This is a genomic window from Streptomyces sp. NPDC006207, from assembly GCF_040613835.1.
In the GTDB taxonomy this organism is placed as follows: Bacteria; Actinomycetota; Actinomycetes; order Streptomycetales; family Streptomycetaceae; genus Actinacidiphila.
The window spans coordinates 1-54,959 of the sequence record NZ_JBEXSX010000066.1 but is presented as its reverse complement, the minus strand read 5'-3'; the positions used below and the strand labels follow the sequence as shown (position 1 = coordinate 54,959).

Annotated in this window: 48 protein-coding genes and 4 pseudogenes; 30 read left to right on the top strand and 22 right to left on the bottom strand. The window is 70.3% G+C overall.

What is annotated here, in order from left to right; translation table 11 throughout:
- Nucleotides 1-118: 118 nt before the first annotated feature.
- Both rph and ABZ312_RS36655 read right to left on the bottom strand, forming a co-directional pair.
- Nucleotides 119-2,710 carry a rifamycin-inactivating phosphotransferase gene (gene rph / locus ABZ312_RS36660; RefSeq protein ID WP_500439588.1) on the bottom strand — a complete coding sequence of 864 codons (2,592 nt, stop codon included), beginning with the start codon at nucleotides 2,708-2,710 and terminating at the stop codon, nucleotides 119-121.
- Nucleotides 2,711-2,958: 248 nt separating this feature from the next.
- Entirely contained in the window at nucleotides 2,959-5,322 is a 2,364-nt protein-coding gene (locus ABZ312_RS36655) for a glycosyl hydrolase family 95 catalytic domain-containing protein (protein ID WP_500439587.1), read from the bottom strand.
- Nucleotides 5,323-5,673: 351 nt separating this feature from the next.
- Between ABZ312_RS36655 and ABZ312_RS36650 the strand changes: the two genes are divergently transcribed.
- Nucleotides 5,674-6,828 carry a bifunctional class I SAM-dependent methyltransferase/NUDIX hydrolase gene (locus ABZ312_RS36650; RefSeq protein ID WP_500439586.1) on the top strand — a complete coding sequence of 385 codons (1,155 nt, stop codon included), beginning with the start codon at nucleotides 5,674-5,676 and terminating at the stop codon, nucleotides 6,826-6,828.
- 256 nt (nucleotides 6,829-7,084) lie between these two features.
- Here ABZ312_RS36650 and ABZ312_RS36645 read toward each other — a convergent pair whose 3' ends face one another.
- Complete coding sequence (locus tag ABZ312_RS36645; RefSeq protein WP_500439585.1) at nucleotides 7,085-7,771, bottom strand: alpha/beta fold hydrolase; 687 nt, start codon at nucleotides 7,769-7,771, stop codon at nucleotides 7,085-7,087.
- Nucleotides 7,772-7,861: 90 nt separating this feature from the next.
- On the opposite strand from ABZ312_RS36645, the gene ABZ312_RS36640 reads away from it, so the two are divergent.
- Both ABZ312_RS36640 and ABZ312_RS36635 read left to right on the top strand, forming a co-directional pair.
- Nucleotides 7,862-8,824 carry a helix-turn-helix transcriptional regulator gene (locus ABZ312_RS36640; protein WP_500328326.1) on the top strand — a complete coding sequence of 321 codons (963 nt, stop codon included), beginning with the start codon at nucleotides 7,862-7,864 and terminating at the stop codon, nucleotides 8,822-8,824.
- A 136-nt stretch (nucleotides 8,825-8,960) separates the two neighbouring features.
- Complete coding sequence (locus ABZ312_RS36635) at nucleotides 8,961-10,418, top strand: glycoside hydrolase family 47 protein (protein WP_500328325.1); 1,458 nt, start codon at nucleotides 8,961-8,963, stop codon at nucleotides 10,416-10,418.
- A 27-nt stretch (nucleotides 10,419-10,445) separates the two neighbouring features.
- Here ABZ312_RS36635 and ABZ312_RS36630 read toward each other — a convergent pair whose 3' ends face one another.
- Complete coding sequence (locus ABZ312_RS36630; protein ID WP_500328323.1) at nucleotides 10,446-11,051, bottom strand: PadR family transcriptional regulator; 606 nt, start codon at nucleotides 11,049-11,051, stop codon at nucleotides 10,446-10,448.
- A gap of 64 nt (nucleotides 11,052-11,115) precedes the next feature.
- Here ABZ312_RS36630 and ABZ312_RS36625 point away from each other — a divergent pair, with 64 nt between their 5' ends.
- The 6 genes and pseudogenes from ABZ312_RS36625 to ABZ312_RS36600 all read left to right on the top strand — a co-directional run bounded on the left by ABZ312_RS36625 (nucleotide 11,116) and on the right by ABZ312_RS36600 (nucleotide 16,081).
- A complete protein-coding gene (locus ABZ312_RS36625; RefSeq protein ID WP_500439584.1) occupies nucleotides 11,116-12,330 on the top strand; it encodes an FAD-dependent oxidoreductase in 1,215 nt (404 codons plus the stop codon).
- A 683-nt stretch (nucleotides 12,331-13,013) separates the two neighbouring features.
- On the top strand, nucleotides 13,014-13,580 hold the full coding sequence (locus ABZ312_RS36620; protein WP_500328320.1) for a glycine-rich domain-containing protein: 567 nt from the start codon (nucleotides 13,014-13,016) through the stop codon (nucleotides 13,578-13,580).
- 142 nt (nucleotides 13,581-13,722) lie between these two features.
- Nucleotides 13,723-13,953: a hypothetical protein gene (locus tag ABZ312_RS36615; RefSeq protein WP_500328319.1), complete on the top strand. Its 231-nt coding sequence runs from the start codon at nucleotides 13,723-13,725 to the stop codon at nucleotides 13,951-13,953.
- Nucleotides 13,953-14,317: pseudogene (locus ABZ312_RS36610) on the top strand (toxin Doc). Before ABZ312_RS36615 ends, ABZ312_RS36610 begins: the two are co-directional and overlap by 1 nt.
- A 150-nt stretch (nucleotides 14,318-14,467) precedes the next feature.
- Nucleotides 14,468-15,706, top strand: a complete 1,239-nt coding sequence (locus ABZ312_RS36605) for a SpoIIE family protein phosphatase (RefSeq protein WP_500439583.1) — start codon at nucleotides 14,468-14,470, stop codon at nucleotides 15,704-15,706.
- Between the two features lie 126 nt (nucleotides 15,707-15,832).
- Nucleotides 15,833-16,081 carry a hypothetical protein gene (locus ABZ312_RS36600; RefSeq protein WP_500439582.1) on the top strand — a complete coding sequence of 83 codons (249 nt, stop codon included), beginning with the start codon at nucleotides 15,833-15,835 and terminating at the stop codon, nucleotides 16,079-16,081.
- Between the two features lie 52 nt (nucleotides 16,082-16,133).
- Here the strand turns inward: ABZ312_RS36600 and ABZ312_RS36595 are convergent, their stop codons facing one another.
- The gene (locus tag ABZ312_RS36595) at nucleotides 16,134-17,003 is read right to left on the bottom strand and encodes an LLM class F420-dependent oxidoreductase (protein ID WP_500439581.1); all 870 of its coding nucleotides are present in this window, start codon (nucleotides 17,001-17,003) and stop codon (nucleotides 16,134-16,136) included.
- A gap of 677 nt (nucleotides 17,004-17,680) precedes the next feature.
- On the opposite strand from ABZ312_RS36595, the gene ABZ312_RS36590 reads away from it, so the two are divergent.
- From ABZ312_RS36590 to ABZ312_RS36580, 3 genes are read left to right on the top strand one after another with little or no spacing between them, the layout of a single operon-like run.
- Nucleotides 17,681-19,120: a family 2B encapsulin nanocompartment shell protein gene (locus ABZ312_RS36590; protein ID WP_500328311.1), complete on the top strand. Its 1,440-nt coding sequence runs from the start codon at nucleotides 17,681-17,683 to the stop codon at nucleotides 19,118-19,120.
- Nucleotides 19,121-19,136: 16 nt separating this feature from the next.
- The gene (locus tag ABZ312_RS36585; RefSeq protein ID WP_499508902.1) at nucleotides 19,137-20,186 is read left to right on the top strand and encodes a family 2 encapsulin nanocompartment cargo protein terpene cyclase; all 1,050 of its coding nucleotides are present in this window, start codon (nucleotides 19,137-19,139) and stop codon (nucleotides 20,184-20,186) included.
- A 52-nt stretch (nucleotides 20,187-20,238) separates the two neighbouring features.
- Nucleotides 20,239-21,117 (top strand): geranyl diphosphate 2-C-methyltransferase, encoded by an 879-nt coding sequence (locus tag ABZ312_RS36580; RefSeq protein WP_500328310.1) that lies wholly within the window; start codon nucleotides 20,239-20,241, stop codon nucleotides 21,115-21,117.
- Nucleotides 21,118-21,238: 121 nt separating this feature from the next.
- On the opposite strand, the gene ABZ312_RS36575 is transcribed toward ABZ312_RS36580, so the two are convergent.
- The gene (locus ABZ312_RS36575) at nucleotides 21,239-22,552 is read right to left on the bottom strand and encodes an MFS transporter (protein WP_500439580.1); all 1,314 of its coding nucleotides are present in this window, start codon (nucleotides 22,550-22,552) and stop codon (nucleotides 21,239-21,241) included.
- Nucleotides 22,549-23,157 carry an ArsR/SmtB family transcription factor gene (locus tag ABZ312_RS36570; RefSeq protein ID WP_500328307.1) on the bottom strand — a complete coding sequence of 203 codons (609 nt, stop codon included), beginning with the start codon at nucleotides 23,155-23,157 and terminating at the stop codon, nucleotides 22,549-22,551. Before ABZ312_RS36570 ends, ABZ312_RS36575 begins: the two co-directional genes overlap by 4 nt.
- A gap of 198 nt (nucleotides 23,158-23,355) precedes the next feature.
- Here ABZ312_RS36570 and ABZ312_RS36565 point away from each other — a divergent pair, with 198 nt between their 5' ends.
- Complete coding sequence (locus ABZ312_RS36565) at nucleotides 23,356-24,021, top strand: maleylpyruvate isomerase family mycothiol-dependent enzyme (RefSeq protein ID WP_500328305.1); 666 nt, start codon at nucleotides 23,356-23,358, stop codon at nucleotides 24,019-24,021.
- Nucleotides 24,022-24,201: 180 nt separating this feature from the next.
- Here the strand turns inward: ABZ312_RS36565 and ABZ312_RS36560 are convergent, their stop codons facing one another.
- The 3 genes from ABZ312_RS36560 to ABZ312_RS36550 all read right to left on the bottom strand — a co-directional run bounded on the left by ABZ312_RS36560 (nucleotide 24,202) and on the right by ABZ312_RS36550 (nucleotide 27,905).
- Nucleotides 24,202-25,641 (bottom strand): dihydrolipoyl dehydrogenase family protein, encoded by a 1,440-nt coding sequence (locus tag ABZ312_RS36560; RefSeq protein ID WP_500439579.1) that lies wholly within the window; start codon nucleotides 25,639-25,641, stop codon nucleotides 24,202-24,204.
- Between the two features lie 238 nt (nucleotides 25,642-25,879).
- The gene (locus ABZ312_RS36555) at nucleotides 25,880-26,353 is read right to left on the bottom strand and encodes a VOC family protein (protein ID WP_500359690.1); all 474 of its coding nucleotides are present in this window, start codon (nucleotides 26,351-26,353) and stop codon (nucleotides 25,880-25,882) included.
- Nucleotides 26,354-26,894: 541 nt separating this feature from the next.
- Entirely contained in the window at nucleotides 26,895-27,905 is a 1,011-nt protein-coding gene (locus ABZ312_RS36550; RefSeq protein ID WP_500328369.1) for an NADP-dependent oxidoreductase, read from the bottom strand.
- 111 nt (nucleotides 27,906-28,016) lie between these two features.
- On the opposite strand from ABZ312_RS36550, the gene ABZ312_RS36545 reads away from it, so the two are divergent.
- Nucleotides 28,017-28,598, top strand: a complete 582-nt coding sequence (locus ABZ312_RS36545; RefSeq protein WP_500439578.1) for a TetR/AcrR family transcriptional regulator — start codon at nucleotides 28,017-28,019, stop codon at nucleotides 28,596-28,598.
- A gap of 111 nt (nucleotides 28,599-28,709) precedes the next feature.
- Here the strand turns inward: ABZ312_RS36545 and ABZ312_RS36540 are convergent, their stop codons facing one another.
- Both ABZ312_RS36540 and ABZ312_RS36535 read right to left on the bottom strand, forming a co-directional pair.
- On the bottom strand, nucleotides 28,710-29,450 hold the full coding sequence (locus ABZ312_RS36540) for a class I SAM-dependent methyltransferase (protein ID WP_500328300.1): 741 nt from the start codon (nucleotides 29,448-29,450) through the stop codon (nucleotides 28,710-28,712).
- A 176-nt stretch (nucleotides 29,451-29,626) separates the two neighbouring features.
- The gene (locus ABZ312_RS36535; protein WP_500439577.1) at nucleotides 29,627-31,096 is read right to left on the bottom strand and encodes a DEAD/DEAH box helicase; all 1,470 of its coding nucleotides are present in this window, start codon (nucleotides 31,094-31,096) and stop codon (nucleotides 29,627-29,629) included.
- 584 nt (nucleotides 31,097-31,680) lie between these two features.
- Between ABZ312_RS36535 and ABZ312_RS36530 the strand changes: the two genes are divergently transcribed.
- Entirely contained in the window at nucleotides 31,681-32,712 is a 1,032-nt protein-coding gene (locus tag ABZ312_RS36530; RefSeq protein WP_500328297.1) for a serine protein kinase RIO, read from the top strand.
- 209 nt (nucleotides 32,713-32,921) lie between these two features.
- Entirely contained in the window at nucleotides 32,922-33,398 is a 477-nt protein-coding gene (locus ABZ312_RS36525; RefSeq protein WP_500328295.1) for a hypothetical protein, read from the top strand.
- 109 nt (nucleotides 33,399-33,507) lie between these two features.
- Here ABZ312_RS36525 and ABZ312_RS36520 read toward each other — a convergent pair whose 3' ends face one another.
- Nucleotides 33,508-34,257, bottom strand: a complete 750-nt coding sequence (locus ABZ312_RS36520; RefSeq protein WP_500439576.1) for a polysaccharide lyase family 7 protein — start codon at nucleotides 34,255-34,257, stop codon at nucleotides 33,508-33,510.
- 177 nt (nucleotides 34,258-34,434) lie between these two features.
- On the opposite strand from ABZ312_RS36520, the pseudogene ABZ312_RS36515 reads away from it, so the two are divergent.
- A pseudogene (locus ABZ312_RS36515) lies at nucleotides 34,435-34,633 on the top strand (alpha/beta hydrolase); the annotation flags it as partial.
- A gap of 98 nt (nucleotides 34,634-34,731) precedes the next feature.
- Here ABZ312_RS36515 and ABZ312_RS36510 read toward each other — a convergent pair.
- Entirely contained in the window at nucleotides 34,732-35,265 is a 534-nt protein-coding gene (locus ABZ312_RS36510; RefSeq protein WP_500328293.1) for a GNAT family N-acetyltransferase, read from the bottom strand.
- Nucleotides 35,266-35,571: 306 nt separating this feature from the next.
- On the opposite strand from ABZ312_RS36510, the gene ABZ312_RS36505 reads away from it, so the two are divergent.
- From ABZ312_RS36505 to ABZ312_RS36490, 4 genes are all read left to right on the top strand, one after another.
- Nucleotides 35,572-35,883 carry a hypothetical protein gene (locus ABZ312_RS36505; RefSeq protein WP_500439575.1) on the top strand — a complete coding sequence of 104 codons (312 nt, stop codon included), beginning with the start codon at nucleotides 35,572-35,574 and terminating at the stop codon, nucleotides 35,881-35,883.
- Nucleotides 35,880-36,272 carry a type II toxin-antitoxin system death-on-curing family toxin gene (locus tag ABZ312_RS36500; protein WP_500328290.1) on the top strand — a complete coding sequence of 131 codons (393 nt, stop codon included), beginning with the start codon at nucleotides 35,880-35,882 and terminating at the stop codon, nucleotides 36,270-36,272. The genes ABZ312_RS36505 and ABZ312_RS36500 overlap by 4 nt, the downstream gene beginning before the upstream one ends.
- A 494-nt stretch (nucleotides 36,273-36,766) precedes the next feature.
- Complete coding sequence (locus ABZ312_RS36495; RefSeq protein ID WP_500328288.1) at nucleotides 36,767-37,480, top strand: deoxynucleoside kinase; 714 nt, start codon at nucleotides 36,767-36,769, stop codon at nucleotides 37,478-37,480.
- 567 nt (nucleotides 37,481-38,047) lie between these two features.
- Nucleotides 38,048-38,467 carry a CoA-binding protein gene (locus tag ABZ312_RS36490; RefSeq protein ID WP_500328287.1) on the top strand — a complete coding sequence of 140 codons (420 nt, stop codon included), beginning with the start codon at nucleotides 38,048-38,050 and terminating at the stop codon, nucleotides 38,465-38,467.
- A gap of 111 nt (nucleotides 38,468-38,578) precedes the next feature.
- Here ABZ312_RS36490 and ABZ312_RS36485 read toward each other — a convergent pair whose 3' ends face one another.
- Both ABZ312_RS36485 and ABZ312_RS36480 read right to left on the bottom strand, forming a co-directional pair.
- The gene (locus tag ABZ312_RS36485; protein ID WP_500439574.1) at nucleotides 38,579-39,223 is read right to left on the bottom strand and encodes a hypothetical protein; all 645 of its coding nucleotides are present in this window, start codon (nucleotides 39,221-39,223) and stop codon (nucleotides 38,579-38,581) included.
- A 114-nt stretch (nucleotides 39,224-39,337) separates the two neighbouring features.
- A complete protein-coding gene (locus ABZ312_RS36480) occupies nucleotides 39,338-39,643 on the bottom strand; it encodes a hypothetical protein (protein ID WP_500328284.1) in 306 nt (101 codons plus the stop codon).
- A gap of 367 nt (nucleotides 39,644-40,010) precedes the next feature.
- Between ABZ312_RS36480 and ABZ312_RS36475 the strand changes: the two genes are divergently transcribed.
- Entirely contained in the window at nucleotides 40,011-40,304 is a 294-nt protein-coding gene (locus tag ABZ312_RS36475) for a hypothetical protein (protein WP_500439573.1), read from the top strand.
- Between the two features lie 996 nt (nucleotides 40,305-41,300).
- Here ABZ312_RS36475 and ABZ312_RS36470 read toward each other — a convergent pair.
- Both ABZ312_RS36470 and ABZ312_RS36465 read right to left on the bottom strand, forming a co-directional pair.
- Nucleotides 41,301-41,528, bottom strand: a pseudogene (locus ABZ312_RS36470) (helix-turn-helix domain-containing protein); the annotation flags it as partial.
- A gap of 6 nt (nucleotides 41,529-41,534) precedes the next feature.
- Nucleotides 41,535-41,894: a DUF6223 family protein gene (locus ABZ312_RS36465; protein WP_500328281.1), complete on the bottom strand. Its 360-nt coding sequence runs from the start codon at nucleotides 41,892-41,894 to the stop codon at nucleotides 41,535-41,537.
- Nucleotides 41,895-42,121: 227 nt separating this feature from the next.
- Between ABZ312_RS36465 and ABZ312_RS36460 the strand changes: the two genes are divergently transcribed.
- Together ABZ312_RS36460 and ABZ312_RS36455 are read left to right on the top strand one after the other, a co-directional pair.
- A complete protein-coding gene (locus tag ABZ312_RS36460) occupies nucleotides 42,122-43,249 on the top strand; it encodes a sensor histidine kinase (RefSeq protein WP_500358482.1) in 1,128 nt (375 codons plus the stop codon).
- Nucleotides 43,246-43,908, top strand: coding sequence for a response regulator (locus ABZ312_RS36455; RefSeq protein WP_500358481.1), 663 nt, complete (start codon nucleotides 43,246-43,248; stop codon nucleotides 43,906-43,908). Before ABZ312_RS36460 ends, ABZ312_RS36455 begins: the two co-directional genes overlap by 4 nt.
- A gap of 58 nt (nucleotides 43,909-43,966) precedes the next feature.
- On the opposite strand, the gene ABZ312_RS36450 is transcribed toward ABZ312_RS36455, so the two are convergent.
- Nucleotides 43,967-46,312 carry a bifunctional polysaccharide deacetylase/glycosyltransferase family 2 protein gene (locus ABZ312_RS36450; RefSeq protein WP_500439572.1) on the bottom strand — a complete coding sequence of 782 codons (2,346 nt, stop codon included), beginning with the start codon at nucleotides 46,310-46,312 and terminating at the stop codon, nucleotides 43,967-43,969.
- An 887-nt stretch (nucleotides 46,313-47,199) separates the two neighbouring features.
- Here ABZ312_RS36450 and ABZ312_RS36445 point away from each other — a divergent pair.
- The 3 genes and pseudogenes from ABZ312_RS36445 to ABZ312_RS36435 form a co-directional block, all read left to right on the top strand.
- Nucleotides 47,200-47,646, top strand: coding sequence for a hypothetical protein (locus ABZ312_RS36445; RefSeq protein ID WP_500328274.1), 447 nt, complete (start codon nucleotides 47,200-47,202; stop codon nucleotides 47,644-47,646).
- Between the two features lie 217 nt (nucleotides 47,647-47,863).
- Entirely contained in the window at nucleotides 47,864-48,190 is a 327-nt protein-coding gene (locus ABZ312_RS36440) for a hypothetical protein (protein WP_500439571.1), read from the top strand.
- Between the two features lie 679 nt (nucleotides 48,191-48,869).
- Nucleotides 48,870-49,052, top strand: a pseudogene (locus tag ABZ312_RS36435) (DNA helicase); the annotation flags it as partial.
- Nucleotides 49,053-49,291: 239 nt separating this feature from the next.
- Here ABZ312_RS36435 and ABZ312_RS36430 read toward each other — a convergent pair.
- Together ABZ312_RS36430 and ABZ312_RS36425 are read right to left on the bottom strand one after the other, a co-directional pair.
- A complete protein-coding gene (locus tag ABZ312_RS36430) occupies nucleotides 49,292-49,786 on the bottom strand; it encodes an allene oxide cyclase barrel-like domain-containing protein (protein WP_500328272.1) in 495 nt (164 codons plus the stop codon).
- Between the two features lie 251 nt (nucleotides 49,787-50,037).
- Nucleotides 50,038-50,373: a hypothetical protein gene (locus ABZ312_RS36425; RefSeq protein ID WP_500439570.1), complete on the bottom strand. Its 336-nt coding sequence runs from the start codon at nucleotides 50,371-50,373 to the stop codon at nucleotides 50,038-50,040.
- A gap of 49 nt (nucleotides 50,374-50,422) precedes the next feature.
- Here ABZ312_RS36425 and ABZ312_RS36420 point away from each other — a divergent pair, with 49 nt between their 5' ends.
- Nucleotides 50,423-51,073 (top strand): GlxA family transcriptional regulator, encoded by a 651-nt coding sequence (locus ABZ312_RS36420; RefSeq protein WP_500439569.1) that lies wholly within the window; start codon nucleotides 50,423-50,425, stop codon nucleotides 51,071-51,073.
- Between the two features lie 156 nt (nucleotides 51,074-51,229).
- Here the strand turns inward: ABZ312_RS36420 and ABZ312_RS36415 are convergent, their stop codons facing one another.
- Complete coding sequence (locus tag ABZ312_RS36415) at nucleotides 51,230-51,838, bottom strand: TetR/AcrR family transcriptional regulator (RefSeq protein ID WP_500328269.1); 609 nt, start codon at nucleotides 51,836-51,838, stop codon at nucleotides 51,230-51,232.
- Between the two features lie 104 nt (nucleotides 51,839-51,942).
- Here ABZ312_RS36415 and ABZ312_RS36410 point away from each other — a divergent pair, with 104 nt between their 5' ends.
- Both ABZ312_RS36410 and ABZ312_RS36405 read left to right on the top strand, forming a co-directional pair.
- Nucleotides 51,943-53,337 (top strand): MFS transporter, encoded by a 1,395-nt coding sequence (locus ABZ312_RS36410; protein WP_500439568.1) that lies wholly within the window; start codon nucleotides 51,943-51,945, stop codon nucleotides 53,335-53,337.
- A gap of 40 nt (nucleotides 53,338-53,377) precedes the next feature.
- Entirely contained in the window at nucleotides 53,378-53,830 is a 453-nt protein-coding gene (locus ABZ312_RS36405) for a GNAT family N-acetyltransferase (RefSeq protein ID WP_500439567.1), read from the top strand.
- Nucleotides 53,831-54,959: the final 1,129 nt, after the last annotated feature.

Below are 54,959 nucleotides of genomic sequence, written 5' to 3'. Positions count from 1 at the left end.
GAGCTCCCCGGCCCGCAGGGCGTAGAGCCCGGCGGACATGTTCCGCTCGCGCAGGAAGCCGAGGTACGCGCCCTCGTTGGCGGCCCGCTCGGCCTGATCCCGGCGCACCCCCTCTCCGTCACGGCAGGATCTCGACGTACCCGTCGGTTCCGTGCACGCGGATCCGCTGCCCGTCCCGGATCAGCCGGGTGGCCTGCTCCACGCCCACGACGGCCGGCAAGCCGTACTCCCGGGCGATCACCGCCCCGTGGGTCATCAGACCGCCCACCTCCGTCACCAGGCCTGCGATGCCGACGAACAACGGCGACCAGCTGGGGTCGGTGAAGGTCGTGACCAGGATGTCGCCCGCCTCGAGTTCGGCCTCCGCGATGTCGAGGATGACGCGGGCCCTCCCCTCGATGGTCCCGGCGGAGACCGGTACGCCGACCAGGGCGCCCGGCGGCACGTCGTCGCGCCGGTACGCCCCGGTGAGGGCCTCGCCGTCCGACGTGAGGACCCGGGGCGGTGTGAGCGCGTGGTACGACCGGAACGCGTCCTTGCGCTGCCGGATGAGCCGGGCGTCCACCTGGTGCGAGCGCACGACGTCGTGGAGTTCCTGGAAGGTGAGGAAGAAGACGTCCTCCTTCTCGGGAAGCACCTCGGCCTGCACGAGGCGTTCGGCCTCCTCCAGCAGGGCCCGCTTGTAGACGAAGTAGCGGCTGACGATGCCGTACTTCGGGTACTCCCGGTACCCGATGAAGGTCCGGACCCGATCGATCATCCGCTTGGTCTCGTCGGCCTTCCGGTCCCCGTCCGGCAGGGCCCGCAGGCGCGACAGCACGTCCCGTTCCTTCTCCTGCGCCTTCTTCCGGCCTTCCTCGAAGCGCCGCTGGGCGGCGCCAGGCTCGAAGTTCCTGACGTTGTCGAGGATCACGGGCACGAGCGTGGTGGGGCGCTCGCGCCAACGCGGCCTCGTGATGTCGATCTCGGCGACGCAGCGCATGCCGTACCGGTCGAGGTAGCCCTCGATGGCGTCGCGTGCCTCGGTGCCCCCGGCGAGCTTCGGCAGCTCGTCCAGGAAGCCCTCGTCCTGGACGTCCTGGAGGAACGCCACCACCTCGGCGTGCGGGCGGATCACGTCCGCGACGTCGAGCAGCGCCAGTCCCATCTCCGACGTGATGTTGTCGGGGGCGGACAGCGTGAGCGTGTCAGCCGCGTTCTTCTCGCCCAGCCACTCCTGCAGCTTGTCGTTGAGCCACCAGGTGGCCTCCATCCCCGCCATGATCGCCTGCATGTTCAACGGATCACCGAGGACCCGCTTGTGCTCCTCGAAGGCCTCCAGCAGGAAGGCGAACAGCGCCGGGCCGGTCTTCGCCTGGATGTCGCGCTCCAGGGCGGCGATGGACACCTGGCTGCGCTCGATCAGCTCGGTGACGATGGCCGGATCGGTCTCGATCGTGGCGGGCGCAGCGCCGAACGGGGGCTTGCCGGGAGGTGCGTCCGGGAGCGACGGGACGAAGTCGTCGCGGTCGAGGACGGTCTCCAGGGCGTCCCTGACCAGCGGATCGCCCTTCCCCATGACGTCCAGGAGGGCGGCGCGGCTCGCGGGCGAGGCCAGGCGCCGGGTGGCGTCGACGAACAGCCTCCCGCCGGCCGCGTGCATCGGCGCCATGGCCGTCAGCTGCCACATGGACAGCCCCAGGGGCTTCATGGGGTCGGTCATCATCTGCTGATGGCCGACGGAGACGTAGACGTGGTTCTCCTCGTCCCCGGCCTCGGGGATGGGGAACAGCGTCGTGATCGGCCGGCTCTGGACGATCTGGAAGGCGTCGTCGACCAGGCACCATTCGATGTCCTGCGGGCGGCCGAAGTGCGCTTCGATCCGCCGCCCGAGCTGCACGAGCCGCACGACCTGCGCATCCGTCAGCGCCGGCTCCTCCTGCCGCTGCGCGTCGATCGCCACCTCCTGCGTGCCGCCGGCCGGCAGGGCGTGAACGGCACGCTGTTTGGCGGCGATCGCCTTGGTGACGACTTCGCCGTCCCGCACCGTGTAGACGTCCGGGTTCACCAGGCCGGAGACCAGGGCCTCGCCGAGGCCGAAGCCGGCGTCCACGGTGGCGACCTTCCGGTTGCCCGTGACGGGGTCGGCCGTGAACAGGATGCCGGCCGCTTGCGGGAAGACCATCTGCTGCACGACCACGGCCATGTGGACCGTACGGTGGTCGATGCCGTTGCGCAGGCGGTAGGTCACGGCCCGCTCGGTGAACAGCGAGGCCCAGCACCGGCTGACGTGCCGGAGGATCGCCGTGGGCCCCACGACGTTCAGGTAGGTGTCCTGCTGACCGGCGAAGGAGGCCGTCGGCAGGTCCTCCGCCGTCGCGCTGGACCGGACGGCGTAGGCGGCCTGCTCGCCGAGCCGGGTGAGCGGGCGGGTGATCGCCGCCGCGAGATCGCCAGGGATGACGATCCCTTCGATGGTCCGGCGGATCTGTGCGCTGAGCCTGCGGATCGCCTCGCGGTCGTCCTGGTCCAGGCGCGACAGCTCATCGAGCCGCTCGCCGATCGACGGCGCCTGCGCCATGATCCGCCGGAAGGCGTCCGTCGTCACGCAGAAGCCGGCCGGCACGCGGATGCCTTCGATCCGCGACAGCCCGCCCAGGTGCGCGCCCTTGCCGCCGACAACCGTGACCTGCGTTTCGTCGACCTCTGGCAGATCGATCACGTACTGCACGTCGTGCCCTCATTTCCGCAGGTTGTGGCCTCGGCCGACGATTGTGCGCCACCCCCGGGGCCTTGCCGCAAGCCCCCCGGTGCGCTATACCTTGAGAATGGCAAGGAGAGACATCTCCTTGCCTTTGCCATTTCACCGTCCGCGGGAACCGGCGAGTGGACGTCCCACAGGCCTGCGGATGCGGCCGCGGAACCAGGAATGCGCAACGGCCCGCCGGAGGAACCGGCGGGCCGTCACGAAGACCGTGGCTAGGGGATGCGTATCGTCACGGACTTGCCGGGCTTGAGGGTGAGCTGCTTGCGGAAGTCGCCGGCGCGCAGCTCGGTGGCGGTCCCGCCGGTGCTGCGGACGGTCGCCTCGGTCACCTTGCCGTTGCGCCAGGACAGGTCCACCTCGAAGCCGCCGCGGGCGCCCACTCCGGTCACGGAACCCTTGGCCGCCCAGGCCTGGGGGAGTGCGGGCAGCAGCTCGATGACGCCCGGCCGTGAGTAGAGGATCATCTCCAGCGCGGCGGTGGCACCGCCCAGGTTCGCGTCGATCTGGAAGATCGTGTAGCTGCCCTGGCTGTACATGTCGAACCAGTTGGCCGAGGTGCCGTTGCCGTTGGTGATGGACGGCCGCAGCACCGTCAGGTACAGCTGGTAGGCCTTCTCCGCGTCCTTCAGCCGGGACCAGCACAACGACCGCCACGCGCACCCCCAGCCGAAACTGTCCATGCCGCGGGCGGTGAGCAGCGCACGGACCCCTTCGAGCAGCTCCGCCGGGCTGGTGTCGGCGGCGATCCGGTCGCCCGGGTAGAAGCCGATCAGCGGCGACAGGTGCCGGTGCGTGACCTCGCCGAGGTTGTCGGGGGTCATCCATTCCTCCAGCCAGCCGGTCTTCGGGCTGACCCGGGGCAGGTAGAGCTTGGCCTGCATCGCGCTGAGCTCGGCGGCCAGTTCGGTGTCCCGGTGGAGCACGCGGGAGGCGGTCTTGAACTCCTCGAAGAGCTCCCACGCCAGTTCCTGCCCGTAGGTGTTGCCCTTCCCGTCCGGACCGTGCTCCGGCGACCAGGAGGTGTCGTCGATCAGGACTTGTTGGGACGTGCCGTCCGTCCCGGTGACCGTGGTGCTGATCAGGCGCGCCTGCCAGAACTCCGCCGCCCCCTTCAGGACGGGGTAGATCAGCTCCAGGTAGGCGCGGTCCTGGCTGTACTCGTAGTGCCGCCACAGGGAGTTGCACAGCCAGGCGTTGCCGGCGGGGTGCCAGGCCCAGCCGCTGCCGCCGTGGATGTTGGTGGAGAACGCGACCGCCCACCCGGCGATCTTCCCCGTGCTGTTGCGGAACCGGTTGCGTCCGTCGTTGAACAGCCGCTTGGTGACGTCGGTCCAGACCGGCAGCTGGGACACGCAGTACCGGGCGAGGGCGTACGCGTTTTCGCCCAGACCGGCCGGGTCGGCCAGCCAGTAGTTCATCTGGACGTTGATGTCGGTGTGGTAATCGGCGTACCAGTCCGGGTTGTTGTTGTGCACCCAGATGCCCTGCAGGTTCATCGGCAGCCAGTCGCGGGAGCCGGTGATGGTGAGGTAGCGGCCGTACTGGACGTAGGCGGCCTCCAGTTCCGGGTCCGGCGTGGTCGCGTCGGTGTACCTCACGGCGATGCGGGACCAGGAGTCCAGGGACCGCTGCAGCGCCGAGGACTCGCCCAGGTCGATGCTGAACCGGTTGTAGAGCCGGTGGTAGTCGGACACATGGGTCTTGAGCAGCTCGTTGCCGGACACCTTCGCCGCGGCGGCGATCTTGGCGCGGGCCACCGCGAGGGGGTCGGTGCCCGGCTCGCGGAACTTCTTCGCGGCGTCGGGGGAGTAGTCGGTGCCGCCGCACACCACGATCAGCAGCTCCCGGCACCCGGCGAAGGACAGCTTGTCGCCCTCCACGCTGACCCGGCCCGACGCACTGACCGCGGTCACCGCCGCCGCGTAGCGCAGACCGTTCTTCAGCGTCCCGGCGAACGACACGTGCCCGCTGCCGCCCGCGGTGGTCTCGCCGTGCGTGCCGGCCAGCGAGACCGTACCGGTGTGCGGCCCGCCGCTGAGCCGGACGACGACCACGTCGTCCGGATGGCTGGCGTACACCTCGCGGCGGTGGCGGTTGCCCTCGTGCAGGTACTCCGCGCAGACCACGCCGTTGCTCAGGTCGAGCCGGCGACGGTACTTGCTCACCGCCTTGCCGGAGTGGCCGGGCAGTGCGATCCGGAGCTTGGCCAGGAGGCCGAAGCTGCCGAAGTCGTCCGGACCGTACGGCAACTGGCCGTCGTCGGTCAGGGTGTCGTTGGTGCCGCCGGTCCAGAACGCGCCGTCGGTCAGGTAGAGGAAGTCGTCCGCCGGATCACCACCGACCAGCGCGCCCAGCCGGCCGTTGCCGACCGGCAGTGCCTCCTGGATGATGCGCGCCTCGTTGGCGGGCGTGCGGTACCAAAGCGACGTGGCCTTCTCCTCCGGGACGATGTCCACGCTGGTCGGACGGGCGGGAGCGGCATGTGCGGCGAACGGGTAGAGGCCGCTCGACAGGGCGAGGGCACCACTGGTGGCGCCGGCCAGGCGGAGGAAGTCACGTCGGGAAGAAGCGGACACGGCAAGGGTTCCCTTCCAGGGTCACAGCAGCCCACGAAAAGTATTCATAAATAATCAACTTGTTTCGCCCATGTCAACGGTCGATGCCAAATTAACCCGACCTTTTCCCTTGCCGCTGTTGATCTTATGGAGTTTTAGTCCGTGATTTCCCCATCTTCGGCTCGAACTCCACGGTTCATGTTGAGAGGAGGTCGGATGTCTGCGAGGCGGCGACGAAGGTGTTCTGACGGATCGTCGGGTGTCAGTGCACGCACGCGCATCGATGGCGGCGCGTGATGTGGTGTCGAACGGCCGTCAGGGGGCAGGCGCGGCCGCACCGTGGGTAGGGACAGCACTGTGGACCCTGTCGAAGTGACGAACGCCGACGCCTGGACCGCCTACGGAGCCCACCACGTGGCCAGGGGCACCGACGTTCCCGACGCGAACGACATCTCCTGGGGCTTCTGGCCGGACGAACACGGCGTGGAGGCCCTGGGCGACGTGCGAGGGCGGCGGGTCGCGGACCTCGGATCGGGCCTGGGCAGGCATGCCGCCCACCTGGTCCGTGCGCACGGTGCCGACGTCGACGCCGTCGAAGCCTCGCCCACCCAGTACGAGCGCGCCGCCGCGCGTTACTCGGCCGTGCCGGGGCTGCGCCTGATCCTGGCCGACGCGGTCGAGCATCTGCGGCGGGCGGATCCGTACGAGGTGATCTACTCCGTCCACGGTTTCGCGTACGTCGACCCGCGACGGCTGCTGCCCGCCGTCGCGGACGCGCTGGCACCGGGCGGCAGGCTGGTGTTCTCGGTCCTGCACACCGACTCCGACGGCCAGGGCCCCTCGGACACCGTCACGGCCCGCCCGCAGATCCTGCCCCTGGCGGGCGGCGGGCAGCTGACCGTGCAGATGTGGGTCCTGGCACCGGAGTTGTGGCGGGACCTGCTGGAGGAACACGGCTTCGTCATCGAGGGGATCGAGGTCCTGGACGCGCCGGAAGAGGGTGTCCCGACGTCCTGCCGGCTGTTCCGCGTACGTCGGCGCACCCGGGTCACCAGCCGCCCCCGTACCACCGGCCCGCCGCCGCCGAACACCGCCCTCGGCGTCGGGGCGATCCTGCACGGCCCCCGCGGTCTTCTGCTGGGCCGGCATCGCCGGGGTACGTGGGAGCTGCCTGGGGGTTCGGTGGAAAGAGGGGAGTCGCTGGCCGGTACCGCCTCCCGTGAGGTGAAGGAGGAAACCGGCTGCACCGTACGCGAGGAGGACGTCGAGCTGCTCGGCCTGCTCCTGGACGAGGCCCAGGGCATGCTGCGGGCGACCGTGGCCGCGGTGATCACCGCATGGGACGGCGAACCGGCCGACCAACCCGGCGAGCGCGTGGGCGACTGGCGGTGGTGGCCGCTCGACCGGCTCCCGAACGGCCTGTTCGTCCCCAGCGCTCAGTGCCTGACCACCTGGCGCCCCGACCTGCCGATCGAGCACCCGCCCGCCCGGCTCCATCCCCTGCAGGCCCGCAGCGAACATGCGTGAGTCCAGGGAGCTCCTGGTCGTGTGAGGCGGCGAGCGGGGAGTGGACGCGGGTGCCCGTCGGGGTGTCAGGTCGGCTGCGGGCGGAGTCAGAAGGGAGGTGTGTCGTCCGCCGCGAGGGTCCATGACGGTCCGGCCGGGCGCGGGATCACCCGGTCCGCGTCCGCGTACGGTGGTCAAGATCAGCCGCGTCCATGGAGGCGCACCCTAACGCGTGCCGCCGACAGCCGTGCCCATCAAGCGCCCGGTGGCTCCCTCGTCAGGCCGCGTCGGCTGCCCCGGCCAGGATCCGGGCCAGTTCGGCGGGCTGGGTGATCATGGGCCAGTGGCCCGAGTCGATGTCGGCGAAGTCGACGTGCTTGGCCCGGGCGAGCTCCGGGACGTCGCCGGCGTTGATCCACTCCTGCGCCTGCGTGGGCGTGAACTCGGGGCATACGACCACGACCGGGACGTCGAACCTCCGTTCGTCCGTCAGTCGCACCACTGCCTTGGACACGCCTGCGGGTACCGGGATCGCGGCGGCCGCCAGCTCCCGCCTGGCGCCGTCGTCGAGGTCGGCGGCGTCCGGTCCCTCGAAGGGGCCCCAGCCGGGGAAGGGCATGACGTCGCCCGTCACCTCGAAGAAGTCGGCGTACGGCTGACCGCCGACGGTCGGGAAACCGCCGATGAGGGCGACCTTGGCGACCCGCCCCGGCCGCCGGTCGGCAGCCAGCCAGGCCAGCGTGGAGGCGGCGGAATGCCCCACCACCAGGGGCTTGCCCGGTGTGGCGTCCACCGCGGCGAGCACCGTCGCCAACTGGTCGTCGAGCGTGGCGGACACGGAGCCGTCCCCCTGGCCCGGCAGGGTGAGCGGTACGGGGCGGTGGCCGAGCGATTCGAGCGCGGACGCGACGCGGCCCCACACGGATCCGTTCAGCCACAGGCCGCCGATGAGCAGGATGTCCATGGTCGGTTTCCCTTCTCCAACTTCGTGGACGCCACCGTAGGAGGAGATCCGGACGATCCACTGCCGGTTCATCCGGATTAACCTGCTCCCGTGCCGAACGACCTCAGCCCCACCGCGCGGGCGCTGCGCGCCCTGGAGATCCTCCAGACCCGCCCCGGTACGACGGCCGGCGAACTCGCCGTGCGGCTGGGCGTCACCGAGCGCGCCGCGCGCCGGTACGTCGGGATCCTCCGGGAGGCCGGCATCCCCGTGGAGTCGGCCCGGGGGCCGTATGGCGGGTACCGGCTGGGGCGCGGGACGAGGCTGCCCCCGGTGCACTTCACGCAGTCCGAGGCCCTGGGCCTGGTGATGGCGGTGCTCAGCGCTCAGCCGGCAGCGGCCGGTACCGACGACCTGGTCGGCGCAGCCCTGGGCAAGGTCGTCAAGGCGCTTCCGGAGAGCGTCGGCCAACAGGCCGCGCTGCTGCGGGAGTACGCGTCGGCCGCGGCGGACCCGTACGCGGCGCGCCCCGATCCGGCCATCACCAGCGAAATCGTCGACGCCGTCGCGGCCCGGCGGCGCGTGTCGGTCACGTACCGCAGCGAGGCCGGCAACGAGTGGGAGGCGGAGGTGGACCCCTGGTCCATCGTCGTCCGCTACGGGCGCTGGTACGTGCTGTGCCACTCCCATCGTGCGGACGCGATCCGCACCTACCGGCTCGACCGGATCCGTGCGGTCCGGCCGACCGGGCACGGGTTCGAGCCGCCCGAGGGCCTCGACCCGGTGGCGGCGCTCGAGGAGAACCTGGGCCTGGGGTGGGAGTTCTCCACCCGCGTGGTGTTCGACGCGCCCCTGGCCGAGGTGGCCCCGTGGATCCGGCCGCCCATGGGGCGGCTGGAGCCCTCGGGGGAGGGATGCGTGCTGGTCGGCAGCACCCGCAACCCGGACATGTACGTGCAGGAATGGCTGGCGAGGGTGCCGTTCGCCTTCCGCGTCGAGGGCGGGGAGGAGCTGCGTGCCGCGGTTGCGGCGCTCGTGGCGCGTTTCACCGCCGCCGTGGCGGACCGGTCCTGACCACGGCCTCGACGCGGAAGGCGTGCGGGGTCGGCGTCGCTGCTTGAGCCGGTCATCGGCAAGGATGTCCCGTCAATGCGGTGATCTCCCGTGGGGCCGGGAAAGGGGATGGCGCATTTGGGGCATGTGTGCGGTCATGGGAACTTTCGTGGGTCCTGGCGGAGTGTCACGGCGCAGGCTGCTCGGTGCCGTGGCCGCCCTGACGCCCGTCGCTGCCGTTCCGGCCGTGCCCTCGGCCGGTGCGGCCGCCGTGGCGCCCGAGCCGTATGCGGACCTGGGGGAGGAGGCCGTCGCCTCGTTCCGTAGGTCGTGGGACGCCTACCGGCGGCTGGCCTGGGGCCGTGACGAGCTGCGGCCGCTGCGTGGCTGCGGTGCGGACTTCTTCGTCCGGGGTCACACGTTCGGCCTGACGATCGTCGAGGCGCTCGACACGCTGTACCTGATGGAGCTGGACGAGGACCTGGCCGCGGCCGTCCATTGGGTGCGCGACGAACTCGTCCTCGACCAGGACGTGTCGGTCCAGGTCTTCGAGTCGATCATCCGGCTGGTCGGCGGGCTGCTGTCGGGGTACCTGGCGACCAGGGAACCCGTGCTGCTGGATCTGGCCCGCGACCTCGCGGACCGGCTGATGCCCGCCTTCGTCAAGTCACCCACGGGCGCCCCCTACCGCTACGTCAACCTCTCCACGGGCGCGGTGGGCGGCCAGGTCAACTACGTCGCCGAGATCGGCAGCTGCATCACCGAGTTCGGGGAGCTGTCCCGGCTCACCGGCGACCGCTCCTACTACGGTGCGGCCAAGCGGGCGCTGCGCGCGGTCTACGAACGCCGCTCGCGGCTGGACCTGGTGGGCACCAGCATGAACGTCGAGACCGGGGCGTGGACCGGCACCACCGCCACCCTCGATCCGCCCGTCGACTCCTTCTACGAGAGTCTGTGGCACGGCTGGGCGCTGTACGGCGACGAGGAAGTGCACACCTGGTACACCACGCTGACCGCCGGGATCTTCCGGTATCTCGCCGACCGGGACACCGGGCGGCTGTGGTTCCGGCAGGCGCAGATGACCACGGGCCGCGCAGCCGGCCACGTCGAGTCCGGGCTGACCGCCTTCTACGCCGGCCTGCTCGCCCAGAGCGGCCACCTCGCCGGCGGCGAGAGCTACCTCGACAGCTGGACGGCCGTGCTCGACACCTTCCGACTGCCGCCGGACCTCTTCGACTACCGGACCCTGCGGGCGATCGACCCGTCCTACCCGCTGCGCCCGGAGTACGCCAACTCCTGCCTGCTCCTGTGGCTCACCACCGGGAAGGAGCTGTACCGCGCACGCGCCCGCGAGATGTTCGGCCGTCAGGAGCGCTACTGCAAGGTCCCCAACGGCTACACGGTCGTCCGGGACGTGACGGTGTCCCCGATGGAACTGGGGGACCTGACCCCGGCGTACTGGTTCAGCGAGAACGCCAAGTACTACTTCCTGCTGTTCGCCCGGGCGCGCCGCTTCGACTACCGCTCCAGCTATCTGACGACGGAGGGCAACGTCCTGCGCGGGCTGCTGGAGCCTGGTGCCGCGTCCGGCACCGTCGGCCCTGCCGGGAAGTGACGCGGGGCCGCCCGGCCGCCCCGGTGGTCACCCTTCATCGCCCGCGTGGGCGAGCAGTTCCTCGGGCGACCAGGCCAGGCGCCCGTCCGCGAAATCGGCCAGCACGCCCCGTACCCACGCCAGCTCCGCCGCCGTCATCGTGCGCACGTACCCCAGCTCCAGCGTCGCGATCCGCGGCAGCCCGCTGTCCGCTTCCCGGGCGAGGTCCGCTTCGTGCTTCGCGAGGGCCGTCTCCAGGGCCTCGGCGCGGCGGCCGAGCGCATCCCGCAGTGCCTCCGGCGTCAGCATCATGATGAGCGACAGCGCGGCGGGAAACTCGGGGAACTCCTGCTTCGGCGTGGCGAGCATCTCGTCGAGCCAGCGGTGCGCCGCCTCGCTGCCCGCCTCGGTGACCTCGTACACGGTGCGCTCCGGGTACTGCGCGTCCCGGCCCGTCTCGCGGACGGCGATCAGCCCGGCGGCGAGCAGGCGCTCCATGGTCCGGTACAGGCCGGCCCGCTGACCGACGTTGACGACCTGGTCCTTGCCCCATTCCTTGAGCAGCCGCTGGATGCCGTAGGGATGCAGCGGCTTGTAGTGCAGCAGGGCCAGGACGGTCAGGGCGAGGGGGGAACTCCGGGGCGCAGTGCTCATGGCCCGATGCTACCCACGGTCGAACTAGTTGACCAGAGACTAGTTACAGTGCAACTATCACGTCATGACGAACTCGACTGGCACCACGAACGGCAAGGTCCGCTCCGCACTGGTCATCGGCGGCGGCATCGCCGGTCCCGTCACCGCGATGGCGCTCCGGCAAGCGGGCATCGAGGCGACGGTCTTCGAGGCGTACGACGGCCCGGCCGACGAGGCCGGCGGCGGCATGGGACTGGCGCCGAACGGATTCCAGGCGTTCGACGCGATCGGCGTGGGCGACGCGGTCCGCGCGGTCAGCACCGAGATGAACGGCATGGTGCTGCAGAGCTGGAACGGCAAGAAGCTGGCCGAGTTCGGCACGCTGCCCGGTATCGATCCGACGCGCTTCGTGTTCCGCGCGGAGCTGTTCCGGACCTTGCGCGAGGCCGCCGAGGAGCGGGGCGTGGCCACCGTCTACGGCAGACGCATCGTTGACGCGAGCGAGGACGCCGAGGGTGTCACCGCGCGCTTCGAGAACGGCAGCACGGCGACGGCGGACGTGCTCATCGGCGCGGACGGACTGCGCTCCACGGTCCGCGGCCTGATCGATCCGACCGCCTCCGCACCGCAGTTCGCGGGCACGGCCGGGTTCGGCGCCATGGTCGCCGACGCCGGCGTCGCGCCCACCGACGGCATGATGCACATGACCTTCGGCAAGCGCTGCTTCTTCGCCTGGCAGGTCTTCGCGGACGGCACGGGCCTGTGGTTCATCAACCTGCCCATGGCGCAGCCGCTCTCGGTCAACGAGCAGCGCGAGCGCGGCGGCGCCTATTGGCTGGAACACCTGGCGGAGGTCTGCGAAGGCGACGCCACCCCGGCCGGGCGGATGCTGGCGGCCACCGACCCGAAGACCATGCTCTTCGCCGGCAGCACCGAGAACATGCCGCAGCCGGTGCGCTGGAGCCGCGGTCGGATGGTCCTCAGCGGAGACGCCGCCCATGCGCCCTCCTCCAGCTCCGGCCAGGGCGCCTCGCTCGCCGCGGAGAGCTCCGTCGAACTCGCCCGCTGCCTGCGCGACCTGCCCCTGCCTCAGGCGCTGGCCCGCTACGAGGAACTGCGCCGGCCCCGGGTGGAGCGGATCATCAAGGAGACCGCCCGCACCAACGCCCGCAAGGCCGCGGGCCCGGTCGCGCGGGTGATCCGCGACGCGCTGCTGCCGACGATGTTCAAGCTGATGAAGCCCGAGAAGAACGCCTGGCAGTTCCGGTACCCGATCGACTTCGACGCCCCGGTGGCGTGATGACCGGAACCGGCTGACCTGCGAGGAGTCACCCGGTCGGCTACTGAATGTGCACGTCATGCAACGCAGGGTGATTCTTGCTGTGGGCTCGCTGCTGTCCATGCCAGCTTCCTCTCCGGGCGGTGTCTGCCGCGCGCTGTGAGCCCCTTCCTGGAGGTGACGTGTTGTCCCGAATAGCCCTGCCTCAGGCGTCCGTAAGGCGACGCCGAGGTGGTCTGCGGATGTGGACGATGGCCGCGAGCGTGGCCCTGGCGTCCAGTGCTCTGACAGGTGCCGCGCACGCGGAGAGCGCCGGCGGCGGTCGGGCTGACGCCGTGAAACCCGGCGCCACGACCGCTCTCGCCGACCCGTGCTTCCTCTTCCCCTACTTCCCCGGGTACTGCCCGAGCCGCCCCGGCTACCACGGCTACCCCGGATACCCGGGCCGTCCGTGGCATCCCGGCCGACCGGGCATCCCCGGGCCTCCTGGCCCCCAGGGCCCGCCCGGACCGCCTGGAACTCCCGGAGCGCAGGGTCCGGCTGGTCCGGCCGGGCCTGCCGGCCCGCAGGGTGACCCCGGGACCCAGGGCCCGCCCGGAACGCAGGGACCGGCCGGGCCTGCCGGCCCGCAGGGCGACCCCGGAACGCAGGGTCCGCAGGGCCCGGCTGGACCGCCCGGACCTGCCGCCGCCCCCCACGACCTCGTGGACTTCAGAGTCGGCGACGGAACGTTCACCCCGCCAGCCGGGGTCACCAGGGTCTTCGTCCAGGTGTGGGGTGCGGGCGGGGGCGGCGGTGGAATCGGACTCATCCCCGTCCCCCTCGGCGGAGGCGGCGGTGCCGGCGGCTTCGCCTGGTGCCCCGTGGACGTGACACCCGGGACGGTCTACAACGTGACCGTCGGTCTAGGAGGGGCCGGTGCCAACGCCGTCGGCGTGAACGGTACCAACGGGGCGAACACCGTCCTGTCCGGCCCGAGCGGTATCCTCGCGAGGGGTGACGGCGGCACCGGAGGACGCGCCGGCCTCCTCCCCCTGACTCCCAGTCCCGGCGGCAACGGCTTCTGCTCGGTCGGCGGTACGACCCGTCAGGGCGCCGAGGGCCAGCCTCCCGTCGTGGCCCAAGGGCTGGCCGGCCCTGGCGGCCAGCCGGCGGTGAGCGGCATCGTCGAGCCTGCCCCACAGGGTGCGGGCACGGGCGGCGACGGTACCGTGGCCGCGCTGATACCCGCCGACAACGGTGGTGACGGATACGCCGTCATCTGGTGGTAGCCGAGGACACGCATCAGGCCCGGCGCACCCTTCGGTGCGCCGGGACCTGAGGTCTTCGCGCCATGACAGGCTCGGTTCGGTATGACGCAGCAGATCGCGGGCTCGGGTGCAACGGCCGCAACCGATCCGGTACCTTCGGTGCATGCCGGATGTGAGCGTGGACTACACCGAAGCCGAGTTGCGGCAGTTGCAAGTCGCCGCCGCAGCCGCGGGGATGTCCGTCGAGGACTACATCCACGCCACGACCGTCCTCGAAGGGCGCCGCCGGGTCTTCGTCTCCACGGCGCTCGACTTCCACGACGCCCATGCGGCCGCCTTCGACGAGGCCTTCCCCGACGACGCACCCCGCCCTGGAGCGGGTGCCGCCGCCTGATGGAAGTCTTCACCGACGTCCGCTGGCTCCTGGAGATCCAAGAGGCCCGCATGACGGACCTGGCGGTGCGCGACTACTCCGCACTGGTCGCAGCTGTCGCCCGGCCCGCGTGAACACCCCCGCCTTCGGCGCCGATTACGACGAGGCTTGGCGCGCGGCCGCCCTGATGCACACCATCATCCAGCTCCGCCCCCTCCCCGCGCGCAACGCCTTGTTCGGCGCGATGGCAGCGGTGGCCTACATGACGGCCAGCGGCCACACCCTCAATGCGCCCTACGCCCCGGTGGAGCTCGCCCGCGACATCGTCAGCGGCAAGGCCGACGTGTTCACCGCCGCCGAACGCATCCGCTCCTGGCGAGCGTGAAACGCAGGGCTGGCCGGGAACTCTGTTGCCGTTGATGTCTGAGGGCCCGCGGAGCACAGTGTGCCGGTTGCAGCCGCGAGTGGGCACAGATTGACGCTCACCGCTGCGGTAGCCAAGCTGGTGAGGGGGCTGGTGGAAGGGACCGCGGCCGTGAGTGCTGGAAAGAGTGGACTTCCCCGGCTGCTGACGGCCGCCGAGACAGCGGCGCCGGCGGATGCCGTCGACGTGGTCGCGGAGGACCTGCGGCGGCGTTTTCAGGCTACGAAGGTCTCTTTCCTCATCGTGGACCTGACGGGGAAGGCGGTGGCGCGGCTGTCCACCGCCGGGGCAGTGGGGGGTGAGCGGGAAACGGAACGGATCCCCCTGTTCGGCAGCGTCTACGAGCAGGTGATCCGTACCCAGCGGCTGTATCAGGCGGCGACGAGCCGCGGACAGCGAATGATCATACCGGTCACCAACCGGGGGGACGCCATTGGACTGCTGGAGCTGCTCCTGCCGACCGACTGCGGCGAAGACGTCCTTGATGCCGTCGGGGAAGCCGCCCATGCGCTGGCCTATGTCGTGATCGCCAACGGGCGCTTCACCGACTTCTACACCTGGGGCAAACGCTCCAGGCCCCCCACCCTGGCAGCGGAGATCCAGTATCAGCTGCTGCCCTCGTCGCTGTCCTGCGAGGCCGCGCAGTTCACCCTGTGCGGGAGCCTGGAGCCCTCCGAAGACCTCAGTGGCGACACCTTCGACTACACAGTGGACCGGGACACCCTGCACCTCTCGGTGACCGACCCCATGGGGCACGACATCGACGCCGCCCTGGCCGCCACGGTCCTGGTGGGCGCTCTGCGCGGCGCGCGCCGTGTGGGAGCCGGCCTGGCCGAGCAGGCCCGCCGGGCCGACCAGGCCCTGGCCGAGCACGGCCAAGGTCACGCCACCGGGCAGCTCCTGCGCATCAACCTCCACACCGGGCAGGCCCAGCTCGTCAACGCCGGTCACCCCTGGCCACTGCGCGTACGCAAGGGGGTCGCGGAGGTGATCACCTGCGAGGTGGACCATCCCTTCGGGCTCTCCGCGTACGCGCCGCACCCTCACCGGGTCCAGGACATCGATCTGCGCCCCGGCGACCGTCTGCTCATGCTGACCGACGGCATGCTCGAGCGCCATGGGCAGCAGGTCGACCTGCTCGACATGCTGGAGCACACCCGGGACCTGCATCCGCGTGAGACCGCGCTGACCCTGACGTCCGCAGTCCGTGACGCCGCCGGCGGCCGGCTCGAAGACGACGCCACCGTGATGTGCCTGGACTGGCACGGCCCCCAGGAGACCCAGCGGCACGTCAGCTCCGGCGCGGACATCGAGCAAGCCTCAGCCGGCCGCGGGAAGCAGCAGCAGTGATCAGTGAGCTCTCCTGCCACTGGCCGCTTCTGGCGCGCATCCGCGACCGTGTCACCGAACTGCATGTGGCCGCGGCCAAAGCCACCCTGGCGGCAGGCGGCAGGCGGCCGTGTGGACTTCGGTCCTGTGACCGCCACCTCGGACGGCTTGCTTCACGACGGCACGCACGTGCCCTGGGAGGACATCACCTCGCTGCGTTACAGCTATGTCCCCGTCAGCATGTTCGAAGACGATCTTGGCGCGCGCCTGCGCACGGAATGCCGCGACAGGAACGCGGGCCGTTACGGATTCCGGTTCCAGTGGCTGCGGATACCGGCTCTTGAGGTACCGGACAGGGAAGTGTTGCTGCGGCTCGCCGCAGAAGGACGTATCTGACCCACCGCCCATGGGGTACACGGGGCCGCGCGCCGGCTTCGCACCGCCACGGTCACTCGTTCCGGATGATCCACTCCCGGGCGAGTTCCGCGACCCAGGCGGCCGCCGCGTCGGCAGCGGGCGGGGGTGCGCCGACGACGACGAGTTCCGAGACGCCCGCAGTGGCGAGGGCCGGCAGGTGCTCGGGCGTGCCGTCGCTCAACGCGACGGCGACCGTGAGCTCGTCGAAGGCGCGACCTTGGCGGGCGCACTCGTCGGCGAGGACGGCGACGTGCGAGCCGACGTCGGCCACCGGGACGTTGAAGCCGTACCAGCCGTCGGCGTGCCTGACCGCGCGGCGCAGGGCGGCGTCGCTGTGGCCGCCGACCACGACCGGGAGCCGGCAACCGCGCCGTGGCTTCGGGTTGACCCGGATTCCGTCGAAGCGGGTGAACTCGCCCGCGAAGGAGGCCGGATCCTCGGCCCAGAGGACGCGCATCGCGGCGAGGTACTCTTCGGCGCGCCGCCCACGCCCGGCGAAGGGGACCCCGAGCGCGGCGAACTCCTCGGCCGACCAGCCGACCCCGACCCCGAGGCAGAAGCGCCCGGCTGAGAGCACGTCGAGTGTGGCGGCCTGTTTGGCGACCAGGACCGGGTGGTGCTCGGGCAGTAGGAGCACCCCGGTGGCGAGTTCGATCCGGCTGGTGACGGCTGCCGCGTAGCTGAGCGCGAGCAGCGGGTCCAGCCAGTCCGCGTCCGCGGGTACGGCGATCCGGCCGTCCGCGGAGTAGGGGTAACGGGAGGTGGGCGCGTCCACGAGCACCACGTGCTCGCCGCACCAGAGCCGGGCGAAACCGTGCGTCTCCGCGGCTGTGGCCACCGCCCCGATGACCTCCGGACGGGCACCGTCACCGATGCCGAGCGCGTGCAACCCCACTCGCATCCGCCACCTCCTGGCGTCACCCTAAGCGCGAAGTGCGGACGCCTTCGGCGTGACGTGGCACGCTGCGCGTGGAGGCGGCGCAGCGCGTCACCCGGACGGACGGGGCACCGCGGGTGTCCGCCGTGTCATCGCGACGCCGGACCGGGGAGTGCCTTGGGGCGTGACGGCCTGGGGGTGGGTGTTGCCTGGGGGGCCGGCCGAGGAAGCCCTGCGATTCGCGCGTCGCGAACTCACCCGTGAGGGCGGCGCGCGGATGGAATGTGGACCCCTACGCCTCACGGGACGCCCTGAAGCCGCTTGCCGGATGGGGTGCCGGGGAACCGGCGGTACGGCTCGACGCAGGCAGCCCGGGGGGGTTCTTCGCGCACCCGGTTCAAATGAAGTTCGCCCGCAGCCGGTGTCCCGGGTGTTTTGGCGGTGGTTTCGTGGTGGTGAACCCTCTGCGGAGGGTGATGTCACACGGCTCACGGAAGCGGTCCGGCGGCGCAGGAGCACACTGTCGGCCACCCCCGCCCCCAACAGCAGGTTTACCACCCCCGGAGCGCTGATCCGCCCCGTTCACGCCGTACCCCGCGCCCGGACCGTCCTGATTGAGTGGATCACAGGGTCGCCGCCGTCACGTCGTCACCGACCGCTGCGGTCACCTCTGTTCGTTCACCAGCCCTGCTGGAGGGAATGTGTCCACACTGGACAGCGCCACCGGTCCCGCCGTCGAAGAACCCGCCGCTGATCCCGCGGCCGAGCAGCTCACCAGTCTGAGCACCCGCGCGGCACGCCAGCTCGCCACGACCACCAAGTCCGAACCGCAGATGCAGGCCATCACCTCGCGATGGCTGCTGAAGGCCCTGCCGTGGGTGGACGTCAAGGGCGGCACGTACCGGGTCAACCGGCGCCTCCAACTGCGCACGAACCGTGGCCGTGTGCACTTCGAGCACAACGGGAGCGACGACATCCGCGTCATCCCGCAGTCGCTCACGGAGCTGCCGATCCTGCGCGGCTACGCCGACACGGACGTCCTGCGGGAGATCGCCGGCCACTTCCGGCCCCAGGAGGTACGCGCCGGACAGGTGCTCTTCGAGGCCGGCCAGCCCGTGACGGAGGTGTACCTGGTCGTCCGCGGCCGGTTCACCCGCTACACCTGCGGCAAGTACGGTGACGAGGGGATCATCGGGGTCGTCACCGACGGCGACCAGCTGGGCGACGAGGCCGTGGGGCAGCCCGACCCGCTGTGGTCGGCCTCGGTGCGGGCCGAGACGGCCGGGGTGGTCCTCGCGATGCCCTGGGCCGCTGTGGAGGACCTCACGCAGCGGGCGCCCTCCCTCGGCGCGCATCTGCGCTCCTACGTCGACCGGCAGCACCGGCCGATGAACCGCAAGGGCGAGGCCGACGTCCCGGTGCAGGCCGGCCACGTGGGCGAGCCGACGCTGACGGGCGGCTTCGTGGACTACGACCTCGCCCCGCGCGAGTACCAGCTGTCCCTCACCCAGACCGTCCTGCGGCTCCACAGCCGCGTCGCCGACCTCTACAACGACCCGATGGACCAGACCGAGCAGCAACTGCGCCTGACCGTCGAGGAGATCCGCGAACGCCAGGAGTGGGAGCTGGTCAACAACCGGGAGTTCGGCCTCCTGCACAACGTCGACTACGGCCAGCGGGTCAGCACCTTCGCCGGCCCGCCGGCCCCGGACGACATGGACGAGCTGCTGTCGATGCGCCGCAAGACGAAGGTCTTCCTCGCCCACCCCAAGGCGATCGCCGCCTTCTTCCGGCAGTGCAACCGGCGCGGCCTGATGCCCGGCACCGCGAGCCTGGACGGCCACGATGTGCCGGCGTGGCGCGGGGTCCCGATCCTGCCCTGCGGCAAGATCCCGATCAGTGACGACCAGACCACCAGCATCATCGCGTTGCGCACCGGCGAGGCGGACCAGGGCGTCGTCGGCCTGCACCAGACCGGCATCCCGGAGGAGTACCAGCCGGGCCTGAACGTCCGGTTCATGGGCATCGACTCCGCCGCGATCATCAGCTACCTCGTCACCGCCTACTACTCGCTGGCCATCCTCGTGCCCGACGCGGCAGGGATCCTGGAGAACGTCCAGGTCGGCCGGCTCCCCGAATGACGGCCTGGAGCACCCCGTGACCACACACCCCACCGCCTTCACCCTGCCCGGACCCCCCAGCCCCGCCCGGAGCGCGAGAGCGCGGCGCCACGGCGCCATCCCCGGGCTGCTGTACCGGCCCGCGGTGCCCGCCGACCCGGAGAAGGTGCAGGAGGTCGACCTGCGCGTGGAGGCCTGGGCCCGCGCCAACGAGCTGTTCCCGGCGGCCTGGCAGGGCGACTTCGCCGGTTTCCAGTTCGGCCGTGCCGTCGTGCTCCAGCACCCGGGGGCCGCCGACCTGGAGCGCCTCACCGCCGCAGGCAAGCTGCTGCTCGCCGAGAACATCGTCGACTCCTGCTACTGCGAGGAGGACGAGGGCCGCGGGGGAGCGCGCAAGGGCCTCGGCGGACGGCTGGTCATCGCCCAGTCGGCACTCGACCCCTACCACGGCACCCCCGCACTGGAGGAGGAGTGGCGGCGCGGTGTCCGGGCGGACGGCCCGCTGCGCTCCTACCACCTCGCGCTGCGGGACTTCGCCGTCCTGGCCACACCGAGCCAGACCGACCGGTTCGTGCACGACGTCGCCCGGCTGCACCTGGGCTACCTGGCCGAGGCCGCCTGGGCGGAGACCCGGTACGTGCCGCAGGTCTGGGAGTACCTCGTGATGCGGCAGTTCAACAACTTCCGCCCCTGCCTGTCCATCGTGGACGCCGTGGACGGCTACGAGCTGCCCGAGCAGGCCTACGCCCGCCCCGAGATCCAGCGGATCACGGCGCTGGCCTGCAACGCCACGACGATCGTCAACGACCTGTACTCCTTCACCAAGGAACTGGCCAGCGACCCGTCACACCTCAACCTGCCCCAGGTCGTCGCCGCGAACGAGCGGCGCGGGCTGAAGGCCGCCTACCTGCGATCCGTCGAGATCCACAACACGATCATGGCGGCCTTCGAAGAGGAATCGGCGCTGCTCTCCGCCACCTCGCCCCTCGTGGAGCGCTACGCCCGGGGGCTCGCCGCCTGGGTGTCCGGCAACCACGAGTGGCACGCCACCAACAGCCACCGCTACCACCTGCCCGACTACTGGTAACCGCCGCCTGTGACCCACCGGCACATGGCACCTGCACATCGAGGAGCAACAGTTGACCCACGCCCCTGCCGCCCGGCCCGCGGTCCTTCCGGTCCCGGCCCAGTCCACCTACCAGAGCCGGATCGCGGACTACTGGAACGCCGAGGAGAACCCGGTCAACCTCGAACTCGGAAAGATCGACGACCTGTACCACCACCACTACGGCATCGGTGAGGCCGACACCTCGGTCCTCGACGAACCCGATCCCGGCCGGCGGCGCAAGCGCATCACCGCCGAACTGCACCGCCTGGAGCACGCCCAGGCCGAACTGCTCGCCTCCAACCTGGGGAACCTCTCCGCGGACGACCGCGTCTTCGACGCCGGCTGCGGCCGGGGCGGCGGCAGCGTCGTGGCGCACCTGCGCTACGGCTGCCACGCCGACGGGGTCACCCTCTCCACCAAACAGGCCGACTTCGCCAACGACCAGGCCCGTGCCCGGGGCATCGACGACAAGGTCCGCTACCACCACCGCAACATGCTCGACACGGGCTTCGAGACCGGCGGGTACGCGGCGTCCTGGAACAACGAGTCCACCATGTACGTCGAGCTGGACCTGCTGTTCGCCGAGCACGCCCGCCTGCTGCGCCGCGGCGGACGGTACGTGACGGTCACCGGCTGCTACAACGACACCTATGGTCAGGCCTCGCGCGAGGTGTCCCTGATCAACGCGCACTACATCTGCGACATCCACCCGCGCTCCGCGTACTTCCGGGCGATGGCGCGCCACCGTCTGGTACCGGTCCACGTGCAGGACCTGACCGAGGCCGCGATCCCCTACTGGGAGCTGCGCAAGCAGGCGGACCACCTGGTCACCGGCATCGAGGACACGTTCCTGACCGCCTACCGCAACGGCAGCTTCCAGTACCTGCTCATCGCGGCCGACCGGGTCTGACCCTCCTGCACGGCGACACCCACGGGCAACCGCCCCTGACCGGCGCGTGGCAATCGCGCCGGTGAGGGGCAGCCGTGTCGGCAGCGCGGCCCACGCTCCGACCCGGATGCCTCCGTTGCGGTCAGGTAGGCGATGGTTGCGCGTCCCGGTTCGTATCGGTGCCGGGAGCTACCGGATGGCCAGGGGTCAGGGAACGGATGCGTGGTACCGGCGAGGGCAGCAGCCAGAGCAGCGACAGCGCTCCGCCGACGGCGGCGACGAGGAGCGTCACCCGGAGGCCGATGAGGGTGGCGAGGAGGCCGCCGAGGACGGCGCCCACGGGGCGTACACCGTAGTTGATCGTGCTGTACGCGCCGGCGACCCGACTGCGCATGCCATCGGGGATCACCGCCGCCTGAAGGGAGTTGAGGTTGACGTCGAAGAGCATGACGCCGACACCGGAGAGGAACTGGGCCAGGGCCAAGGCTCCGGCGCGAGCCCACAGGGGTCCGCCCGCGGCGGCGGTGATGGCGATCGGTGCCGGGAACAGCACCGCGCCCACGGCGATGCTTCGGCCGACGCCGAGCCTTCGCGAGACCTTCGGCGCGATCACCGCGCCAAGGAGCGAGCCGGTGGCGCCGATCCCGAAGGCCATGCCGAGGACTCCGGCGGTCAGTGCGAGGTCCCGGTTGGCGAACAGCACGATCAGCCCGCTGCCCGCGACGAAGGTGAAGAAGTTGATGGTCGCCACGCACCCGAGGCTCGGCCGCAGCACCGGGTGACGGATGACGAACGCCAGTCCCTCCCTGGCCCGCCGCAGCAGCGGGGGTGTCGCCCGGTCAGGGACGGCCGGCGGTTCGTCCATCGAAACCCGACCGACCAGAAGCGCGGACGCCAGGAACGTCAGGGCGTCGACGACGACGGCGACGGGAGCGGTCAGCGCCTGGACGAGAGCACCACCGATCGCCGGGCCGGCGACGTATGACGCCGACCGGCTGGTACTGAGCTTGCTGTTCGCGTCCACGTAGGAGTACCGGGGCACCAGGTGGGCGAAGAACGGGGGATAGGCGGTGTTGAACAGCACCGCTGCGGCGCCGGTCAGTAACGCCACGGCGTACAACTGCCCCAGCGTCACCGCCTCCAGCAGATAGGCGGCCGGGAGGGAGAGCAGCACTGCGGCGCGCGCCAGGTCGGCGAGGACCATCAGGCGCCGCTTGTGGATGCGGTGGTCGACCCAGGCACCGAGGACGATCCCGAGCAGGTTCGGGGCCCAGATGAGCGCGGTCAGCCACGCCACCTGATGGGCCGAAGCGTGCAGCGCCCCCACCGCGATCAGCGGCAGGGCCAGTTCGGTGATCCGGTCGCCGAACTGCGAGACCGACTGGCCGGCCCAGAAACGACGGAACCGCTGGTCACGCCAGAGCGATATGGGTACGGCCTGGTCTGCGGCGCTCATGACGTCCCGCCGGTCCGCTGCTCGGCGCCCTCGGGCAGGGCGTAACGCAGCAGCCTGACGCCACGGGCGTCGGCCGGACGCGCGGCCTCGTCACGCATCACGTAGGGCGCCAGGACGCGTTCGATCGCGTCCTCGATGGCGGCGAGTTCGTCGGCGGAGACGACGACGCGGGTGTTGGCCAGCCCCGCACGCCGCAGCCACGCCGGTTCGAGGCCGGGTTCGACCTCGGCGGCCCACCGGTTCGCCAGGTCCGCGGAGCGCACGAACATCTCCCGGGACAGGACCCGCGCGGCCGTCCTGCCCTCCTCGTCCTCCGGGTCCTCCGGCGCCTCGAACCGGAAGCCGCGCGCCACCGCCTCCCACCGCCGCTGGCGACGGTCCGGGCCGGGCTCGGCATCGCGGACCAGCCCGAAGCCCGCCAGATGCCGCAGATGCCAGCTGGTCACCGACGGGGTCGCCCCCACATCGGGCGCGAGTTGCGTAGCCGTCGCCGGCCCGTGCCGCTGGAGGCGTTCGAGGATCGCCAGCCGCACCGGGTGCGCCAGCGCCCGCATCGCCCGCGGATCAGTGATCTCGACATCGCCCAGACGGTTATCGGCATCCATGACGTGAGAGTCTCCTCTCACATATTGTGAGAGTCAAGTCTCACATCTCCGTTCCGAGCCGCTGCCGGTGCCTGGGAGATCCAGGTACGGGTGCCGGAGGACAGGTCGCGCACGGGCGATGACTTTGCGCTGGAGCCGGAGTCTCCTTCGTGAATGCCGTTGCCGCAGAGCGCGACCCGTGACAGGAGACCTGGCCGTATGACCGATCCGGAAGTGACAGCAGACCGTAGCCGCGGGACCGGGGTCTGGCCCCTGATCCACGCCGAGCGAGCGGCGCTGGCGGCCGATCTCGCGGATCTGACGGACGAGCGCTGGGCAACGCCCTCGTTGTGTACCGGCTTGACGGTACGTGAGGTGCTGGCGCACGTGACCGCGGGCGCGAGCCTCAATGCCGTGCGCTGGATGGCGGGAGTGATCCGCTGCAGGCTCGACTTCGACAAGCAGGTGGCCATGCGGCTGGCCGAGCAGTTGGGCACGACTCCGGCCGAGACCCTCGAACGATTCCGGCATGTCATCCCGAGCACCACCAAGCCTCCCTTGCCCACCATCGCGATGCTGGGCGAAACGATCGTGCACGGAGAGGACATCCGGCGCCCGCTGGGCATCCGGCACGACCACCCGATCCAGGTCCTCACGCAGGTTGCCGAGTACTACCAGGGTTCGGACCTCGTGGTCCTTGCCAAGGGCCGCATCGGCGGACTGCGACTCGTCGCGGATGACGGCCCGTTCGCCACCGGTTCCGGGCCGCTCGTGTCCGGCCCCACCGTGGCCCTGATCATGGCCACGACCGGGCGCGCGACCTACTGCGACGACCTCGATGGCCCCGGTGTGGAACTCCTCCGCAGCCGCTGCGGCAGTGCGTGATCCGATGCCCAGGCCCTCCCACGTGAAGAGTGCTTCCAGCTCCGTACGTGGGCGCTGCGGGGACTTCACGAGCCCCCGCAGCGCTACCGGCCGCCGGGAGGGGAGGATCGCTCCTCACCCGCACACGGCCGGGTCAGCCGACGGGGGCCAGGGCCACCCCGCATGCCGGCCGGAGCATGCTCAGCCGCGGTAGGTCTCCAGCAGCCGCAGCCAGACTTCGCCGAGGGTCGGGAAGGCGGGGACGGCGTGCCAGAGCCGGTGGAGGGGCACCTCGCCCGCGACGGCGATGGTGGCCGAGTGCACCAGTTCCCCGACGCCGGGGCCGGCGAAGGTGACGCCCACCACGGTGTTGCGGTCGGTGTCGACGAGCATGCGGGCCTTGCCGCGGTAGTCCTCGCCGTACTGGTGGGCGCCGGCGACGTGGGCGAGGTCGTAGTCGACGACCTCGATGCGGCGCCCGCTCTGCTCGGCCTCGCGGCTGGTCAGGCCGACGGAGGCGACCTCGGGGGTGGTGAAGACGACCTGGGGGACGGCTGCGTGGTCGGCGGTGGCGACATGCGCGCCCCAGGGTGCGTCGTCGACGGGCTCGCCGTTGGCACGGGCGCCGATGACGGTGCCGGCGATCCGGGCCTGGTACTTGCCCTGATGCGTCATGAGCGCACGGCGGTTGACGTCGCCGACGGCGTAGAGCCAGCCGCCGTCGACGCCGGTGACACGGAAGGTGTCGTCGACGGTCAGCCAGTCGCCGGGGGTGAGACCGACGGTCTCCAGACCGAGGTCGCGGGTCTGCGGGGCGCGGCCGGTCGCCAGCAGGATCTCGTCCGCGGCCAGTTGTCCGCCGTCGGAGAGCGCGATCCGCACCTCGCCGTCTTCGCCGCCCTCGCGGGCCAGGGAGGTGACGGATGTGTTGAAGCGGATGTCGACGCCCGCTTCGCGCAGTCCGTCGGTGACCAGTTCGCCGGCGAACGGCTCCATCCGCTCGAGGAGTCCGTCGTCGAGGACGAGCATGGTGACCTGGGAACCGAGCGCCTGCCAGACGGTGGCCATCTCGACGGCGACCACACCGCCTCCGACGACGGCGAGGCGGCCGGGCACCTTGTCGGCGCTGGTGGCCTCGCGGCTGGTCCAGGGGCGGATGGTGTCGAGTCCGGGGATCGGGGGCAGGGCGGCGCGGGTGCCGGTGGAGACGGCGACGGCGTGCCGGGCGGTCAGGGCGACGGTGTCGCCCTCAGGGGTCCGCACGGCCACCTGCTTGGGGCCGGTGAGGCGGCCGTGGCCGCGTACGAGGTCGACGGAGACCGAGTTCAGCCAGTCGACCTGGTCCTCGTCCTTCCAGTACGAGGACATCTTGTCGCGGTGTGCGAGGACCGCCTCGACGTCCAGCGGGCCGGCCACCGCCGGGTCGAGTCCGGGTACGCGGCTCGCGTCGGCCCGCACCACCACCGGGCGGAGCAGCGCCTTGCTCGGGTCGCAGGCCCAGAACGAGCACTCGCCGCCGAGGAGTTCGCGTTCCACGATCACGGCGCTGAGCCCTGCGGCGCGGGCGCGTTCGGCCACGTTCTCGCCGACCGGCCCCCCACCGATGACGATCACGTCGTAGGTGCGGGTCGTCTCGTTCATCTCTGCTGCGTTCCTCACTGTTTGATTCCTCATTGCTTCGGTGACTCGGTCGGACACTCCGGAAGGGCGTCGGGGCCTCCGCCCCGCACGGGGTCGACGGGGGCGGTCCCGGGATGGGACGACCGTGGCGGCAAAGCCGTCTCACGGTGTCCGCGGCACCGGACCGCCGGGCGGCGGAGGGTAACCATCGCGCTCGCCCGGCGGTCCGGTGCCGGCCTGCGGCGGCTGTGTGGGCTGATCAGCGGCCGGGGAGGCGCTGCGAGACCTCCTGGAGCACCCATCCGTTGCCGTCCGGGTCGCTGAAGGTGAGGAAGGAGCCGTAGGAGGCGCGCTCGGGATGCAGGCCGGCCAGCTGCTTCTGGCCGACACGGTCGTAGGTGACATCCCCGCCCTCGTGGCCGTGGTACAGCAGCCCGCCGGCGTCGTGGAATATCTCGCTGACCTCGATGCCGCGGCCGACGAGCTCCGCGTGGGCCTCCTCGATGTCGGAGACGATGAGATACAGGCCTTGGAACGAGCCGGGTGCGATAGGAGTCATTCCCTCGCCGAAAATGATCGAGCACTCGGAGCCGGGCGGCGTGAAGTGCACGACCCGGAATTCCTCGTTGGCCGTGTAGTCGACGTCCAGGCGGAATCCGACCTTCTCGTAGAAGGCCTTGGCCCGGTCGGTGTCGGAGACGGGCAGCACGATCATTTCGAGCTTCAGGTTCATGGGGAGGTCCTTGGTTCTTGACGACTGCGTGCATCCCAGAGAACCAGCCCAAAAGGTGCCTCGGAGCGGTCCAGCAGGCCTGCCTTGGCCCTGGCCTGCTGGTCCAGGTACTGGCAGGTCCCCCCAGCGTCATCGCCGGGCAATGAGCGGCGGGTGCAGGTGCTGCGCGGGCGGAACCGGCGAAGAGGCTGCCGAAGCGGCCCCGGGAGGGCGCCCGGACGACGGGGGAGGCATGCGGCTCCTTGATCGGAGGCGCCTGCGGGCCGGACGGCGGTGGCCGGTAGGGGCAGCTCGAGGCGGCGACCGGCAACCCAGCCTCGGCTCGCAGATCCGTCAGCCCGAGTGAGGTGGAACACGAACGGAACTTCCTCGAGGGCCTTCTTTCGTGGCAATCCGGGGAGGCGAACATCGAATCCGTGACCTTTTGGGAGCCAGGATTATCGAAAAGCTTTTCGGCTACCGGCATCACTACGACGCGGGGCTGCGGCCGGCCCGCACGGGCGAACCCGAACGGACCGGAGCGCAGTGAAACGGCTCGTTCCTAAGCGACCGTGAGCACGATCTTCCCCTGGATGTGCCCTCGGGCGGCGCGTTCGTGCGCGGCTCGGGCATCCGTGAGCGCAAAGGTGCTGTCGATCGCGACGTGGACCGTGCCCGCGTCGAGCAGGCGTGCCAGCTCGGCGAGCTGCGCGCCGTTGGATCGGACCTGGGTGCCCGTGACGGTGACGCCCAGCTTCGCGGTCTCCTCTTCGTCGAATTCGCCGAAGAACACGGGGAACTGGGAGCCGCCGCGCTTGAGCGTGCGCAGGAAGCGCTTGCTGTGGGGGCCGCCGACGGCGTCGAGAACGAGGTCGACGTCGTGCACGAGTTCCTCGGGACGGCTCTTGGTGTAGTCGATGAACTCGTCGGCGCCGAGTTCGCGCAGGAAGGATTCGTGTGCGCCCGACGCCACCGCGATGACCCGTGCACCCTTCCATTTCGCCAGCTGAAGCGCGAAGTGTCCCACGCCGCCCGCGGCGCCGTTGACGAGCACCGTCGTGTCGGCGTCGAGTGGCACCGGACGGTGCTGCGCCGCCTGGAAGGGCGACGGGTGATCGTGTCCGAGCTCGATCAGGAACTGCCATGCCGTGAGCCCGGCCATGGGCGCCCCGGCGGCGTGCACGTGATCGATGCCGGCCGGCTTGAGCGCGAGGTCCGACGCGGGCGCGGCCACGTATTCGGCGTAGGTGCTGCCGTCGAAGCTGGGGAAGCGAAGGAGACCGAAGACCTCGTCCCCGACGGAGAAGCCGTCCACGTCCGCGGCGACGGCCTCGACGACGCCCGACAGGTCCGTCCCCGGAATCACGGGCAGGCTGAACTTCGGCCGCACCTCCGGAGGCAGGTTGGACATCCCGTCGCGCAGGTACCAGTCGGGGGGATTGACGCCGACCGCGTGCACGCGAACGAGCACCTCACCCGGCCCGGGCTTGGGCATCGGCACCTCGTCGTACCGCAGAACCTCCGGACCGCCGTGCTCATGGAGCCGGACCGCCCTCATCGTGTGTGTCGGCATCGGTTTCTCCTCCCCGCGCTGCGGGATAGACTCATTCGGATCAGCGATCCACATAAACGGACCACTGATCCGAATATATGGACCACTGATCCGGATAGTCAAGGGGGACAGATGCGGGCCGACGCCAGGAAGAACCGCGACCACCTGCTCGCAGTAGCGGGCACCGCCATCACCGAGCAAGGCGTCCACGTGTCACTGCGCGACATCGCGCGCAGGGCCGATGTGGGACTCGCGACGCTGCTGCGACACTTCCCGACGCGCGAGGCGCTGCTCGACGCCCTGCTCCGCACGAGCTTCGACGAGCTGACCGCCAAGGCAGACGCCCTCGAAACGTCCAACTCGCCCGGCGATGCTCTCGTTTCGTGGCTGCGCGACTGCGTCGCCTGGACAACCGAGTACCGGGGCGCCGTGGTGCTGATGGCAGCCGCCATCGAGGACACCGAGTCCGCACTCCACGCTTCGTGCGTCACTCTGCGCGCGGCCGGCGCGCGGCTCCTGACCCGTGCCCAGGCTGCGGGCACCGCGCGGACCGACATGGACGGCGCCGATGTGTTCGCCCTGGTAGCGGCGCTTGCCTGGCTCGGCGATCAACCCTCGCTCGCGCCACGCGCCGAGCACCTCTTCGACGTTGTCGCAAGTGCGATCCTCACCCGCACAGCGAGCAGCAATGCCGAGGAGGAACCCCGGCCGTAGCTGATCGTCGCGTACGCGAGCCAGTGAGGCGGGCCGCGACCGCTCAAACGCCTACGTCGCACGGTTGGCAGGCGAGCAGGGCGGAAGGCACGGTCCTGCCCCGGCCTGTTCCTACAGGTCGGCTACGAGAAGTCGGTAGCCGACGTCGAGCGTTTCGCGGTTGAGCAGGTCGGCGTGGCGCTCGTGCCACAGACCGGAAGACAGGTCGCCGGACAGCCGCGCCAGGCCCGGGCGGAGGACTTCCTCACCGGTCTGGGCGAGCATCGATATGCCGGCTCGCACTTTCGGGTTGAGGTACGCCTCAGGTCGGCGCCAGAAGGCGGCGCCGAATCCGTCGGTGCAGTCGTGCGGGACCGGGACCGTCTCGACGCGCGCGCCTCCGAGCAGCGCAACCAGCCGGTCGATCGGGACGGCCCTTGTGCCGTCGAACGCGGCCACCTCCGGCAGGTATTCGTCCAGCAGCCAGAACCTGCGGAAGACGGCCTGGTCCCACGTGAGGATGACGACGCGCTGCCGGGCGATCCGAAGGAGTTCCCCGACGCCGGCTTCCAGGTCGGTCCAGTGGTGCACGGTCAGCAGCGCCATCGCCGCGTCGGCCGAGCCGTCGGCGATGGGAATCGACTCGGCCGATGCCTGCAGGGCCCGCGCAGATCCGGTCGGACGTTGGGCGATCATCACCGAACTGGGCTCAACCGCCAGGACCGTTGCCGGTGGTTCGTAGGAACCGGCGCCGGCACCCACATTGATGACGGTGGTGGCATCGCCGAGCGCCTCGTGGATCCGGGCGGCGATCCGGGGATCCGGTCGTCGCGTGTGACTGTAGGTCGCACCGATGCGGTCATACGTCGCCACGACGGACAGTATGCCCCGCCGCTCAGTTCGCGGCGAAGCCGGAACGCATCGCCGTGTGCAGAGCGTCCTCCGACGCCCCGCTCGCCCGTGCGGCTGCGAGCGCCGTCCCTGATGCCTGGCGCCGCGGCGTCGCGTTCCTGCTCGACGGGGGGTGGGCCGGCGCAGCAAGCGTGGGGTCAGTTGCCCCGGCGGATGCGGGCGGCCTCACGGGCCGCGGCCATCTGGCGGGCCTCGGCCGTCTTGCGCGACTCCCGGCCGGGGCGCGTGCCCAGGCCGCGGAACGGGGCGCCACCGCGTGCCGGCGCCTGCGCGGCCGGTGCGCCGGCGACGGGAACGCCGGACGGGGCCTTGGCCCCGGTGATCCGGCTCAGCGCCGCATCGCCGGATCGTACCTGGGTGATCGTCGGCCGGATGCCCGCGTCGGACATGAGCCGGGTCATGTCGGGGCGTTGGTGCGTGGTCACGAGGGTCACCACCCGTCCGGACCGGCCGGCCCGCGCGGTCCGTCCGCCGCGGTGGAGGTAGTCCTTGGCGTCACCGGGGGGATCGACGTTGACCACGAGGTCCAGGTCGTCGATGTGGATGCCGCGGGCGGCGACGTTGGTGGCCACCAGGGTCGTCACCTCGCCGGTCTTGAACCGTGCGAGGGCCCGGGTGCGCTGCGGCTGGGACTTCCCGCTGTGCAGGCCCGCCACCGCGACACCGGAACCCTCGAGGTGCCTGGTGAACTGGTCGACCGCGTGCTTGGTGTCCAGGAACATGATCACCCGGCCGTCACGGGCGGCGATCTCGGTGGCGGTGGCGTACTTGTCGGCGGCGTGGACGTACAGCACGTGGTGCTCCATGGCGACGACGGTCGCGGCCGAGGGGTCGACCGAGTGGACCACCGGATCGGTCAGGTAGCGACGGACCAGGAGGTCGATGTTGTTGTCGAGGGTGGCCGAGAACAGCATCCGCTGGCCGCCCGCCCGCACCTGGTCCAGCAGCTCGGTGACCTGCGGCATGAACCCCAGGTCCGCCATCTGGTCCGCCTCGTCCAGGACCGTGATCCGCACGTGGTCCAGGTGGCAGTCACGGCGCGCGACGAGGTCGCTCAGACGTCCGGGCGTGGCCACGACGACCTCGGCCCCCGCCCGGATCGCTCCGACCTGCCGGCCGATCGAGAGGCCGCCGACCACGGTGGCGAGCCTGAGGTCCAGCGCCCGGGCGTAGGGGGTGAGCGATTCCGTGACCTGCTGCGCCAGTTCACGGGTGGGCACCAGGACCAGTGCGCGGGGCCGCTTGGGCTCGGCACGCTGCCCGGCTGTACGGGTCAGCAGCGGCAGGCCGAAAGCCAGGGTCTTGCCCGAACCGGTGCGTCCCCGGCCGAGCACGTCCCGGCCGGCCAGCGCGTCCGGCAGCGTGGCGGCCTGGATGGGGAACGGTTCGTCCACGCCGAGGTCGGTCAGCGTCTTCAGCAGGGCCGGCGGGAGCCGCAGCTCGGTGAACGCCGTCATCGGCGGCAGGGCCGGGGTCGTCGACACGGGTGCCGCGAACTCGCCCTGCGGGGTCGTGGGGCGTCCCTTGCCGCCGGAGCGGCCGGGAATGTGCGGACGGGAACGGCCGGACTGGCCGGAGCGCTGGTCGTTCCGGGGCGAACGGTTCATGGGCGAACCTTCCTCGACGGGCACGCATCGAGGGAATTCCCGGTGGATGCGCGGCCGGGGAGTCGCCAGAACGAGCCGAAGACAAGACGGTGACCGACAGCGGGTGGTCCCGTCCGTACGGCGTGGGGTCGAGCTGCGTCGTGCGTGCCGGCGCCGGGTACCGACGTGCGGATCACACTTCCCCACGAGTTTACCCGCCCGGTCCGGTTTCCCCGGCGGGTCCGCGGTCCCGCACGGGGCGGCGCCCTTCCGGATCGGCCGTGACGACGGCGTACCCAGGACCCGGTGGCGCCCGCGCAACGCGGGGTCGCCCCCTTCGGTGCTCGTCAACCCGTACCTGCGGGGGCCTGAGAAAACCGGTTGCGCGGTCTGCGGGGCTGGCTAGGATCGTGCCGATCTGGAGTGCCGGGCGTGAACAACGGCCCGGCGTAGTGGGAGAGGAGGTGCGTCTTCGTGGACGCCGCCGTGACGCGGCGCGCTCGTGTGTGCGCGCCAGACGCCTTTTCCCGCTACCTTCCCACCGGCTGATGACGCGCGTTCGCTGACGCTCCGCCCGGTGGGTCCTTCCACTGGAGATCATCACCATGCGTGAGCGCTTTGCCGACGGCGAGTCCTTCACCCGCATCCGCCCCAAGGGCACCAGACGACGCAGTCACCGCGACGCTGACGAGGCCTTCGAGGAGGCCTTCCCCGAGTACGCGGCACGCCGGCCCTCGGCGGTCGGGGATGCCCACAGCACCCAGGACCTCCGTTCCACCGTCTTCGATTCCGGAGCCGAAGACGACGAGGACACCCTCGAGGAACCAACGCCCGGCCAGTCGACCGACGGCCCTGCCGAGGGTGACCGCTGGTCCACCTGGGACCGGTCGACCCCGACCGAGAAGGGCCCCGAGCCGCGCCCCGCATGGGTGGTGACGGACCTGGCCGCCGTCGACTTCGAACTCGGGATTGTCAAGACCGGCAAAGAGGCCGACGTCTTCCTGATCGAACGGGCGGTGCCCGGAACCGACCGCCGCGCTCTGATGGCCGCCAAACGCTACCGCGACGGACAGCACCGCATGTTCCACCGCGATTCCGGATACCTGGAGGGGCGTGCCCACAAGGAGTCCCGGATCAGCCGGGCCATGGCCAAGCGCACGGCCTTCGGCAAGGAGGCCATCGCCGGCCAGTGGGCCGGCGCCGAGTTCGCGGCGTTGTCGCGGCTGTGGTCGGCGGGGGTGGCCGTGCCGTACCCCGTGCAGATCCTCGGGACCGAGATCCTCATGGAGTTCATCGGCGACCGGTCGGGGACGGCCGCGCCACGTCTCGCCCAGCTCCGCTCGGAAGAGGTCGATCTGGACGATCTGTGGGAGCAACTGGGCCGCAGCTTGTCGCTGCTCGCGCGTGACGGCTACGCGCACGGCGACCTGTCGGCCTACAACATCCTCGTCCACGAGGGCCGCCTGGTCGTCATCGACGTGCCTCAGATCGTCGACGTCGTCGCGAACCCGCGGGGTCTGTCCTTCCTGGAGCGCGATGTCCGCAACGTCGGTGCCTGGTTCGTCTCCAGGGGCCTGGCCGAGCGACGTGTAGAGGAACTGGCGCAGGCATTGGCCTTTGACGCACGGCTGGGCTGAACGTCTCCTGTGAATCGGCGTGTCCCCAGTCGCCGTGCACGCACGCCGACGCGCGACGCGGGCCCGGGAGCCGCTCCCGGGCCCGCGCGGGCGGGGATGGCGCGCCTTGCCCGGGACGGACGGGCGCACCTGACCGTGCGTGGGGGCCCATGCCTGCGGTCATTGGAAAAGGGGCTGCGTTGGGCTGGCGAGCCGGGCAGCATGGCGAGGTGGCTGATCTGCTGTGGGATGACGTGAGCAGTTTCTTCGACCCGGACTCGATGGGGTCGTTGCCGGACGTGCGTGTCCCGGACGTCTCGGTGGAGGGCTGGCAGGCCGTCCTCGATCTCGTCGCGGAGAAGGGTTGGGAGTGCCAGTACTCGGAGGGCGAGGCCGTGCTTCCGGTACCCCGGGCGGAGGCCGTGCTGTCCCGCCCCGCGGATGCGGAGTGTCCGAACTTCCTGGTCTGGCCGTCTGCCGATGTGCTGGCGATCTTCCGTTTCCTTGACGACGAGGTCGTCGACTTCGACGTCGATCTGCGGGAGTTGCAGGGGCAGGAACGACTCGATGTGTTGTGCGGCTTCTTCCGGGAGATCGGGCGGCGGTTGGGCAAGCCGGTGCTGATGGACGGGGAGGGCGCCGTTGGCCATCCGATCCTCGGCTTCGATGTCGAGGCTGATCGAGTCGTCCTGCTCATGGAGCCGTAGGCCGGTTGGTGGAAGGTTTCGTCGCGGAGCATGGGGAAGAGGACATCGGCCCGGCCCCCGGTCGAGAGGTCCCGCCGCGACCCTGTCGCTCGCGGCGGGAGCCGGTAGCTCAGCTGTGCGAGACCGTGAGGCCGTAGAAGGCGACGCGCGCGCCCCTGGTGGTGCTGTCGGAGGAGGACTGGTTGTACGAGCCCGCCTTGAAGTACTGCTTGTAGGCGTTGAACGACGACGGGATCGCGTAGTGCGTGGTGCTGCCGTTCACCGTCAGGTCGATGGTGTGGCCGCCGGAAACGCCGATCGTCTTGCCTACGGACACGTGGCCGACGGTGTGGAGCGTCTGGCCGCCGGAGGGCGAGTTCTCGGTGCCGAGGACGATGTCGCCGCTGGAGCGGTAGTACAGCTCCAGCAGCGGCTTGGTGGACGAGCCGCCGGAGCCGAGGTGGATCTGCCCGACACAGACGTTGGAGGTCACCGAGACCACGCGCAGCGTCGCGCTCATGCGATGGCTACCACTGAGCGGCCAGTCCGCGGCGCTGCCGCTGCGGTTCATCTCGCGCAGTTCGGAGCGGGCGTAGTTGGAGTTGGGCGTGGTGACGCCCTTCTCGGGCGCCCAGAAGGTCATCGCGCCGTCGCGGGTGTCGGTGTAGAAGTACGAGTCCTGGTAGCCGTTCGCCCCTTGGAGGCGGGACGAGGAGATGGTGGTCGGTGAGCCCGGGGAGCCGACCGGCTCCTGGAGCTGCCACACCGAGAGATCGAAGTTGCCGCCGGGGGCGACCTTGGGGTCGGCGGCGAAAGCGGGGCCGCTGCCGATGACGACGGTCGCGACGGCGAGGGAAGCGAGCAGCGTACGCACGCGCATGGGGGACCTCCTGTCGCATCACGGTTCACTTACCTGAACGCGGTGTGTGGATGTGAACACCGGTCAGCTCGAGACCGTAAGACCGTGGCGTGGCCGCGTCAAGGTCTGCACCAATCGCCGCGCTGTCCGGGCGTGAGGCCGTCGCAGGACGGAGCCATCAGGTCCGCAGTGGACGTTGCCCACAGCGGTGGCAACCACAGGAAGCACCCGGCGATGTCGGGCCGCGCCCAGCGCCTGGTGACCGGCTGCGGCCTCCCCGTCGCCGTCATCGACGCGCCCGGTCGCGGCGACCGGCCGCGCACGGCGCACGACGAAGCGGAGATCGCGGATTCTGTTCGGAGCGAGGGCGGCCGACGAGCTGGAAGGCCCGATCGTGTCCACGGGGTGCACCCGTGCCGGGGTGGGCCCTCGTACCGCCCGGACCGTCGGCGGGGCCGTGGTCCACGTGGACGCTCGCAGGGCGGTGGCGCCGGTTCAGGCCTGGAACTCGGTGAGGTCGATGGTGTGCACGCGCAGGGGGAAGCCGTACTTGGGGTGTGTGGTCTCGCGCTGCGGCGCCATGCCCAGCTTGCGCATCACGTTCTCCGAGGCGTTGTCGCCGATCCTCGCGATGCCGACCAGCCGTTCCAGGCCGCGGTCCTGGAGCGCGAACTCCATCGCGGCATGGGCGGCCTCCGAGGCGTAGCCCTGACCCCAGAACTGTCGGCCCAGCCGCCAGCACACGGACACCTCGGGCATCACCTCGGGCAGGAACTCCGGCAGGGACAGGCCGGTGAAACCGGCCAGTTCACCCGAGGCCAGCAACTCGACGGCGAAGAGGCCGAAGCCCTCCTCGTCCCACTCCTCCTCCCACCGTTCGATGGCCTCCGCCGTGTGTTCCAGGTCGCGTACGGAGCCGTCGCCGACCCAGCGCATCACCTGCGGGTCGCCGTTGATCTCGGCCATGGGCACCAGGTCGTCGTCCTGCCAGCGGCGCAGGAGCAGGCGGGGGGTCTGGATCTCGGTCATGGGTTCATCCTGTCGAAGGCGAAGCCGCAACGGTAATCGGCGTGGCGGCCGCTGCCGTCCGCCGGCGGGCATCCGCCGCCGTGCCTGCGTCGTCTTTGGGGCGTGTGCAGGAGCAGGCCCTCGCCCATGGCCCCAGGGCGGACCGGCGCGCGGAGCGTCGTCGCGGGGGCGTCGACCGCGACCCGGGCGATCAACGCGGTCAGGAGCAGGACGCCGCGTGGAGGGACGGGGTCGGTTCCGGAGGTGTGCTGCGGTAGGAGCGCCGAACCACTCGCGCCCTGGTTGTACTGGCGGTACCGTCAGTACATGCCGACTCCCAAGGGTATGAACGTCCCGTTCGCGGACGACGACGAACTGGACCAGGTGCGCCGCGCGGCCACGGCCGCGGGCCTGTCCACCCGCGAGTACATCCGCCGGGCCGCGCTCAGCTTCGCCAACGCCGTCCCGAACGAATTCCTGCAGGCTGCGGTGGAGGCGCACGCCCACGTCAAGGACGCGTTCGCCGAGATCCTGCCGGAGGACGGACGTCCGAACGAGGAGCGCCGCTCCGCGGAGGCGGAGGCCGGCCGCCGCCTGGCCGAGCTCGACGGCGACCAGGCACACGGGAGCGCCGCGTGAGCGCACCCCGCCCCGACGGGGTGATCTACGCGGAAGTGCCGATGCTGCTGCAGGTCGCCGAGCACATTCTCGGGGACCCGCAGGCCGACGACCTGGGGGTACTTCCCGCCGCGGTCGCCCGCCACCGCGCGGAGGCCATGGGCCAGGATGTCTACGGCTCGATCTGGCTCAAGGCTGCCGCGCTGCTCCACACCCTGGTGAGGCTCCCGGCCCTCGAGCACTCCAACGGCCAGTTCGGATGGCTCGCCGCAGTCGCGTTCCTCCGCGTGAACGGCCACACCCTGACCTACCCGCCGAAGGACGCCGCTGTCCTGGTCCGCGACGCCATCGCCGGCGAGAAGTCCGTCAAGGAGATCGCCCTGCAACTTCGCCAATGGGGTACCGCCTGAAAGAACTCCCCGGCGTGAGGGAGCACGGCACGCCCCTAGGGCGCGGCATCAAACCCCTGATCGTGCGACGCGGCGTCGCGCCCGAATCCGGCGCGGGCGAGATCCTCTGGTCGTCGAGCGACCCTTGCCCGGCTCCACAAGTCCAAGCGTCTTTGGGCCCGTGGCGGCGCCGCGCTGGCCTCCACCACGGCCTGATGGAACTCGCCCGCGGCATCATCTGCCTGCGACGACTCCCGTACGTCATTCCGAAACGATCAGTTAAACTTCAGGGCGGCCGCGGGGGCTGCGGCTCGTTGCCGTGTGGCGACCGCGGAACGGCCAGGTCGGCCGGTCGAGGAGAGCGGCCGGTGTCAGGGCCTGGGTCCGGACGGGGACGACACGACGCTGATCATGAAGATCCCGCGAATCGCGTGACCGCCGACGCGCGTCCAAGTGGTCTGGGGCGTCTTGCCCACCCGCCCGTGAACAGAAGACCCGCCACGGAGATGTGAGGTATGTCAGTGATCTGCGTCGGAGGCATGATCGGAATCGGCAAGACGAGTGTGGCCGAACTGCTCGCCAAGGAACTGGGCAGCGAAGTCTTCTACGAGAGCGTGGAAGACAATCCGATCCTTCCGCTCTTCTACACGGCGAGCCCCGAGGAGATCCAGGCCAAGCGGTACCCCTTCCTGCTCCAGCTCCACTTCCTGCAAACGCGGTTCGCCTCGATCAAGAAGGCGTACAAGCAGGGCGACAACGTGCTCGACCGGTCCATCTACGAGGACTGGTACTTCGCGAAGGTCAACCACGACCTGGGCCGGATCAGCTCCCTCGAGATGCGGGTGTACGAGGGGCTGCTCGACGAGATGATGCGCGAGATCGACGGTCTGCCGTACCGCAAGGCACCCGATCTCATGGTCTACCTCAAGGCGGACTTCGAGACGGTCCTGCACCGCATCGGGTTGCGGGGCCGGGACTTCGAGCAGGACGAGAGCCTCGTCGAGTACTACCGGACGCTGTGGTCCGGCTACGACGACTGGGTGCACAAGCACTATTCGGCCAGCGAGGTCCTCGTCGTCGACATGAATCACACCGATGTGGTGAACAACCCCGAGGACGCGGCCCGCGTGGCGCGCGAGGTCAAGGACGCCCTGGCGGCGGTCGGGCACCGGGCGAACGCCACCGGTGAGAGCGCCGAACGCGAGACGCCCACGGCGGTCCCCGCCTGAGCGGCGGACCCCCTCCATTCGCCCGACGTCCCGAAAGACCACGGATCCACCCCTGTGAGCAGGGGTGGATCCGTGGCCTTGTTCCGAGAGGGGGCTGCGTCAGTCCGCGGCGCGACCCCATTGAGCCTGGTGCAGCGTGAAGTTGCAGATCCGGGTCGGGTGTGAGTAGCGGTGGGAATGGTCGTGCCGGCCAGCCGGCGGTGGGCTGCGGTGGATGTGGCGGGGCCCTCCGGCATGGAGGGGCGTGGTGCCGGTGGCGTGCCGGGTGGCGTGTTGCCGCGCGGGAGCCGGACCGCCTGCCGGGACGGGCGGCAGCCGCACGTCGAAGGCAGCGTCTCTGCACGGGGGATGTGGGGGCGCCCTTCACCCAGCCCCGTCCTTGAACCAGGCGTTGGGGCAGCAACCACTCGCCAGGCGAAATGGACCAGCCAAGACCATTGCATACAGTATTCCAGCCGGTTAGGGTCGTTCCATGCTGCAGATGAAGCCCAAGGACCTGGCCCTCCCGGTGATCATGAGCTCGGCGGCACGTGGCGCGGAGCTCACCCGCGCACGGCGGTGCGGGGCATGACGACGTACGGCGACGACGCGACGATACGGCAGATACTCACCGCTGCCGGCGACACTTGGGCCGTTGTGGGCCTGTCCGACAACCCCGAACGGGCCGCTTACCGCGTGGCGGGGAAGCTGCAGCGCCTGGGCAAGAGGGTGGTACCCGTCCACCCGAAGGCCGAGACGGTGCACGGCGAGCCGGGCTACGCGTCCTTGACCGAGATCCCTTTCGCGGTGGATGTGGTGGACGTGTTCGTCAACTCCGCCCTCGCCGGGGGTATCGCCGACCAGGCCGTGGCGATCGGCGCGAAGGCGGTCTGGTTTCAGCTGGACGTCATTGACGAGGCCGCCTACGCAAGGACACGCGATGCGGGCCTGCTGATGGTGATGGACCGCTCCCCGGGACGGGAGATACCCCGGCTGGGGCTGGGCTGACGCTTACCGGCCGGCCACTGCGCGATGGTGTCGGCAGGTTGTGCCGTGGCCCCGTGGTCGATGGGCCAGAGCGTGTGCGCATTGACCGTGACGCCACCCTCGTGCGGAAACTCAGCTCGGGTTGCGAGGGGATTCGTTGCGCAGCCTCCAGATGTCCTTCCACTGCCGGGCGTGAGCGGCGGCCAGCAGCGGGTCGGGCTCGTCGGCCCGCTGCACCGCGAGGCTGACCCCGCATTCCCTGCACAATTGATGGATCCGGTAGAGGCCGTCGTGCCAAACGCTGGTGTTGCCCCGGTTTCCGCATACCCGGCACGTCAGGCCGCGAGCTTCATCGAGCGGGACCGACGAACGGAGCACCCGCTCGACGACCACCGGCAGCGGCTCGCCGGGATGGATCGTCGGCTCGGGGCAGTAGGCGATGTTCCCCCATCCACGCTGCCAGCCTCGCCATGAGTCGTCTGCTTTCGCCTGCCGAAAGCCGCGTGCTTTGTCCGCTCGGCGGCTGTGGGCATGAGCACGTTCGTCAGCGAGCCAGAGCTGTCGGGCGTGGCGCAGCTCCGCGACGGCGCGTATCAGTGAGCTCGGATCCTTCTCCAGATCCTTGGGAATTCCCGCGCTGAGGCAGAGGTGGTGATAGGTGGCTCGGAAGCCGTAAGGCGCGAAGTGGACAAGGCACGACCGCAGATTCGTATGCCGGACACGCGCGGACAGGCCCTCGTCGTAGACCCGTCTCTGGTGCGTGTTGAAGCTGCTCATCCCAGGACGCTATGGCCTGCCGAGCAGGATCGCACGTCACTTTGGCGGCCCAAGGTCTCGCCCGGGGCAGGGTCCTTTCACCAACTACTGCCAGAACCAAGTCAACGTGCCCTGTCAGCAGACCCGTCCCGGACGCGTCTTCCGGTCCAGGCACTGATGCGGCAGCACGTCGCTTGCCCGGTTGCCGAAGTTCGTGTTGCCGTTCTGGGTGTTGCCGGGCGGGGAGGGGCGGGTTGGTTTCCCTGTTGCTGCGAGTGCTGTGGGCCGCAAGGTTCCGGCCAGTTGTGTGTCCAAGTCGGTGGAGTTGTCCAGATGATGCGGCAGTTTGAGTTGTGCCGTGCGGCGTGTGGATACATTGGGGGTCTGCTGTTGGGGCGGGCCGGATGCGGGATCCGGCGAGGTTGAGGAGTTCTTGGTCATGGGGGAGTCCGGGTTCACGGAGCGCTGGTTGGAGACCGGCTCGGGGCCCGGTGCTGTGGTTCGGGCGCGTGTGGCGCAGGTGAACCAGGCGGTCCAGGCGGCGTACCGGGCATGGCTGGACCATGCCACCTCATGCCCCACGTGCCGGGATGGAGCTGCCCGCCAGTGCACGGTCGTGCAGCCGCTGTGGGACGCCTACCAAGCGGCGCAGCAGGCGGCCCCGTGACCGGATGCAGGGCAGAACCGGCATCCGGCTCGGGACCTGCTGCCGGATCCCGAATGGGGGGCGGAGGGCGGCGGATCCGGTTCGTCGCTGAAGGGGAACGACCCGTCGGAGTACCTGCCCATCTGGGTGCGGGGCTGGGCCATGCCACCAGAGTCGGTCGGGCCGTTCCTCACGGCGGTGGGCGGTAGCCCGGCCTCGGTGCGGTGGGACTTCAATGGGTGGCCCGAGGCCCCGGAGATCGGCCTGGGGATCGGAGGCACCAGGGGTGCGTTCGTGACGCTGTGCGTCAATGCGCGCGACCTCGAACTGGAGGAGCCCGCGACGGATCACACGGTTTTCGTGCACGTCAAGCAGATCGAGGCCGGGCGCGCGCCGTGGCTCGCAGCGCAGGCCGGGCTGCGGGTGATCGGTGATCTGGTGATGGCGCCCTACTGAGGACACCTCGCACACGGGCGGCGGGCCACCGCGGAATCGTCCGGCGGTGGCCCGCTGCGGAACGCGGATATCTCAGGCTCAGTTCCCCGCATTCGATTGCGGATGCCGCCGGTGTCCTTGGGGGGGCTCGACCAGTTCATGGAATCCGAAGGGGGCGATCGCGTCCTGGCTGATCTCCCACAGGCCGCGCCAGAAGCCGAAACTCTGGACGTAGCTGTTGGTCTGGGGGCGAAGGGCATCAGGTATTCGGCCATGCCGAAGACGCGGCCACGGATCCTGGGGCCCAGCAGCCCGTCCGGTTACGTGGTGAGGACCGGGCGGGTGCTCCGCGCGACCTCGTCGGCGTTCACCGCCCTGTCCACGGCGGGGTCGCCCCACAGTTGGGCGATTCGGGCGGGGCACTTCGTCGCCGAGTGGCTGTCACTGAAGGGGTGCCCCTCCGGCTCCGCTCGCTCAACCCACTGACCGCCGTTAGATTTGTCATGTGGGTGACCTGCCTCCTGATCTGGATGCCTTGCACGTGATCCGCCTCTACCTGCAGCTACAGATTGACGCGGTCGACGCCAAGATCCGCGAGACCGAAGAGTCAGGTGAGCCCTCCGCGCCTACGTCAGCAGAACGCGAGGGCTCCTTTGCAGTCGGCTTTCGCCTCCAGCACGTACCCAGGGGCGGGACGCTCCGTGGTGTGGTCCACCGCGGTGACTGCCCGGACGCAGCCGGCGACTGGCTCACCCCGCGTGAGGTTGAGATTGCGTTCCGTATGCCCGACGTGACGCCCTGCCCACGCTGTCACGCGAGCTTGAACGACTCGTAGCCGGTGCGTCCAGTCCGGGTCAGTATCCGCGGGCGCCTCCCGTGGTCCCGCAGGACGGACGCGCAGGCTTCCTTCGGCTTCGCCGTCGACGGCGTCCTCCCCGCGGTCCGGCCCGGCGCCGACGTCTGGATCGCGGCAATGCTTGGGCGCATCTATCGCGACTGATCAAGAGGCGAATACTTTCTGTAGTTCTGGGACTGCTCAGCGATGCTGTGGTCGCGCGTGGGCACCAGGGTGCCGTCCACGATGAGGACCGTGCCCTTGCGGAATCGCTGTCGCTGCTTGAGGGCGAGCAACGGGCCGGTGTGATCGATGATCCGGTCGGCGGCGGACTTGGAGACGCCGAACAGCGGGGCCAGCTGGCGCGGAGTGAGGTTGGTCCGCCAGTACGCGGCCACCAGCAGTACACGCTGTGGTCAGCCGGTCGGTACGGTGCGGCGGGAGCGGATCAGCGCCCGGCGGCCGAGGAGGATGGCGATCAGTCCCAATGGGATGGCGGCGATGGCTCCGACGAGGCCGTTGCCGGTGCCGGGACCGCCGCTGGAAGTGGCCAGGTGCAGCACTGCCAGGATCGTGCCGGCCAGCCCCGTCGCCATGGCGGACATGGCGCCGGTGCGCGCGTTGCCGGGGCTGATCCGTGCGGCGGCACGGGAGAGGGCCAGCCAGCCGATGGCCACGCCGACCAGCCCCACCCCGAGGGCCAGGTTGGCCCCCGTCCGCCCATCGCCGATGACTCCGCCCTCGGCAGCCGCCATCAAGACGTCTGATGCGCTCATGTCTCTCCCCTTCTGCACGGCAATGTCAAGGTGTCGCTGTGCCTTGAGCATGTCTGCCGACCGCACCGCCGGTCGTCCCGCATGCGCAGTTACTTTGCGATGCCGCCGAAGCCGCAGACGCCTGCTGCGGATGTGGCAGAAAACCGTGCGGATACTGCAGGCGCGGTAGCGTCCCGCTCGTCCACGAGCGGGACTTGCCCGCAGCGACACCCGGTTAAGGTGCGCGCATGACCAAAGGACGGTTCGGCGTCCCGGCCGGTGTCGGAGACTGGGCGATCGCTCTCGGTGTGGCGGCCCTGCTGCTGAGCACCGGGCTGCCCAAGGCGCACCCCGGCACGAACCCCGACGTGATCGGCTACGCGCTGCTGCCGGCCGGCGGCCTCGCGCTGGCCGCGCGTCGCCGCGCTCCGCTGACCGTCCTGGTCATTACCGGGCTGTGTGCGGTGGGGTATCAGGCGGCAGGCTTTGACGCGCTCTCCGTCCCGTACCTGGTCGCGGTGTACGGCGCGGTGCGGGCCGGGCACCGCGCCGTCACGGTGGCGGCGTCCGTGACCATGCTGGTCGCTCTTCAGCTGACTGCCCTGGTCTTCCATGATGGGCCTGCGGGCGAGGCGTTGGCACAGGCCCGCCACGTCCTCGAGGTTGCCTGGTTGATCGCCGCGTTCGCCGCGGGGGAGGCGCTGCGGCAGGCCGAGCGACGGGCGGACGAAGCCGAGCGCACCCGGGAGGAGACCGCGCGGCGCCGTGCGGATGAGGAGCGCCTGCACATCGCGCGGGAGCTGCATGATTCGCTCACCCACCAGATCTCGATCATCAAGGTGCAGGCGGAAGTCGCCGTTCACGTCGCCCGCAGGCGAGGTGAACAGGTATCCGAGGCCCTGCTGGCCATCCAGGAAGCCGGACGTGAGGCGACCCGGGAACTGCGCGCCACCTTGGAGGCGCTGCGCGATGACGACACCACCCCGCCCCGCGGGCTCGACCACATCCCGGAGCTGGTGGAGCAGGCAAACAGGGCGGGCCTTGAGACGACGCTGACGATCGAGGGACGGCGGACCGACCTGCCGGCCGCGGTGGGCCGGACCGCCTACCGGATCGTTCAGGAGGCGCTGACCAACATCGCCCGGCACGCCTCCGCCGCGACCGCGTCGGTCCGCATCGACTACCGGGCCGACTCACTCGCCATCCAGGTCGATGACGACGGCAAGGCCACGCCGGACACAGTACCGAAGCACGGCCTGGGTCTGCTCGGCATGCGTGAACGCGTCACCGCCCTCGGCGGCCGGCTCCTCGCGCAGCCGCGCAGCGAGCGCGGCTTCACAGTCCAAGCCGAACTCCCCCTGGACCACACCTCATGATCCGTGTCCTGCTGGTCGACGACCAGCCGCTCATTCGCAGCGGATTCCGCGCACTCCTCGACCTCGAAGACGACATCGAGGTGGTGGCCGAGGCCGCCGACGGCGCGGAAGGCCTGGCACTGACAAAGCAGCACCTGCCCGACGTCGTGCTGATTGATATCCAGATGCCGGTCGTCGACGGCATCGAGGCCACCCGGCGTATCGCCACGGACCCGGCCCTGGCTCAGGTGCACGTGGTCATCCTCACCAACTACGGGATGGACGAGTACATCCTGGACGCGCTGCGTGCCGGCGCCGCCGGATTCCTCGTGAAGGACATCGTGCCGGACGACTTCGTGCACGCTGTGCGCGTCGCCGCCCGCGGTGACGCGCTGCTCGCGCCGTCCATCACCCGCAAGCTGATCAACCGATACGTTACCCAGCCGATCCCCGCCGTCGCCGACACCGGCTTGGCAGAATTGACCGGCCGCGAACGCGAGGCCGTCGTCCTGGTCGCGCAAGGGCTGTCCAACGATCAGATCGCCGACCGAATGGTGATCAGCCCGCTGACGGCAAAGACCCACATCAACCGGGCCATGACCAAGCTCCACGCCCGCGACCGCGCCCAACTCGTGGTAGTGGCCTACGAATCCGGCCTCATTGCTCCGCGCAACTCCTGACGTGGAGGAGAGCATCCGGGCGGCGGCCAAACGCTAACGGGCCGAACCACCAGACGGGTTACCAGCCGGGACGGATGTCCCAGGGCGGTCCGCCGTGCTCGTAGCTCTGGCTTCCCGCCGGTGTCTGCCCGTTGTGCAGGTACGGAACGTCGGCCGTGCCTCCGGGGGAGCGGGCCTCGCGGATCCAGGAGTCGGCCAAGCTGGTGGCGGTGGAGACCGTCTGTGCCGGTCCAGGCTCCGGTGTCGGCGTGTGGACGGGTACCGAGAGACTGCCGTAGCGCTCCATGCGCTGCCAGCGCAGCCGCGATCCCGCGGTCGCGGTCACGACCGATTGGATGACCACGAGGTACATCAGTTGGCGGTAGACGAACTGCTGCAGGGGCAGGCTCCACAGCGGACGGGAGCTTTCGCCATCGAGGCGGAAGGCGTAGAAGCCCATCGCGGCCTGTAGGGCCAGGAACGCCAGCCACAGTCCGAGGATGCGGAACGGGTCGAGGAAGATCAGCCCGTATACGGCGAAGATGTCGACGACCGGTGCCAGCAGCGGTAGCAGGACCTGGAAGAGCAGCAGGTACACCAGGCCGCGTCGGCCCAGTTTGCCTGCCGCGCCGGACTGGACGAGGGCCCCCCGGTGCTTCCACATCGCCTGCAATGTTCCGTAGCACCAGCGGTAACGCTGCCGCCACAGCGCCCCGAGGGATGCGGGCGCCTCGGTCCAGGCGATCGCGTTCTCCTCATAGACCACCCGCCAGCCGTCCCGGCACAGTGCCATGGTCAGGTCGGTGTCCTCGGCGAGCGTGGCGTCACTGACGCCGCCGACCCGGAGCAGTGCTTCACGCCGGAACGCACCGACGGCGCCGGGGACGGTGGGCATGCACTCGGCGAGATCGAACAGCCGACGGTCGAGGTTGAAGCCGACGACGTACTCGATGTGCTGCCAACGGCCCAGCAGCCCCCCGCGGTTGATGACCTTGGCGTTGCCGGAGACGGCGCCCACCCGCGGGTCGGCGAGGGGTTGCACCAGCATGCGGACCGCATCGGGCTCGAAGACCGTGTCGCCGTCGACCATGACGAGCAGGTCGTGCGAGGCGGCGGCGATCCCGGTGTTCAGGGCTGCGGGTTTGCCGGCATTCGCCTGGCGGACGACGCGGACGTAGGGGAGACGCAGCGCTTCCACGAGGTCGGCCGTGCCGTCCGTGGAGCCGTCGTCCACCACGATGACCTCGACGGGGTGGTCGGAGGCGAGCAGCGAGCGGACCGCGGCCTCGATGCCTGCGCTCTCGTTGTAGGCGGGCACGATCACGCTGACGGGCGCGGTGACCGGGTGCCCCCACGCGGTGCCGCGCCGGCGGACGTGACGCCGGGCGGCGAACAGCACCGCACCGGCGCGCAACAGCGCGAGCGCTCCGGCCGCGTACAGCAGCCAGCCGAGAATGCGCAGTGCCCACGCACTGCCGTCGAGTGCCGCGATGAGTCCGAGGCCCAGCCAGTGGTCCTTGGCCGCGACCGGCTTGACGGCCGTCGGGACGTTCGCGGCCGCACCGACGGTCGTCACGGTGAAACCGCGGGCAGCGAGCTTCGGCAACAGCCGGTCGAGGGCGGCGACGGTCTGGGCTCGGTCGCCGCCGCCGTCGTGCATGAGCAGGATCTGGCCGGCGGTACCGTGAGGCAGGGAGTTGGACACGATCCGGTCCGCCCCCGGTCGCTGCCAGTCCTGGCTGTCGAGCGTGCTCAGTACGGTCAGGTAGCCGTCCGCTCCGGCCGCCCGGATCGCCTCCCAATCCTGGTTGTCCAGGGCTTCGTTGGTGGAGGAATACGGCGGGCGCAGGAGCGAGCTGGAGTTTCCGGTGGCTCCGGCCAGCATCAGCTGGGCCTCACGCAGCTCGAGCGAGCGCTGCCAGCGGGGGATGCCTGCGAGATCGGCGTGCGTGAAGGTGTGGACGCCGATCTGATGCCCCTCGGAGAGGATGCGTCGGACCACCTCCGGGTGCGCGGCGGCCTGGGTGCCGACGACGAAGAAGGTGGCGTGGACGTGGTGGCGTCGCAACACGTCCAGGATCCTCGGCGTCCACGTCGGGTCAGGGCCGTCGTCGAAGGTGAGGGCGATGGTGTGCGGCCGGGGCCGGGCGGTGCGGGCTGGGGACGCCGCGCTGTCGATCACCGGACCGCCGTGGGTGACGACGGCGGGCACGTGGTCGGAAGGGCCACCGGCCGATGCGGAGTCATCGCTGATTCCGAACATGTGCTGCGTGTAGCCCTGGATGAGCAGGGCCGCGCTGAGCGTCAGGACGAGCACCGTCAGCAGCAGCCAGTGGGTGCGCAGGGGCGTGTTGCGTGCGACTCCCCGACGGTCACCCCGCCTGCGGGAACGGGAGGTGGCGGCGCGGGTGTGGGCGTGCGACATCGGGGGACTCTCTTCGACGGCGGATCAGCTGCCCGGGTCAGGGGCGGCCGCCACCAGTGCTGTGGGCCGGGGCGGGGTGAGTGGCCGTGCTCTTGCCGTGGGTCGCCTGGGCAGCCGGTGGCGTCGTCGCGGCGGAGGGCTTGACGCTGGGCGCAGCGGCGGCCGGACGCGTGGTGACCGCCACCGCGGTCGCCGTGGCGGTGGGCGCCGGACGGGCATCGGCTGCGGTCGTGCTGGTCCCCGCACGGCTGGGTCGGGCGCTGGCCTGGCTGCTCCGCGGGGCTGGTGACCCCCGGCCGGGCCCGGAGACGCCGGGTTCCGAGACACCCGGGCGGTGGTCGGATTCGGGGAGCGGAAGATACGGCGCGGAGACCGTCGGACCCCCGAGTGCGGCGCTCAGCAGCAGGGCGACGTACGCGCCGGCGGGCACAGCCAGCAGCCAGCCGACTCGGCGCACCCGCCGTTGCCGCCGACCGGAGGGGTCGACGAAGACAGGTCGCGTGGCGGCGGTCTCGCGGGGCGCGCCGTGACGCGCCCGGGTTCGGGACGCCGCATCGGAACGGGGGCTGGTCTGCACGAACGCGGAGGATACAGCTACGCCGACCGCACTGCGACCGTCCTATTATTTCCGGAAAGTCATACCCGAAAGGAGAGGGTCTCTGCGTTGCCGAGTTGCCGGTCGTAAAGCCTCCCCGGCCCATCTCCCGTCTGCTGTAACGCCCGACGCCTGCTACGGCGCCACCTGGACGCTGGTGCATCGTCTGGGCGCAGAGCCCTAATACCCCCAACGGCCACAAAAGTCGCGCTACCGCTGAATGACGATCCCCCCGGGAACTCCGGGGCGTTGCCACCGCCCTTGCCGCAGTGACACGGTTGCGAGCGGGGCTGTGGAGAGAACGACGGCGGCTTCACCGTACGTCGGCACCCCACCGTGCCCACAGCAGTGGCCCTGGACAGAGCACAGACAGGATCGTCGTGATCGTGCTCAACGCGCGTTCGACACCGCGGGCCCGCGCCATCTGGAGACCGCCAACGTCTGGCCGGTACGGCACCACCCGCAACCGCCCGAAGCCCGCTCGGACTGGTTCGCCATCTTCCACACCGCATCCCGGTCCTGGAAGGGAATCTTCCGCTTCGGTGGTCTGGGGCACGCGACCCAGATCCTCGACGTCGGTGCAGTGCGGATGACCGACCGGATGTGGGACGTGCTGCAAAGCACCCGGACCATAGTCCTCTGCGGAGGCCTGCGCGGTGACCCGACAGGGCCCGAAATCGGGACCGCCATCGGGCAGCGACGCATGCGCGCCGTCCTGAGCCAGGCACTGTTCGAGTGAGCGCCAGGCTGGACCGGCAAAAGAAGCCAGGCAAAAGCCTTGCATCAGCGCTCAGTCGGCGGTCGCTTCTCGCAATCGACCATGATCAATAAACAATGGTAGGCATTTCGTCACTCTTATGGGGGTATCGAATGGCGGTTCCCTTCCGCCCCGCTCAGTCTGGTGGTCGTGCGTTCGATTCGTTGCGAATGCGCGAGCCACTCAAGGAGGTCGAACCATGACCCGCACCAAGCTCCTCGCCCTGGCCGCCGCCCCCGCGCTGGCTCTTGGCCTGGCGTCCCCTGCGCTGGCTGTGGAAGTGACCGCCTCGTCCCCCGACACCGTGAACAGTCCGGTCGGGTCGATTGCGGCCAACCAAATCAAGACCGTCACTGTCACCTGCCCTGCGGGCACCAATGCCGTCAGCGGTGGCTGGAAGGTGTCCTCCGCCAGCATCGACGTGACGGACAACCGTGCGATGAACGCCACACAGTGGCAGATCACATTCCAGAACGAGTCGAAGAACTCAGGCACTGTGCAGGTCTTCGCCCGTTGCGTGGCCTGATGGCGAGTGCTCGCCAGGGCAGGCTGGTCCGTTCACCGCACCGCCAGGCGCGGTGAACGGGAAGGCCGAGCAGCCCCAAGCGCCGTAACCGGCTGACAGCGAAGGACGACGAGGACGCTGCGGACGGATATGGACGGCTGTATTGCTCTGGACGGCACAAGGCCCAGGCCGGGAAGCCATCCTCCGGCCTGGGCCTTTCCTTCTGGAGCGCGTGACGAGAATCGTTGCGAGCGTGAGGACAACAAGGTTCCTCAGTCGGAGGTCGCGCGGGGCTGGGAGGGATGGACGGATCGGTCAGGCGCCGATCGGCTGACCGAGCTGGGTGACCAGGTCCGCTGTCGTGCTTCCGGCCGCGGCGATCGCCGCGGGAACCGCCGCTGCCCTCATCTGCTGCCAGACCCATCACCTCAGGCCGTGTCCGGTGCCCGGCCTTCCTGTGAGGCGGCGACCAGCTCCCCTCGATCACTTCGACTTCATCGATGAGGAGTTGAGCCGAGGCCATGCCGCCGTGCTGCTTGGCGCGCAGGGCCTGGAGAGCCGGAGACCACCTCGTCATCCAGGCGGCGCCGGCGCTGGCAAGACCACCGCCCTCACCCAGCTCGCCACCAGCACCCCACGGCGCGGCCTGTCCCATCGCGTTCAACCGGTCGATCGCCCAGGACGCTGCGATCCGCTTCACTCCGCGCAGGCGATCTACGGCTGGCGCGGCGCCAAGGACGTCATGACCGGCTTCAACGGCACCGCCCGGTCCCTGATCCAGTCCCTTCGCTTCGGCCCGCAGTTGGCGGTGGAGGCCAACCGATGGCTGGCGATCGCCGACGCCCCGATCCGCCTGCAGTGCACCGACACCATCCCCACCGAAGGCAACCGAGCGTCCTGTACGGACTGTTCCCGCAGCTCAACCCGAACCAGTGACGAAGGGCCCGGGTCACCTCGGTGACCCGGGCCCTTCGACTTGTCGCATACGGAGACGGCGGCGCGCTCCCGCGCGGGCGGGTCTCGCCTCCGCTCCCGGTTTTCCGGACGCGGAGCGTCATGCGGCAGCCGCCCCTGCGTTCCGGTTCCGCCGCACCCCGGGCCGTAGTGAGTGGTGCCCGGAGGTCACCTGGTGAGGTGGACGGTCAGCCTGGCATGTGAGGAGTCGATGTTGACGCCGTCCATATAGCCACGGGCGTCGCGGTAGGCGCCGGTACCGCCGGTGATCGCGAGCGTGAACCTGGTCGGGAAGCTGACGATGAAAGGCGCGAAGCCTTGCAGGGTGATGTCACCCTGGGCCAGGCGGAGGGTGGATTCGCACTGCCGCAGACTCTTCTGGAGGCTGACGACGGTGCAGACGAAGCCGCCTGTGCCCACCTTGCGACCGTTCTGGAAGAAGTCCGAAAAGCCGATGGCCTCGTCACCGAGGCTCATGCCCGGGCCACCCACGTCGATGGCGGCGAATTCCCTCACGGAGTCGTCCAATTTGATGACCTTCTCGCCGTCACCATGCGGGCCGGGGTCGCGGTCCGGGGAGGTGGCCTGCGCGAGCGGTCCGTAGGCGAGGACCGCGGCGAGCGCCGTGGCCGCGACCGGCGCCATTGCCGTGAAACGACGCATCGTGCGTCTCCTTCGAGCTCGATGGAGTGACAAGCGGCAATTAATCCCACTTATCGCTTCATTCATGGCTCAATCGGAAGCCCGGTACATCAGGCGCGCATGGGCTGAGCAGAAAGACGACCCGATCGGACGCGGGGCCCGATCCGCGTCGGATCCTGACATACCCGTCTGTAGTACGGTATGTCGTCCGTCGAGGATCTCGGTGCGCACCAGGTACGGGGTCGAGGGTGTCGCGGTCCAGGGCCGTACGGCTACGGAATGAAGATCATCGCGGCGGCGATGAGCAGGTCGACGACGAAGCACCACTCCGCCCACGCCCGGGGGACAACCGCCTTGGTGCGGCGGTGGAGCAGATCCCAGGCGGCGTGCCCGAGCCAGCCGGTTGCCAGGACGCACCAGCCGAGGCCGTGATCCATTGCCAGCGCCACCATGGCCAGGGCACCGAAGCCGAGCAGCCCTGCCGTCTGGAGCACCAGCGCGCCTGCCGTGCGGAGCTCCCCGCGCAGCGCACCGAAGATCAGGTAGCAGACCGGCATGACGACGAGGAGCCACGCCAGGAACTCCAGAGCCGGGAGCCGCGCCACCACGCACTGGCGGTTCGCATCCCAGCTTGCCGCATGACACCCGAAGATCACCGTGGATTCCGACCCCATCTACTTCCGCGACGGGAACGTCTATACGGCGGCGGGCATCACCAGTGCCCTGGATCTCACGCTTGCCTTTATCGAGGAGGATCACGGTGCCGAGCTGGCTCGCCGAGTGGCGCGCGACCTGGTCACCTACCTGCAGCGGCCGGGAAACCAGGCACAGATGAGCCTGTTCACCGCATCCCCGCCGCCCAGGGACGACGTGGTCCGACAGCTCGTCGAGCACATAACGAGCCATCCGGACCACGACCTGAAGGTGACCGCCTTGGCGGCCCGCGCAGGTGTGACCACGCGCCACCTCACCCGGTTGTTCGTGGAACACCTCGAGCAGTCGCCGGCCCGGTTCGTACGCAAGGCCCGCACCGAGGCGGCCGCTCACCTGCTCTCGTCCACCGTGCTTCCGCTGGCAGGCGTGGCCACGCGGTGCGGGTTCGGTTCCACCGAGACGCTGCGCCAGGCCTTCACCAGCCGATACGGAGTCACCTCATCGTTCACAGCTCCTCTCCGCCGCCGGCCCGCCGGCCCGCCCGCCGGGTGGATCCGGAACTGGACCGACCAGCTCGGCGGCACCGTCACCTCGGACCCGACGATCGACGGGGGCTACGAGCGCGATCGCCGGACATCCACCGGCGGCCGCTGACCGAGGGGGCGGCTTCCGTGGGTGCTGGTTGGGGACAACTGGATGAGAAGCGGTGCGGGGACGGAAGCCGTCCGGGACGCCGTCCAGATGCGTACACGCTGCCATCTGGGGCCGATTCTGGAACTGCCGGCGAGTTTTCGCGGAGGGCCGCCGGTGTCACGCCCCGCCGCCGGGCTCGGGTACCCGGGTGCCCGGCGGTGTGAAGGCGGCGAGCACCGTGGCCGTGATGTGGCCGGCCGCACGGTCGGGGTTCAGACGGCCGGCGCGGATCTCTTCCGTCGCGCTGTGCATGACCGCCTGCAGGACATTGACCAGCCATGCGATGGGCAGGTCCGTACGGAAGGCCCCCTCGGCCCGTCCGCGGGCAACCAGCGCCTCGACCCGGGCGGCGGGCCCGGCGTGCAACTCCCGGATACGTCCCGCGGGAAGCTCCCGCTGGGCGGCGGCGAGCAGCGCCTGGGCCTGGTCCACCAGGTGCCAGCCGGCCTCGATGTAGCGCTCCAGGGCGAGCAGCGGATCACCGGTCAGGTCGACCGCGTCCAGCACCTCGTTGCCCCGGTCGAGGGCGCGGCTCATCGCCGCATCGACGACCTCCGCCCGGGAGGCGAAGTGCGCGTACAGCGTCACCCGGCCCACACCCGCGGCCCGCGCGATCTCGCTCAGGCTCGCGTCCGGGTTTCGCCCGAGGCATTCGGCCGCGGCCTGCACGATCGCCTCGATGCTGCGCAGAGCGTCGGCGCGCTTGGTGGTGCTCTTGCTGCTCATGCGCCCACCGTACCCCAGAACTCAAACAACCCTGTTTGGTTTGGACCCCTCACGTGTATAACCTGAACATCGCTGTACGGCTTAGTGATGAGGGGTTGAGCGTCATGAGAGACACGGAAACCACCACCAACGCACCGCAGACGCCGCACCCGATGCGCTGGCCGGCCCTGGGCCTGCTGGGCCTGGCCCAGTTGATGCTGATCCTCGACATCACCGTCGTCGCGATCGCACTTCCACACATGGGCGCCGAACTCGGCCTGGACCGCACGGCGCTGACCTGGGTGGTCAGCGGATACGCCCTCACCTTCGGCAGCCTGATGCTGCTCGGCGGACGGGCCGCCGACCTGTTCGGCCCCAAGCGGGTCGTCCTGGCCGGCCTTGCCATCTTCACCGCCGCATCCCTGGCCGCCGGACTCGCCACTGGCGCCCCGCTGCTGCTCACCGCCCGGATCGCCCAGGGGGCGGGCGCCGCGATGCTGTCGCCTGCCGCTCTGTCCGTGGTGGTACGGCTGTTCGACGGCGACGAACGCAACCGCGCGCTGGGCATCTGGTCGGCACTCGGTGGCGGGGGAGCCGCCCTCGGCGTGCTGATGGGCGGACTGATCACCGCAGGCCCTGGCTGGGCCTGGGTCTTCTTCGTCAACGTCCCCGTCGGCCTGATCGTCTTCGTCTTGCTCGCCCGGCTCCTGCCCCACCTGCCCCGCGCGGCCACCGGCCCGCTCGACATACCCGGCGCCGCCCTGGTGGCCGCCGCGACCGGCGCCCTCATCTACGCCCTCATTCGTGCCGGCGACCACGGCTGGGTCAACGCCGCCACCGTCCTCCTCATCGCCGCCGCAGCAGCCGCCTACGCCGCCTTCGCCACCTGGCAACGCCGGGCAGGCGCACCGCTGATGGACCTGCGCCTGCTCGGCCGGCGCCCGGTCGTGGCGGGCACCTTCGTGATCGCCGTCGCCACCGCGCTGATGGTGGGGGTCTTCTTCCTCGGCTCCTTCTACCTCCAGGACCGCCAAGGCCACGGCGCCCTGATGACCGGCGTGCTGTTCCTGCCGGTGGCACTGCTGACCATGGCCGCCGCCACCGTCGCCGGCACCCTGATCGGCCGGATGGGAGCACGACTGCTGGCTGTGGCCGCCCTGGCCGTGGCAGCGGCGGGGTTCCTCGTACCGGTGCTCTGGTCCGGGACCACCGCGATGGTCACCGGGGTGAGCGTGGCCGCGGCGGGACTGGGTGCGCTGTTCGTCGTCGCCTCCTCCACCGCGCTCGCCAGCGTCGCACCCCGCGAGGCCGGGGTCACGTCAGGCATCGTCAGCACCTTCCACGAGTTCGGCGCCTCGGTCGGAGCCGCGGCCGCCTCCACCGCCGCCGCCACGAGCATCGCCGTCCGCACCGGCGTGCAAGCCGCCTCCGGCTTCGACAACGCGTTCCTCGCCGCCACCGGCATGGCCGCAGCCTCCGCCGTCATCGCCCTGTGGCTGATCCCAGCCAAGAACCAGTAGGCCAAAGCCGACACCCGCCCGCACCAGAAAGGAGACCAGCGTGTACGACCCTTACGAGCTGAGCCCGGGTGTGCCCTCCGTCGAGGTCTTCCGCCGGCTGCGCACCGAGGCCGGCCTCTCGGACAAAGCCCCCGAGGCGGTTGAGCTTGCCCTGCCCAACACCTGGTACGGCGTACTCGTCCACCATGAGGAGCAGCCCATCGGCATGGGCCGCATCATCGGTGACGGCGGCACCGCGTTCCAGATCGTCGACGTCTGCGTTCACCCCGAACACCAAGGACGTGGCCTCGGCAGGCGCATCATGGCCGCTCTCACCGACGAACTGGATCGCCGGGCCCCCGCCACCGCCTACATCTCGCTGATCGCGGACGGCCCCGCCCGCCACCTCTACGAAAAGTTCGGCTTCGCCGCCACCACCACGCACGACTCCATCGGCATGTACCGGGTGAGGGGCAATGCCGCTGCGCCCAGAAGAGCACAGCCGAAACCGTAGCCGCGCAGGTACAAGGCACGTCGCCGAGAGCCTCCACTTCCTTCGCGAACCCCGCGGTCACCATCGGCCGCGCGTTCTCCGACCTACGCGGGCATCGCTCCCGGCTGGGTGCTTCATCGCCATGCAGATCGTCGTCGTCGGCCTGACCCTGCTCGCGCTGATCTTCGCCCGACCTGAGCAATCTCGCCGGCGCACGCGGTGGTCACCGGTGCGGATGCGTTGTGGGGCCCGAATGTCCCGGGCCCCACAACGTTTCGTACGACCGATCAGCAAAGCCGATACGCGCTACGTCGTGGGCGCGCATCTCACCGACGCCGTGTGCTCACCATCACCGATGCCAGCGGTGGCGAACGAGCCTCGGCCGCCTGACCGGTGGCCGACACTCCTCCGTTGGTCGTCGGTGCAGACGTGATCAGCGGGTTGTGCGCGCCCGTGCCAGTTGCGGTGACGTCATCGTCGACGGCGGCAACGCCCACCTTGCCGACACCGCCGTCGCGAGGCCGCCTGGACCGTTGCGGTCGACAGACTCGCCCGAGGCCCGGTGTACCTGCCAGGGCGGCCGGAACGGCCTCTCCAACTGTGACGGAGCGGCACCTCGCGACGTGGCTGCCAAGACCATCGCTGTCAACCGGCGCCCGATCAACTACAGCCGTGCCGGGACGGGCCACTGCGCGGAGCCCTGCGACATGTGTATTGCCAGGCGGCATGCCCGAAGCTGCCGCAGTCGTGTACGAGAAGAACGGTCTCCTCGTACGCCGCGGGCGTGTGCCTGGGGGCATCCTGCTCGCCCCACGCTCCCTGCTCGGCACCACCGTGGCGGGTGGTCGGCGCTACCGTATGGCTCACCGGCGCTTACGACGGCATGCACGAACCGCTGTCACGGCCGTTGCGCCCGCACCCCCATTGCCTCCGGCGGCGGGACTGCGGGCGTGGTTCACGTTGGCTGTCAGCGGGATCCCGTACCACGGCTCCGCTCTGAGTTCCCTTGTACGAGGTGTCCCAGAGGCCAGGTTGACAAGCGCCTTGTCCCGGGCCGGCATGACGGCATGACGGCATGACGCCGTGGGGGGGGGGGCGCGGGGCCCCGCGGGGTGGTTGCGGGTGGGGGTGTGGGGGTGTTCATGTGGGG

Excerpts from the sequence above, each read along its gene's own strand:
- ABZ312_RS36635 (WP_500328325.1), top strand. The coding sequence starts at position 8,961 with ATGGGAACTTTCGTGGGTCCTGGCGGAGTGTCACGGCGCAGGCTGCTC.
- ABZ312_RS36475 (WP_500439573.1), top strand. The coding sequence starts at position 40,011 with ATGCCACCAGAGTCGGTCGGGCCGTTCCTCACGGCGGTGGGCGGTAGC.
- ABZ312_RS36450 (WP_500439572.1), bottom strand. The coding sequence starts at position 46,312 with ATGTCGCACGCCCACACCCGCGCCGCCACCTCCCGTTCCCGCAGGCGG.
- ABZ312_RS36630 (WP_500328323.1), bottom strand. The coding sequence starts at position 11,051 with ATGAGCACTGCGCCCCGGAGTTCCCCCCTCGCCCTGACCGTCCTGGCC.
- ABZ312_RS36510 (WP_500328293.1), bottom strand. The coding sequence starts at position 35,265 with ATGACCGAGATCCAGACCCCCCGCCTGCTCCTGCGCCGCTGGCAGGAC.
- ABZ312_RS36595 (WP_500439581.1), bottom strand. The coding sequence starts at position 17,003 with ATGCGAGTGGGGTTGCACGCGCTCGGCATCGGTGACGGTGCCCGTCCG.
- ABZ312_RS36555 (WP_500359690.1), bottom strand. The coding sequence starts at position 26,353 with ATGAACCTGAAGCTCGAAATGATCGTGCTGCCCGTCTCCGACACCGAC.
- ABZ312_RS36460 (WP_500358482.1), top strand. The coding sequence starts at position 42,122 with ATGACCAAAGGACGGTTCGGCGTCCCGGCCGGTGTCGGAGACTGGGCG.
- ABZ312_RS36565 (WP_500328305.1), top strand. The coding sequence starts at position 23,356 with ATGACCGATCCGGAAGTGACAGCAGACCGTAGCCGCGGGACCGGGGTC.
- ABZ312_RS36455 (WP_500358481.1), top strand. The coding sequence starts at position 43,246 with ATGATCCGTGTCCTGCTGGTCGACGACCAGCCGCTCATTCGCAGCGGA.
- ABZ312_RS36625 (WP_500439584.1), top strand. The coding sequence starts at position 11,116 with ATGACGAACTCGACTGGCACCACGAACGGCAAGGTCCGCTCCGCACTG.
- ABZ312_RS36645 (WP_500439585.1), bottom strand. The coding sequence starts at position 7,771 with ATGGACATCCTGCTCATCGGCGGCCTGTGGCTGAACGGATCCGTGTGG.
- ABZ312_RS36615 (WP_500328319.1), top strand. The coding sequence starts at position 13,723 with ATGCCGGATGTGAGCGTGGACTACACCGAAGCCGAGTTGCGGCAGTTG.
- ABZ312_RS36575 (WP_500439580.1), bottom strand. The coding sequence starts at position 22,552 with ATGAGCGCCGCAGACCAGGCCGTACCCATATCGCTCTGGCGTGACCAG.
- ABZ312_RS36535 (WP_500439577.1), bottom strand. The coding sequence starts at position 31,096 with ATGAACCGTTCGCCCCGGAACGACCAGCGCTCCGGCCAGTCCGGCCGT.
- ABZ312_RS36505 (WP_500439575.1), top strand. The coding sequence starts at position 35,572 with ATGCCGACTCCCAAGGGTATGAACGTCCCGTTCGCGGACGACGACGAA.
- ABZ312_RS36410 (WP_500439568.1), top strand. The coding sequence starts at position 51,943 with ATGAGAGACACGGAAACCACCACCAACGCACCGCAGACGCCGCACCCG.
- ABZ312_RS36465 (WP_500328281.1), bottom strand. The coding sequence starts at position 41,894 with ATGAGCGCATCAGACGTCTTGATGGCGGCTGCCGAGGGCGGAGTCATC.
- ABZ312_RS36415 (WP_500328269.1), bottom strand. The coding sequence starts at position 51,838 with ATGAGCAGCAAGAGCACCACCAAGCGCGCCGACGCTCTGCGCAGCATC.
- ABZ312_RS36430 (WP_500328272.1), bottom strand. The coding sequence starts at position 49,786 with ATGCGTCGTTTCACGGCAATGGCGCCGGTCGCGGCCACGGCGCTCGCC.
- ABZ312_RS36485 (WP_500439574.1), bottom strand. The coding sequence starts at position 39,223 with ATGAGCAGCTTCAACACGCACCAGAGACGGGTCTACGACGAGGGCCTG.
- ABZ312_RS36490 (WP_500328287.1), top strand. The coding sequence starts at position 38,048 with ATGACGACGTACGGCGACGACGCGACGATACGGCAGATACTCACCGCT.
- ABZ312_RS36440 (WP_500439571.1), top strand. The coding sequence starts at position 47,864 with ATGACCCGCACCAAGCTCCTCGCCCTGGCCGCCGCCCCCGCGCTGGCT.
- ABZ312_RS36520 (WP_500439576.1), bottom strand. The coding sequence starts at position 34,257 with ATGCGCGTGCGTACGCTGCTCGCTTCCCTCGCCGTCGCGACCGTCGTC.
- ABZ312_RS36550 (WP_500328369.1), bottom strand. The coding sequence starts at position 27,905 with ATGCCGACACACACGATGAGGGCGGTCCGGCTCCATGAGCACGGCGGT.
- ABZ312_RS36530 (WP_500328297.1), top strand. The coding sequence starts at position 31,681 with ATGCGTGAGCGCTTTGCCGACGGCGAGTCCTTCACCCGCATCCGCCCC.
- ABZ312_RS36545 (WP_500439578.1), top strand. The coding sequence starts at position 28,017 with ATGCGGGCCGACGCCAGGAAGAACCGCGACCACCTGCTCGCAGTAGCG.
- ABZ312_RS36495 (WP_500328288.1), top strand. The coding sequence starts at position 36,767 with ATGTCAGTGATCTGCGTCGGAGGCATGATCGGAATCGGCAAGACGAGT.
- ABZ312_RS36570 (WP_500328307.1), bottom strand. The coding sequence starts at position 23,157 with ATGGATGCCGATAACCGTCTGGGCGATGTCGAGATCACTGATCCGCGG.
- ABZ312_RS36560 (WP_500439579.1), bottom strand. The coding sequence starts at position 25,641 with ATGAACGAGACGACCCGCACCTACGACGTGATCGTCATCGGTGGGGGG.
- ABZ312_RS36480 (WP_500328284.1), bottom strand. The coding sequence starts at position 39,643 with ATGACCAAGAACTCCTCAACCTCGCCGGATCCCGCATCCGGCCCGCCC.